Source organism: Mesorhizobium australafricanum, assembly GCF_033977265.1.
Classification (GTDB): domain Bacteria; phylum Pseudomonadota; class Alphaproteobacteria; order Rhizobiales; family Rhizobiaceae; genus Mesorhizobium; species Mesorhizobium australafricanum.
Window position 1 is genome coordinate 1 of sequence record NZ_JAVIIT010000006.1, and the last position, 55,819, is coordinate 55,819.

Consider the following 55,819-nt stretch of genomic DNA (forward strand, 5'->3'; position numbering starts at 1 on the left):
TCCGCAGGCTCGCTCAAAACATCTTGACCGCTCACCCCCTCGACAAACCTATCGCAAGCAAAATGCGCAGAGCCAACTGGAGCAAAGACTTCTTCTATGAGCTCTTTACTCATATGCGATAGCCCTAGGGGGCAGGGGGAGCGACAACGACCATCTCCATCTCCCTCACCCCCTCAGTTGGTTGCCCTTGAGGGCAATGGCTTTGTTGATGCGGTTGAAGATGGCGGCGAGGCTGAGATTGATGGCAAGAAACCCTGCCATCAGGATGCCGATCGCCTCCAGCGTCTGGCCGGAATGGTTGATGGTCAGCGCCACGATCATGAAGAAGTCGGTGAAGCCGACGGCAATGCCCATCGTGGTTGCCTTCATCAGCCAGACATACTGGTTGGCGAGGATGGGCAGCATGGCGCGCAGCGCGAGAGGCAGCCTGACCAGCGTGAAGACGCGCCACGGGCTGAGCCCAAGGGACTGCGCGGCCTCCATCTGGCCTTTGCCGACTGCCTTGAAGCCGCCGCGCACGATCTCGGCAATGTAGGAGCCGCCATAGATGGCAATGGCGATAGCCAGCGCGGAGAACTCCGGTGGAATGCGCAGGCCCCCCCTGAGATTGAGGCCTTGCAAGGCAGGGAAGTCAAGCAGTGGCAGGTCCGGCAGTCGACCGAGCGCCAGGATGACGGCGGCGGTGGCCAGCGCCGTCGCTGCCGCGGCCAGTTGAATGCCGAGCCGCTCGCCAACCGGTCGATCGAGGCGCGACGTCCGGCCCAACCAGACCGGAAGGGCGATTGCCGCGATCACGGCAAGTATCGCTGCGGCCAGCGCCATTGCGCCGACGTTGGGGACCGGCACATAGAGGCCGCGGCTGGTCAGCAGCATGCCGAAGGCCTCATGCGCGGCGCGCGGCGTCGGCAGATGCGTGATGACCGCGTACCAGAAGAAGACCTGGAGGATCAGCGGGATGTTGCGGAAGATGTCGACATAGGTGCGGCCGAGCAGCCGCGCCAGCTCGTTCGAGGAGGTCCGCGCCAGGCCGACGATCGTGCCGACGATCGTTGCCAGGATCAGCCCGGTGCTTCCCAGGAACAGTGTGTTGACGATGCCGATGAGGAAGTACCACCAATACGGATCGTTGGCGGTGGCCGGCAGCAGCGAGAAGTTCACATCCCAGCCCGTCGACTTGTAGAGGAAGTCGAAGCCGGAGGTGATGCCTTGCTCAGCGAGGTTGCGCCTGGCGATCATCACGCAGGCAAGGACCATCGCGGCAAGCGAGCCGACGTAAAGGACCTGCACCAGCGCGTTGCGGACCTTCTGATTTCTCAGCAGGCTGACCATCAGCATCGTTCCCGAATTGGCGCCGGCTCCGCCGGGCAGGCAGCCGGGCGGAGCTCAAAGCGGATGCGTTAAGAACGGATCAGTCGATCACCAAGGGGATCAATCGATCACCAAGGGGATCAATCGATCACCAGCGGGAACAGGACGCCGCCATTGTTCCAAAGGTTGGTCAACTCGCGATCCATCTTGTAGGGCGAGTCCTTGCCGAGATCGCGCTCGAAGATCTCGCCGTAATTGCCGACCTTTTTGATGACGTTGTAGGCCCAGTCGTCGGAAAGCCCGAGGCCCTTGCCCATGCCCGGCGTGACGCCGAGGAATTTGGCCACCTGCGGCGAGGTCGGCTTGGCCTTGATCTCGTCGACATTCTTGGAGGTGATGCCTTCCTGCTCGGCGAAGATCAGGGTGCTGAGCGTCCAGTTGGCGATATCGACCCAATTGTCGTCGCCCTGCCGCATGATCATGACTTCGGGCTCGACGGCGAGCACGTCGGGCAGGATGACATGGTCCTCGACCTTGCTCTTGGCGATGCGGGCAATGGCGAGCGTCGGACCCCATTGCGCATAGAGATCGCAGCGGCCGGAAAAATAGGCCTGTTCGAGTTCTTCGGTCTTTTCGATCAGCACAGGCTCGAGCTTGATGCCGAGCTCGGCACTATAGGCCGCGACCTGCTGCTCCTGGGATGTGCCGGCGGGGATGCAGATCGTGCCGCCATTGGCGTCCTTGAGCGACTTCAGGTTGAGCTCCTTATGCGCCATCACCTTGGTCGTGCCGAGGTAGTAGGACATCGAGAACTGCAGGCCGAGCTCGGTGTCGCGGCTGAGCGTGCCGCCGGACGCCTTGATGATGATGTCGACATCGCCCGACTGGAGCGACGGCCAGCGCTGCGCCCAGCTGATCGGAACGACCTTCAGCTTTGCCGGGTCGCCGAACACGGCGGTCGCCACCGCCTTGCAAAGGTCGATGTCCATGCCTTTCCAGTTGCCCTTGTCGTCGACCTCGGCGAAGCCGAGATAGGAGCCGTCATGGCCGGTGCAGTTGAGCACGCCACGCGCCTTCACGGCTTCAAGCGTCTTGCCGCCGGCGGCTTGCGCCGGCGCTGCCAGATGAACGAGGCCCAGGGCCATGGCGGCGGCCCCCCATTTGATCATTTTCACGTTTGTTGTCTCCACTGTTGAGGTTGTTGCGTTTCTTGTTGTTGGAGCCCCGCAAGACGGCTTTCGGGACCCGGTCTCAAAGCCGCTTCTCAGTCGGAAAGCGGGGTCGGTTTCGGCAAGGAGATCTTGAGGTCGCTCCGCCAATCCTCCTGGGCCAGCCATCGATGGAGCGCCGCCACCGCCTTCACGCGCAGATGCCCGCGCGGGACGACGAGATAGAAACCGGGGATTTCCTCCGGCCTCATATCGGCAATGGCGTCCCGGCCGATCGGCGCGACCAGCGCGCCGGAGCGGAAATCCTCCTCGGCGTCGATGACGGAAACCAGGCCGACGCCGATGCCTTGCAGGGTCGCCCGGCGCATGGTCGCCGCGTCGTCGAAGCTGATGCTGCGGTCGCCATCCGTCAGCTCGACGCCAAGGTGTCGCAATATGTCCGGCCACAGGCGCTTCGACTTGACGGTGTCGAGCAGCGTGAAGCGCTTCAGGTCATGCGCCGACTTGATCTTTTCGCCGATCGCCGGCGTGCAGCAGATGATCTTCGGGTCCGGCACCAAGAGCGTGGTCTCGTAGTCGGGCCAGTTGCCGTAGCCCCACTGCACCGTCATATCGATGTCGTCGCGCCCGAAGTCCGGCAGGTCGACCATGGTGGTCAGGCGCAAATCGGCGCCCGGCAGGATCTCGCGGAACAGCGAAAGCCGCGGCAGCAGATAGTGCGTGGCGAAATACGGGCTCGCATTGAGGTTGATCCGGTCGCGGTAATTCGACTTGGTGACCCGGCGGACGCCCTCGGAGAATTCGTCGAAGCCTGCCTTGACGTAGTGTGACAGCAGAATGGCGGATTCGGTCAGTTCGATCGAACGGCCCTTGCGCTCGAACAGCGTGACCTGAAGCGTGTCTTCCAGGAGCTTGATCTGCTGTCCGACTGCCTGAGGTGTCACCAGGAGCTCGTCGGCGGCCTGCCGGAAGCTCTTGTGCTGCACGACGGCGTGGAAGACGCGCAGCGCGTTGAGCGAAGGAAGGCGAAGCTTGCCGGTCATGGTGAATTCCGCCTCCTTTCGTTTGAGACTCCGTCGATCATGCACTGCCAAATGTCAGCCACCCGGCTGACGAAGTTGGTTTATGCGTAGATGTAACCACCTGAAACGATGACGTTTTCGCCCGTCATGTAGGTGTTCTTGGGTCCGCCGGTCATGAGCACCCACTCGGCGATTTCGGTCGGCTCGGCGCCACGGCCGAGCGGGCTTGCCTTGGCAAGCTCATCGAGGAAGCCGAGGGCCTTTGCCTTCTCGGTGGCCATGCCGGCGGGCGCGACGGAATTCACCAGGATGCCGTCCTTGGCGACGTGATGGGCAAAGGAACGCGTCAGGCTGACCACGGCAGCCTTGGTGGCCGCGTAATGCGCGTTCTGCGGATGCGCCTTGAAGGCGTCGACGGATGTCAGGTTGACGATGCGGCCGCGCACATGGGCTTTCGGATCCTGCGCCTGCATGTGGCGAACCGCGGCCACCATCATGTGGTAGGTGCCCTTGATGTTGATGCCGTTGGAGGCGTCCCAATCGGCGTCGGTGATGTCGAGCAGCGGGCGGCGCGGATAGATCGCGGCGCAGTTGATCAGCGTGTCGACGCGTCCGAGCTTGGCTACGATCGCGTCGAAGGCGGCTTGGCATTGAGGGCCGACCTGGATATCGCAAGCCGCAGCCGCGACCGGCAGGCCCTTGGCCTTCGCCGGTTCGAGCGCAGCCTCGGCGGCCTCCTGGTTGATGTCGATGATGCCGATCTTTGCCGCCCCGGCTTCCACGGCCATGCGGGCGAGAAGGGCGCCGAGGCCTGCGCCACCGCCAACGATCAGAACGGAAAGGTCCTTCATTCCAGTTTTCCTTACTTGGTGCCGCTCGGCGAGGTCGGCCATGTCGGCATGATGTCGAGACGGGTCACGTCGGCCCATGCAGGGAGCGCGAGCACGCCGACGACCATCCTGGCCACGTCATCCGGCTGCACCACTTTTGCGGCGTACATGGCCGCGCGCGCATCGGCGTCGAGAATGTCCTTGTAGAGCTGCGTCTCGACGCGGCCGGCGACGATCTCGGTGACGCGTATGCCGAACTGGGAGAGGTCGGCACGCAGCGCGGCGGCAAAGCCGGAGATCGCCGCCTTGGTGGCCGAATAGACGGCAATGTTGGAAAATGCCGCGTGGCCCGCGACCGAGCCGGTGAACAGGATATGTCCCGATTGCCGCTCGCGCATCTTTGGTACGACGAGGCGGGTGAGCAGGATCGCGGCGCTGAGATTCACCTCCAGCGTGGTGTCGATGTCGGCGATCTTCATGTCGGCGAAATTGCCGAGCGGCGGCATCATGCCGGCATTGTTGATCAGCACATCGATGGTGAGATCCGCCAGCACCGATTCCAGCGCTTCGCGGTCGGTGACGTCGACGGCGATCGGCACGATGCCGGGACGTTCGGCCTGCAGCTCCTTGAGTGCGGCCTTGCTGCGGCCGACCGCGTACACGTCGTAGCCGGCGTCGCACAAGGCGATCGCCATGGCTCGCCCTATGCCGCTCGTTGCACCTGTGATGAAGGCTGTCGTCACCTGGGCTTCCCTGATTGCTTGATGCTCAGTCTGCGGCTTGGGCCGATGCCGCGAAACCAAGAAAAGCAGCAAAAAGGAAAGATAAACTTTCGAAACGCATTTGCGATGCTCGAAATGTTCCACGCCGCCCACGCGATTTCTGCGGCCACAAATCAAAGAAAAACAATACCTTCGGAGCACCAGGAAAGGTGTTTCGCTATCCAGCGGAGCAAAAACATGGCTTTCGCAACCGCCTGGCCGGCTGCTTTCGGCCTGGGCGCTCAGGATGGCAAGTCGCCGAACCTATCCGCCTGTCGATAGCGGCCTCTTCAACCTGGTGAAGAGCGAGGCCGCGGCGGCCTTTTGCTCGGCGTCCGTCGCCTCGACGCCGGAGGCTTTGGCCAGGGCGCGCACGCGTCCCAGGCTGTTATGCAGATGCTTGCGCATGGCTTGGCGGGCCTTGCCGCCATCCTGCCTTTCGATGGCGTCGACGATGGCTTTGTGCTCGCTGTGGATGCGCGCGTAATAGCTGTCCTTGAGACCAGGCTCGACCACGTAGCCGAGCTGGAAACGCGGCACGATCATCGGGCCGAGATAGGCGAGGAAGCCGTGGATGAATTCGTTGCGCGCTGCCTTGGCGATCGCGAGATGGAAATCGTAGTCGTAGTGGATCTGGACCGCGGCGGGATCCGCCTGCTGGGCGTCGATGTCATCCATCATCGCCCGGATGTCGCTGGCTTCCTTGTCGGTGCGGCGTTCGGCGCAGAGCCCGGCGGATTCCACTTCGACGCTCAATCTGAGTTCGAGCAAGGCGATGGTTTCCGGCAGCGTGCGCAGCGCCTCGTCGGGGATCGAGAAATTGCGCGGCACCGGCGTTTCGCTGACGAACATGCCGCGTCCCTGCTGCGGCACCACCATGCCCTCCGAGCGCAGCCGCGCCACCGCTTCGCGCACGACGGTACGGCTGACATCGTATTCGGCGCAAAGCTCCACCTCGGTCGGCAATTGCGCGCCAGGCTGCAACTGTCCGGAGCTGATCTTTTCGGCCAGGCTCTCCGCCACCACGGTGGAAAGCGGCTTGCGCTTCGTCATTTACATCCTTCCGTTCAAGTTCAGGTTCGGGCCGTTCAAGTTCAGATCCGGGATGATGCCCGAACCGGCAAGACCATTCAAACCGCCGCCGTGACGATGAGTTCGAGCAGCTTTCCGGGTTTGGCCATCCGTCCCTCGCCGGACGAGCGCGCCGGCGCATGCTGCTTCGGCATCCAGGCATCCCACACCGTGTTGACCTCGTCGAAATCGCGCACATCGTCCAGCCACATCTGGACGTGAAGGATGCGGGTCTTGTCCGTCCCGGCCTTGGCGAGCAGCGCATCGATCTTGCCGAGCACCTCGCGCATCTGGTCGGCCGCGGACTGGCCGGGGCGAGCGACCTGGCCGGTCAAATAGAGCGTGCCGTTGTGGATGACCCCGTGATGGATGCGGGTGTCGAAATCGAAGCGCTGGATATCGCTCACGGGATGCCTCTCAGATTGCCGGTTTCGGCCGGATGGGATTGCCTTGCAAATATTGCGCGTAGGGCGCCTGGACGAGCCAGCCGGCATCGACCGGAAGCGTGACGCCGGTGATCGACGCGGCGCGGTCGGAGCAGAGGAACAAGGCCGCCTCGGCGACATCGCGTGGCTCGACGAAACGGCGCAGCGCGGTGGTGGCCTGTATGGCTTGCGGGTTGCGCTCGCCCTTCTCGATCTTTGCTTTAAGTCCGTCCGATAGCGTGTAGCCGGGCGCCACGGCGTTGACGCGAACCCCATGCGGGCCAAGCTCGGCCGCCAGCATCTGCGTGAGCGCCAGAACCGCATGCTTTGCGGGTGTGTAGGCCGGGAGCGACAGCGGCGCGAAAGAGGCAAGCGAGCCGACATTGAGGATCGCGCCGCGCCCGGCGGCCGACATCAGCCGGCCGAACACCTGGCAGCCAAGCAGCGTGCCGCGATAGTTGATGCGCCACATCTGCTCGTCTTCGGCAAGATCCTGGTCCAGCACGTGCTTGCCGCTCTGCAGGATGCCGGCGCAATTGACCACGACGTGGGGTGTGCCGAATGCGTCTACCACATCTGCAGCCAGAGCCTCGACAGAGGCGGGGTTGCCGACATCGGTCTGCATGAAGAGGGCGCGTGGCGCGCCTGCACCCTCGCAGGCGCTGGCCGTCTCCTTGCCTCGGACGGCGTCGCGGCCAGCGACGACCACCTGATAGCCATCCTCGGCGAAGCGTTCGGCCATTGCGCGTCCGATGCCGGACGTGCCGCCGATGACGACGGCGGTCTTCGCATCAGCCATTGCGGCGATCCTTGCGCTCGATGTCGAAGAATTCGGCCATGGCCTCGACCTGGAAGTCCATCATCGGCCGTCCGGGCTGGATGCGGCAGCCGATCGCTTTCGCGGCCTTGAGTAGCGGCGTCTCGGCCGGCTCCATGATGATGTCGACGACCGTCATGTTCGGGGTCAGCTTGCTCACATCCATCGGCAGCGGGTCGCTGGCTTTCAGGCCGGCCGGCGTAGCGTTGATCGCCATATCCATGCCGGACGGATCGGGTTCTCCGACCTCGATACGGCAATTGGGGAACAACTTGTTGACCAGCGAAGCGAGTTTTTGTGAGCGTTCCTTGTCGACATCGGTCAGACGGATCTCGGCCGCGCCTTCCTCGGCTAGGCAATAGGTCAGGGAGGAGCCCGCGCCGCCGGCGCCGACCTGGAGGATGCGCTTGCCGGCGATCTTATGCCCGCCCGCCTTCAGCCCATCGATGAAGCCGACGCCATCGAAATTGTCGGCATACCAGGTGCCGTCGGCCTGCCGGCGCACCGAGTTGGCGCTTTGCACGCGAGCGGCACGGTCATGAGCCGCCGCGCATTTGTGATAGACCGGGACCTTGTAGGGCACCGAGATGATCACGCCCCGGATGTTCTCGGCCGCCGTGATGCCGGCCCAGAAAGTGTCGAAATCCTCCGGGCGGCAGCTCAGCGGTACCATCAGGCTGTCGAGCCCCTTCTGCTCGAAGATTTCATTGAAGACTCCGGGGCTCTTCGCATGGCCCACGGGATGGGCCAGCATGACGAAGATGTCGGCCTTGCCGGTTCCGCGCATCGGTTATTCCTTTCTGTTTGACAGTTCGTGATCATTCAGGATTTCAAGGGCCCGCACCAAGCCCGATGAAGCCGATTTTCATGCGCAGCTCCCATTTGGGGTTCGAGCCGTCTTGCAGCTCAAGCGAGCCATATGATATAGGACATCATACAAATTTCAATCCGCCTTTTCCACGGAGATCGATCGCAAAATGCAGGAGCGCGTCAATTCGTTGAAGGCGGCCGTACAGGTCGGCCGGCCGCACATCGGCATCTGGTGCTCGCTGGCCTCGGCGCTGACCACCGAGGTGGTGGCTGGCTCCGGAGCGGGCTGGCTGCTGATCGACGGCGAGCACAGCCCGAACGATCTGCGCAGCATCATGGCGCAGCTTCAGGTCGCGGCGGCGTTTCCCTGCGAGGCGGTCGTGCGCCTGCCGTCGGACGATGCCAATTTGATCAAGCAGGCACTGGATGTCGGCGCCCGGAGCCTGATGATCCCCAATGTGCGCACAGCGGGGCAGGCACGCGCGATCGTGGCCGCGGCGACCTATGCTCCGGGCGGCTTCCGCGGCTTCTCGGTCGGCCACCGCGCCAACGCCTTCGGTCGCATCGCCGGCTATCACGCCAAGGCGCGCGAGCAGCAGCTTCTGGCCGTTCAGATCGAGGACGAGACCGGCGTGGCCAATGCGGCCGAAATCGCAGCGGTGGATGGCGTAGACGTCCTGTTTGTGGGGCCGGGCGACCTTTCGACGAACATGAGCGCAATGGGCAATCCCGGTGCGACGCATGTGCAGGACGCGATATCGTCCGTATGCAAGGCCGCAGCTTCGGCAGGCAAGGCGAGCGGCATCCTGGCTCCCATGAAGGCCGACGCGGACCGTTATCTCGCGGACGGCTTCACCATGGTCGCCGTCGGGTCGGACCTCGGCCTGCTGGCGCGGGGCTCGGATGCCCTGATCGCCTCGTTCAATCAGTAGAGCGGAGAACAGCCGTGGCTATCCCCCCTTACAAGGCACCTTCGCGCAGCGCCTATGACATTGTCATCGTCGGCGGCGCGGTCGTCGGCTCATCGACGGCCTACTGGCTGAGCCAGGCGCTGGGCAGCGGCGCCTCGATCCTCGTGGTCGAGCGTGACTCAAGCTACGAATTCTCCTCGACGGCGCTCTCCACCAGCGCCATCCGCCAGCAATATTCCAATCCGATCAATGTGAAGATCAGCCAGTTCGGCATCGAGATCATCCGCGGCTTCCAGGAGCGAATGGCCCCATTCTACAAGGACGAGCCTGCCCCCGATCTCGGCTTCAAGGAACATGGATATCTCTATTGCTGCTCGCCCGAAGGCGTGGAAGCGGCCAAGGAACGGGTCGATCTGCAGCGCAGCCTCGGTGCCCACACCGTCTTCCTCGAACCAGGCCCGCTGAAGCAACGCTTCCCATGGCTGAACGTCGATGATCTCGGCGGCGGCTCCTGGGGTTCCCGTGAGGAGGGCTGGTTCGATTCCATGGGCATGCTCAACGGGTTCCGCCGCGCCGCACGTGGCAGCGGCGTCGAATATATCGACAATGCGGTGACCGGATTGGAAGTGGTCGATGGGCGGGTGGTCTCCGCCCGCCTCGCGACGGGCGAGACGGTTTCTTGCGGTACGCTGGTCAATGCCGCCGGCCCGAGAGCGCAGCAGGTGGCCGGCATGGCCGGCCTCTCCATCCCGGTCGCGCCCTACAAGCGCTACAGCTTCGTCTTTGCCAGCGCCAATCCGATCCCCGGACGGATGCCCAATGTCATCGACCTTTCCGGCACCTTCGTGCGGCCGGAAGGTGAGCTTTTCCTCACCGGCAACACGCCGCAGGGCGATGGACCGGCCGATTACGACGATTTCGAAATGCATTTCGAGGAGTTCGACGACTATATCTGGCCGGCGCTATGGCACCGTATTCCGGCTTTCGACGCGCTGAAGGTGCAAACCAGCTGGACCGGCCATTACGAATACAACATGCTCGACCACAACGGCATTGTCGGCTTTCATCCCGAGGTGACGAACTTCATGTTCGCCAATGGCTTCTCGGGCCACGGCCTGCAGCAGTCGCCGGCTGTCGGCCGGGCGGTGTCGGAGCTGATTGTTCACGGCGCCTTCCAGACGCTTGACCTGTCGCCCTTCTGCTACGAGCGCGTCCCGCGCAACGAGCCGTTCCTCGAAGAAGCGGTGATCTAGTGGCACTGCACAGGGATTTTGACCGGTTGGCTCTCTGTTTGCGTTGGCAGGTGGCATGCCTTGGAGATTGGCCGAAACGCCCACTCCATCGTCATTCTAGGGCGGAGCGGGAAGCGAAGCGTACCGCGTAGACCCTAGAATCCATGCCGTGGCCTTGATCGAAGGCGCTGCGGAGCAAAATCTGCACCGCAGCAACGCTTCCAAGTCACGGCATGGATTCTATGGTCTGCGCGCGTCGCTTCGCTCCTTGCTCCGCCATAGAATGACGACGTTGAGGCGGCTTCAACCAATCTCCGGCGTTTGCCCTGATTTCACGGAAATGAACGGAAAATCTTGCACGAAGACAAACGGCAACCTTTCAAAATCCCTGTGTCGGGGAAACTAGGGCCATTCCAGCAAAAGTGCGCAGCGATTTCCGTTCGGAATTGCGTAAAACAAAGAGTTAGAGGCCACCGCCGATCGCCGGGTTTCGAGCGGGTCGGCGGCCTCGGATCGACGGGCTCAGGCCGCGTATCTCGCCATCACGGGCTGCCTTGACCACTGGGCGTACCAGGTGTCGAACAGCCTGAGCTGCTGCTCGGCATAGCCGCGCTGGCTGTCGCTCAGTGCATCGGTCTCGTTGAAGTGCAGCCCGTATTCCGGGTCACCCTTGAGCACCATCATGTGCTTGAAATAGAGCACCAGGTCCGGGCCCTCGTCGAAGGAAGACAGCACGGCGAACGCGGCATCCAGCTCCAGCGCCAGCCGGCGCGCTTCGGCATCGCCCTTCGCCGCCGCCTGGCTGAGACCAACCAGATGCAGCACTTCCTTCGGCAGCACATTGCCGATGCCGGTGATGGCGCCCGACGCCCCGCAATTGACGAAACCGTGGAAGACAGCGGTGTCGACGCCGATCATCAGCGCGACCTCATCGTCGCGGCTGGTGATGTTTTCCGCCGCGTAGCGCAAATCCGACGGGCCGCCGAATTCCTTGAAGCCGACAAGGTTCGGATGTTCGGCGCGCAGCGCGAAGAAGAGATCGGCGCGGGTGGCAAAGCCGTAATAGGGGCTGTTGTAGATGACGGCCGGCAGATCGGGGGCCGCGGTTAGGATTGCCTTGAAGTGGTGGCGCTGCGCCGTCACCGAGGGCCCGCGCGATAAAACGCGCGGGATCACCATCAGGCCCCGTGCGCCGACCTTTTGCGCGTGCGCGGCGTGCGCCACGGCACTAGCCGTGTTGACCGCGCCGGTGCCGACGATCACCGGCACGCCGGCCTTGACCAGGCGCTCGACGCCCTCCATGCGCTGCGCGTCGCTCAGCAGCGGCCAGTCGCCCATCGAGCCGCAATAGACGACAGCCGACATGCCGGCAGCGATCAGCTCGCGACCCTTGCGCACCAGCGCGTCGAAGTCGGGAAGCCGGTCATCGGTGCAAGGCGTCATCAGCGCCGGCATGCAGCCGGAAAAAACATTGGCGGTCATTTCGAATTCTCCTTGAGGCTGGCACGCAGATTGGCCAGTTTGTCCCGCAAAGAACCGCTTGCCAAGCGGATAGTCGCGGTCACAGGGAGTATCCATGCGTACCAAAGCCAGCATTCGCGTCGTCGGCTGCCATGCCGAGGGGGAGATCGGCGACGTCATCGTGGGCGGCGTGCTGCCGCCGGCAGGCCGCACGATGATGGAAAAGATGATCACGATGGAACGCGACCACGACCATATAAGGCGCATGCTGATCTGCGAGCCGCGCGGCAGCGTTGCCCGACACGTCAACCTCCTGGTGCCCGCGACGCGCGAGGATTGCGCCGCGGGCGCCATCATCATGGAGCCGACGGAATACCCGCCAATGTCCGGCTCCAACACGATCTGCGTCGCCACCGTGCTGCTCGAGACCGGGATGGTGCCGATGCAAGAGCCCGAGACGCGCTTCAAATTGGACATGCCGGGCGGCGTCATCGAGGTGCGCGCCGAATGCCGTGACGGCAAATGCCTTGCGATTACCTTGCGCAACGCGCCGGCCTTTGCCGAGCGCCTCGACGCCGATATCGAGGTGGAGGGACTTGGCACGCTGAAGGTGGATATCGCCTATGGCGGCATGTTCTACGCGATCGTCGATGCCAAGGCGCTCGGCTTCTCGGTCACGCCCGACGAGGCCCGCGAACTCGCCGTCATCGGCGAAAAGGTCCGACGCGCGGCGCGCGAGCAGCTCGATGTCGTCCATCCGGAGTTCGACAATGTGCGCGGTGTGTCGATCGTGCAGTTCGCCATGCCGTTCCAGGGGCCGGGCAACGTTACGCGCAACACCTGCATCGTCTCGCCCGGACGCTCGGACCGCAGCCCGACGGGAACCGGCACCTCGGCCCGCATGGCCGTGCTGCAGGCCCGCGGCTTGATGAAGGCTGGCGAGGTGCTGATCCATGAATCGATCATCGGCTCGCGCTTTACCGGCAAGATACTCGAGCTCACCGAAATCGCCGGTCGCAAGGCGATCGTACCGCAGATCACCGGCCGAGCCTGGATCACAGGCGAGCACAATTACTATCTCGATCCGACGGATCCTTATCCGCAAGGTTATGTGCTGTCGGACACCTGGGGCACCTCGACCTCGGTGACGCAATAGAAGTTTTTGCAACGCCGTCGCCGGGTCACCCAAGCGCCCGGACGCTTTGAGCTCAAGCGAGGGCATCGCGCTTGCATATGCTCAGCGGACCTTGCAGGGAGGCGCCTGCTCTGATTCCCTGCGCTTGGTGGGGATCGCCTGATTCGTGTGCTCGTTGCTCCAGTTCCGCATGATCGTGCGGCGGAGCAGCAGGTGCTTTCGTAGAAAGATGAGAAAATGACCGCCAAGCCGGAAATCCTGGAGATGAGGCCCAAGATCACCGTTATCGGGGTCGGTGGCGCTGGCGGAAACGCCGTCAACAACATGATCGCCGAAGGCTTGCAGGGCGTCGAGTTCGTCGTGGCCAACACCGACGCCCAGGCGCTCACCATGTCGAAGTCGTCGCGGCTGATCCAGTTGGGTGCGCATGTGACCGAGGGCCTGGGCGCCGGATCCTTGCCCCAGGTCGGAAGTGCTGCCGCGGAGGAATCCATCGACGAGATCATGGATCATCTGGCGGGAACGCATATGTGCTTCATCACCGCCGGCATGGGCGGCGGCACGGGGACCGGCGCTGCGCCCGTGATTGCGCGCGCCGCGCGCGACGCCGGCATCTTGACGGTGGCCGTCGTCACCAAGCCCTTCGTCTTCGAAGGCAAGCGCAGGACCCAGGCCGCCGAGGAAGGCATAGAGCGCCTTCGCGAAAGCGCCGACACCGTGATCGTCATCCCGAACCAGAACCTCTTCAGGGTTGCCGACGCCCGGACCACGTTCGCCGACGCCTTCGCCATGGCGGACCGTGTTCTCTATGCGGGTGTCGGCTGCATCACGGATCTCATCGTCAAAGAAGGCCTGATCAATCTCGATTTCGCCGATGTGAAGTCGGTGATGCGGGACATGGGCCGAGCAATGATGGGAACCGGCGAGGCCTCAGGAGAGGGGCGTGCAAGGATCGCGGCCGAGGCGGCGATCGCCAATCCGCTCCTCGACGAGGCCTCGATGTCTGGCGCCAGGGGGCTGCTGGTGTCGATCTGCGGCGGATTGGACATGACGCTGTTCGAGGTCGATGAAGCGGCGACACGGATAAGGGAAGAAGTCGACGCCGATGCCGACATCATCGTCGGCGCCATCTTCGACCAGGCATTGGCGGGCAAGTTCCGCGTGTCGGTCGTCGCGACGGGTCTGCGAAAAAGCGCGGAAATAGCTCAGTTCGAGCAGAGGATCGCCTGAAGCTGCCGCGATTTCGGCCGCGCCGGTTCCCGATGGCGCGGTGCCATCGGCCGATGCCTGCTTCCGGTAGGGATAAATCCCGGACGGCCACATGCGTCGGCCAGCGCACTTCCACGTCGCTTCGTCGCTAGCTTTCAGGGCGCGGCATCCCGTCATCGCGTCTGTCCATATTGGACAAATTGACCGACCTGTTCGGCAGGAGTCGATTTAAGTTCCGCCGGCGAGGAGTAGATTAGCAACATTCGCTGAAGCGTCGCGCTTGCCCGGGAGGACTATCTTGCTCTTTGCCGTCCATTGTCTCGACCATGCCGATGCGCTTCCGCGCCGGCTCGCCAATTATGATGCCCACAAGGCTTATCTTGCCGGCGGCTCGGTCGCGACCGTGATCTCCGGGCCGCTGGTCGCGGCGGACGGCACAACCATGATCGGCTCGCTCTTCGTCTTTTCCGCGGACAGCATCGAGGAGGTGAAGGCGTTCAACGCTGCCGATCCGTTCAATGCCGCCAATGTCTGGCAAAGCGTCAGCATCAATCCCTTCCTGTTGCGCGTCGACAATCGCGGCTGACGAGGGAGGATCGCAAATGAAAAGCTTCGTCTACAACGGCCAGCCGGCACGCGTCGTCTTCGGATCGGGCACGATCGCAAGGCTGCCGGAGGAGATCGACCGGCTGGGGCTGAAACGCGTGCTCGTGCTTGCAACGCCGCCGCAGGAGACCAAGGCCCGGCGTCTTGCCGGATCGCTCGGCGGCATAGCGGCCGGTGTCTATGCCGGGGCGACGATGCATACGCCCGTGTCGGTGACCGAGGACGCCCTGCGGGTCGTGGCGGAGCTTAAGGCCGACGGGCTGGTTGCGGTCGGCGGAGGCTCCACGACGGGCCTCGCCAAGGCAATCGCATTGCGCACCGACCTGCCGCAGATCGTGATGCCGACGACCTATGCAGGCTCGGAAATGACGCCGATCCTCGGCGAGACGAAGGATGGCGTGAAAGTCACCCAATCGAGCTCGAGGGTGCTGCCGGAAGTGGTCATCTACGACGTCGACCTGACGATGACGCTTCCTGTTTCCTTGTCCGGAACAAGCGGCATGAACGCCATCGCCCATGCCGTCGAGGCACTCTATGCCAGGGAAAGCAACCCGGTGATCAACCTCATGGCGACCGAGGCCATCGGCGCATTGGCGAGCGCCTTGCCAGTCATCGCCGAGAAGCCGCATGACCGCGATGCCCGCTCCGAGGCGCTCTACGGCGCCTGGCTGTGCGGCATCTGCCTTGGGTCGGTCGGCATGGCGCTGCACCACAAGCTTTGCCATACCCTCGGCGGCAGTTTCGATCTGCCGCACGCCGAGACCCATACGATCGTGCTGCCGCATGCGCTAGCCTATAACGCCCCAGCCGTTCCGGCCGTCATGCAGACCCTTCGGGCCTTGCTGAAGGCGGACGATCCTGCGAGAGCTTTCTACGATCTCGCCGGCCGGATAGGCGCCAGGCGCGCCCTGTCGGAGATAGGCATGCCGCGCGACGGGATCGACATCGCGACGGACCGCGCGCTGGCCAATCCCTACTGGAACCCGCGGTCGCTGGAGCGGGAACCGATCCGGAGCCTTATCGCCCGCGCCTATGCCGGCGAACCGCCGCAGGCCTGAGAACCCAAACATCTCTGGAGGAGTTATCGCCATGACCGGCCCCTCGGACGCTGCCCGACCGAAATATCCCTATTTCGAGGAAAAGACCTCGGTCGAGGTGGTCAATGCGCGCATGGGACCGGATGTCGATCCGCGCTTGCGACAGGTCATGGGCGTGCTGGTGAAACATCTGCACGCCGCCATCAAGGAGATCGAGCCGACACATGAGGAATGGCTGCAAGGCATCAAGTTCCTCACCGAAGTCGGCAAGACGTGCTCCGACTGGCGGCAGGAATTCATCCTTCTTTCCGATACGCTCGGGGTCTCGATGCTTGTCGACGCCATCAATCACCGGCGCCCGAACGGCGCCACGGAAAACACCATCCTTGGCCCGTTTTATGTGCCCGAAGCCCCGCGCTTCAGCGGTGTCGACTGACGCTTAATCGGTCTGGATCCAGACCGACTTCGTCTCGAGATACTCGTGCAGATGCTCGACGCCGCCTTCGCGGCCATAGCCGGACATCTTCATGCCGCCGAACGGCACCGCCGGGTCGATGGCGTGGTACATGTTGACCCAGACCGAGCCGGCCTTGATGCGGCGGGCGAGCTTGTGCGCCATGCCGAGATTGGTGGTGAAGATACCTGCCGCCAGGCCGTAGGGTGTGGCGTTGGCCCGCGTGACGGCCTCATCCAGCGTGTCGAAGGGCATGGCCGAGATGACCGGCCCGAAGATTTCTTCCCGCGCGATGGTCATCTTGTCCGACACCGCGCCGAAGACGGTCGGCGCGATGAAGTTGCCGCCGTCATAGAGCTTGCCCGTCAGCCTTGAGCCGCCGGCAACCAGTCGGGCGCCCTCATCGCTGCCCGCCTTGATGTAGTCTTCGACCTTGCCGGCCTGTCTTGCGTTGATCAGCGGTCCGATTTCCGTTTCCGCCTCGATGCCGTGGCCGATGCGCAGCTTGCCGGCGAACTCGGCGACCCTGCGCACGAACTCGTCATGGATCTCGCGCGCCACGAACAGGCGCGAGCCGGCGATGCAGATCTGGCCCGAATGCACGAACACCGCCATCGCCGCGATCGGTACGGCCTTCTCGATATCGGCGTCGCGGCAGACGATGATCGGTGACTTGCCGCCGAGCTCCAGCGAAACGCGCTTGAGGTTGGTGACACCGGCGCGGGCGATCGCCTGGCCTGTCAGCGTCGAGCCGGTGAAGACGATCTTGTTGACATCCGGATGTTCGGCAAGCCGCGCACCGGCCTCGGCGCCGGTTCCGGTGACGATGTTGACGACACCGTCGGGCACGCCGGCCTCCTGCATCAGCCGCGCGATCAAGAGCGGCGTCAGCGACGCATCCTCCGACGGCTTCAGCACGATGGTGCAGCCGGTGGCCAGAGCCGGCGCGATCTTCCAGATCGAGGCGGCGGTGGGCGCGTTCCACGGGATGATCGCGCCGACGACGCCGACCGGCTCGCGTCGGGTGAAGGTGACGATCTCGCCGGGGATCGAATTGTCGATCGCCTCGCCGTGCAGGGCGGTCGCCATGCCGCCATAGAAGCGCAGCATGCCGATGACGCGGCGCCGGTTGGCGAGCGTTCGGGTGATCGGCAGCCCCATGTCGAGCGTGTCGGAGACGCTGAGCTCTTCCCAATGCTTCTCGAACAGGTCGGCGATCCTCAGCAGCACGCATTGCCGTTCATAAGGCGAGAATTTCGACCAGGGGCCTTCGAAAGCCGCGCGCGCCGCGGCCACGGCCGCGTCGATATCGGCGGCCGAACCGCGCGGCACCGTCGCCAGCACTTCGCCCGTCGCCGGGTTCAGCGCCTGCATCACCTCACCAGACTGCGCCGCGACCCACTTGCCGCCGATGAACATCGGCCGGAATTCGCCATGGTAGAGCGTGGTGGCCTTCGCCCTCGGGTCGAAGTTCAGCGTCATCGTCTCCTCCTCACGAATTCCGACGCGACTATTACTCCTGGTGCGGGCCAAAGCCAAAGGGCGTTCAGATAATCGGACTGTGCAACGCGCGCCGCCGCAGTCGAAGTGGTGAAGGAGGCATTTGGGCCAAGCTGCCCTCGCCGCTCTGCTCGGCTCGGTGCAGGGACAGGCCGGCGTCGAGCGGGTTCCTGGATGTCTTGCTTGAGGAAATCGCAAGCGGCCTGAAGCTTTGCGGGATACCAGGTTTTCAGCAAGTCGGCCCGGACCTGATTGCTTCGGCGGGCTAGCCGGCGCGGTTCGATCGCGCCGTCCGCACAGTTTTGCGAGGCGCAAGGTTGCGCGAGTGCTGCCCGGCGGTTATGCCGGATCGAGATTTCCTGACGAGAGACAGAACGGATGAAGGTCGTTTCCATCTCCAAATCGCATGGCGGCCTCCAGGGCGTCTATTTGCATGCTTCCGAGGTTTGCGCCTGCGACATGACCTTCGCCGCTTTCGTGCCGCCCCAGGCCAAGGACGGGCACTTGCCGGTTCTGTGGTACCTGTCGGGCCTTACCTGCACACACGCAAACGTCATGGACAAGGGTGAATACCGGTGCCTGGCATCCGAGCTCGGGCTCGTCATCGTTTGTCCCGATACCAGCCCGCGCGGAGCCGACATTCCCGACGAGAAGGACAACTGGCAGTTCGGCTGCGGCGCTGGTTTTTACCTCGATGCGACCGAGCAGCCCTATGCGAAGAACTATCGCATGTACTCCTACCTCACCGAGGAATTGCCGGCGCTCGTCGCCGCGAACTTCCCGGTCGACACGTCGCGCCAGGCGATCTTCGGCCATTCGATGGGCGGACATGGCGCGCTGACGATCGCGCTGAAGAACCCGGAGCGCTACCGAAGCTGCTCGGCTTTCGCGCCGATCGTGCAACCCTCGACGGCCGGCTGGTCGCGGCCGGCCTTCGAGAAGTATCTCGGATCGGACGAAAAAAGCTGGCGCGCCTACGACACGACGCTTTTGATCGAGGATGGCAAGCGCTTCCCGGAATTCCTTGTCGACCAGGGCACGGCCGACGGCTTCCTGCAGGACGGTCTTCGGCCATGGCTGCTCGAAGAGGCCTGCAAGACGGCAGGCATCGATCTCACCTTGCGCATGCAGGAAGGCTACGACCATTCCTACAACTTCATCTCGACCTTCATGGACGATCATCTGAAGTGGCATGCCCGCCACCTTGGGTGATGTCGTAAAAGTGCGCGTGCCCGACGCGGTCCTGTCGCATCCGCAGGGCTGAACAGGTTCCGTAAGAACCGGGTTCAATCCCCCGACATGCCAGTCGCCGCCAATCTAGGATGCCCGCATCAGCTTGCCATAGCGTTTGATCAGGCGGTCGCGCTTCAAGCGCGACAGCCTGTGTGTCCAGAAGAGCCCGTCGAACTGATCGATCTCGTGCTGGTGGCAGGCTGCCAGCAGACCCTCGGCGTCCTCGAACTGCTCCTTGCCCTCGAGATCCTGATAGCGAACGCGTATGCGGGCATGTCGCTCGATGTCCTCCGTGACACCGGGCATCGAGACACTGCCTTTCGTATGGCGGATCATTTCGGTCGAGGCCTGGATAATCGACGGATTTACATAGATCCCAGATTTAGAGGCCGAAGGCAGTTGGATCGCAATCACACGTTTCAACGCGGCGAGGTTGAAAGCTCTCGGACGGATCTCAGTTGTGTCCGCGACCAATTAGGCAGGAACGATCTCGGCGCTGACGCATTTTGCTTCGCGTCAACAGCCGAGGGACTCGATGCGCATAGCCCATGTCGCGCCGCTTTACGAATCCGTGCCGCCGAAACTTTATGGTGGAACCGAGCGGATCGTCTTCTACATCACCGAAGCACTCGTCGAGCTCGGACACGATGTGACGCTGTTCGCGAGCGGCGACAGTGAGACGTCGGCGCGGCTGGTGCCAGGGCGCGACCAGGCGATACGCCTCGACCCGCGGCCGAAGAAATCGGAGATCGCCGCGCATCTGGCCATGCTTGCAGATGTGCGCGAACGCGCCGGCGAATTCGACGTCATCCATTTCCATCTCAGCCACTTCCTGCATTTTCCGTTCTTCGAGCAGATCGCGAGGCGGACAGTCACGACCCCGCATGGCCGGCTCGACTATGTCGACCTGGCGCCGGCCTATAAACGCTTCCCGCGCTTCCCGATGATCTCGATTTCGCACAGCCAGAAGCGCGGCTTGCCAGATGCGAACTGGCTCGCCACGATCCATCACGGACTGCCGCTCGATGCCTACGGGCCTACCTATGAGCCGGAGCCGAAAGAGCCGTATCTCGCCTTCCTCGGGCGCCTGTCGCGCGACAAGCGGCCGGACCGCGCCATCGAGATCGCGCGCCGGTCCGGGTTGAAGCTGAAGCTGGCGGCCAAGATCGGCGACGACGACCGCGCCTATTTTCAAGACAACATCGAGGCGCTCATCGATGGCGACCGCATCGACTATGTCGGCGAGATCATGGAAAACGAGAAGGCGGAGTTCCTCGGCAATGCGGCAGGCCTTCTGTTTCCCATCGACTGGCCGGAGCCGTTCGGCCTCGTCGCGATCGAGGCCATGGCCTGCGGCACACCGGTGATTGCCTGGAACCGCGGCGCGCTGCCGGAGATCGTCGACAATGGCGTCACCGGCTTCGTCGTGGATAATGTGGACGATGCGGTCGCGTCGGTGCCCGCGCTTCTCGGTCTCGACCGGCGGCAGGTGAGGGCGGTTTTCGAGACAAGGTTCTCGGCGACGAGAATGGCGCGCGACTATCTTGCTGCCTATATGCGCCTGACCGGCATGCCGGAGGCCAAGGCCTCTTGACCCTCACTGCCTTGGGCGGGGCAAAACGAAGAGGTGACGAATGACGGAGCTCGACGAGCGCAAGCTCGATCCTGCGGTGGCCCTTTCCTCGCTCGACGAAACGGCGCCGCGGGAGCCGCACCGGCTTTTTGCGCTGAAGCAGGGCGACTGCTTCGCCGTCGTCGATGCCTATGGCGACATCAGGGGCTCGGGCGATGGTTTTTTCCGCGACGACACGCGCGTGCTGTCGGAATTCCGGCTGACCATCGGCGGCAGGCAGATGTCGTTGCTCGGCGCCTCGCTCAGCCAGGACAATGTGCTGTTCACGTCCAACCTGACCAACCTGCCGATCCAAAGCGCCGGCGGCCGCGATATCCCGCAGGGCGCGATCCATATCGAACGGGTGAGGCTGATCTGGCAGGACAGGCTGTTCGAGCGGATCACGCTTTCCAACTACAGCCGCGAGCATTCGACCGTCACCGTCTCGCTGCATTTCGCCGCCGACTTTCGCGACATGTTCGAGGTGCGCGGCTCGACGCGGGTGAGGCGCGGCACGACGCATGTCGCCAAGACCGACAAGACCTCCGTGCTACTTGGCTATGACGGCCTGGACGGTTTGCCGCGGCTTTCCGCAATCTCGTTTTCGCAGGCGCCCGACCAGTTGAGCGACAATCGCGCCGATTTCCTCATCGCGGTGACCAAGCGCAGTCAAAAAGTGCTCTATATCGAAGTTGGCCCCGACGTCGCGGACGCGCCCGACCGCGACCGTTTCCGCGCCGCGGCGGCTCGGGCCCGCTTCGGCATGCGCGCCAAGCGCAGGCATGGCGCCACGGTGCACAGCTCCGGCCGCGTCTTCAACGATTGGGTCGAGCGCGCCCGCGCCGATGTGGCTCTGCTCACCACCGAGCTTTCGACCGGGCCTTATCCCTATGCCGGTATCCCATGGTTCTCGACGGCGTTCGGCCGCGACGGCGTGATCTCGAGCCTGCAGATGCTGTGGCTCAATCCGGGACTGGCGCGCGGCGTGCTGGCTTTTCTCGCCGAGCATCAGGCGACCGAGACCTCGCCCTTCAGCGATTCCCAGCCCGGCAAGATCATGCATGAGACGCGCAAGGGCGAGATGGCGGCGCTGCGCGAGCTTCCCTTCGGCCGCTACTACGGCGGCGTCGACACCACGCCGCTCTACATCCATCTCGCCTCGGCCTATGCCGAACGTACCGGCGACATGGCCTTCATCGACAAATTGTGGCCTTCGCTCAAGGCCGCCGCCGAATGGACGGAGGAGGCGAGCCGCGCCACCGGCTTCGTCACCTACCAGCGCGCCGCCGAGTCCGGCCTTGCCAACCAGGGCTGGAAGGACAGCTTCGATTCGGTCTTCCACGCCGACGGGCGCATTCCCAAGGGGCCGATCGCGCTGGTCGAGGTGCAGGGCTATGTCTTTGCCGCCTTCCGTGGCCTGGCGGCACTCGCGCGCCGCCGCGGCGAATTCGCGGACGCCGAGCATTGGGAAAACCGCGCCGAGGAAATGCGGGTCGCGGTGGAACGGGATTTCTGGCTGGACGACATGAATTTCTACGCTTTAGCCATCGATGGCGAGGGCCAGCCATGCAAGGTGCGAACATCAAATGCCGGGCACCTGCTTTTCGTCGGGCTGCCGCAGCCCGAGCGCGCCAGGCTGGTGGCCGAGCAGTTGCTGTCAGCCTCCTTCCATTCCGGTTGGGGACTGAGGACGCTCGCCGACGACGCGGTATTTTTCAACCCGATGTCCTATCACAACGGGTCGATCTGGCCGCATGATACGGCGCTTTGCGGCGTGGGCCTGGCGCGTTACGGGGAACGCGACAGCGTGGTGCGGCTGATGAGCGGCACGTTCGAGTCGGCCGTGCATTTCAACATGCGGCTGCCGGAACTGTTTTGCGGCTTTACCCGCGCGCCCGGCGAGGCGCCGATCGCCTATCCCGTCGCCTGCCTGCCGCAGGCCTGGTCGGCAGGCTCCGCCTTCATGCTGATGCAGGCGTGCCTGGGCCTGGAGATCGATGGCTGGGAAGGCGAATTGCATGTCACGCGCCCAAGGCTGCCGATCGGTATCGACACGCTCACGCTCCGGCATCTCTCCGTCGGCGACAAGGCGGTCGATCTCACCTTCCAGCGGGTCGGCGACCGGGTCGTGGCCTTCCTGTCCGACCGGCACGAGGGCCAGGTGCCGCTGATCGTTCGCACGTGAGCGGAGTTCTGCGAGTAGCGTTCAACAATCGAAAAATGTCGGAACCGGTTGCCCCGTTTGTGCGTTGCACGCTCGATTCGGTTTCCGGTCCGCAGCCGGCAGAACGAAAACAAAAATGGCGGACCGCCGGAGGCAACCTGGCATTCAATGACACAATACGGCATCGACCTCTTGTGGATCCTTGTCCTTGCAAGTCTCGGACTTTCCGCTCTCGCGATCTTCATTTCAGTTTCACGGCATCGTCGCTTGCATGCGCGGGCCGCAATCTTGCCGAGCGACGACGTTGCGTCCGAGGCCGCGCGAAAGGTGCTGCGCGAGTTCGAAAAGAACGGGCAGTCGGTCGACGCGGCTCTCGTCACATGGTCCCCGGAGACGCTGCGCAAGATCCTTGCCGAGGATTTACCTGACGCGCAGGTCATCGTGGTTTCCAACCGCGAGCCCTACATCCACAACGAGACAGAAGACGGCGATGTCGAACTCGTGGTGCCGGCCAGCGGGCTGGTCTCGGCGCTCGAGCCGATCACGCGCGCCTGCGCCGGCACCTGGATTGCCTATGGCGGCGGCAGTGCCGACCGGGTGGTGGTCGACGGGAACGACCGCGTGCAGGTTCCACCCGACCATCCTTCCTATACGCTGCGCCGCGTCTGGCTGACCGACGAGGAATATCAGGGCTACTATTTGGGCTTTGCCAATGAGGGTCTGTGGCCGCTTTGCCATATTGCCTTCACCCGGCCGATCTTCCGTGAGTCGGACTGGGAGGCCTATGAGGCCGTCAACCGCAAATTCGCCGAGACGGTGGTTGCCGAGGCGCAAAACGAGCGGCCGATCGTGCTGGTCCAGGACTATCATTTCGCGCTTCTGCCACGCATGATCCGCGAACGCTTGCCTGACGCGATCGTCATCACCTTCTGGCACATCCCATGGCCGAATTCGGAAGTGTTCAGCATCTGTCCGTGGCGCGAACGCATCCTCGACGGCCTGCTCGGCAGCTCGATCATCGGCTTTCACACCCAATTCCATGCCAACAACTTCACCGAGAGCGTCGACCGCTTCATGGAGAGTCGGATCGAGCGGGCGGATGCGGCTGTGTCCTATGGTGGTCAGATGACGTTGATTCATGCCTACCCGATCTCGATCGAATGGCCTGTCGAACTGCTGAAGAGCCTGCCGCCGGTCGAGGAATGCCGCGCGCGTGTTCGTGAGCGGTTCGGAATTACGGCCGACGCCAAGCTGTGTGTCGGCGTCGAGCGCCTCGACTACACCAAGGGCATTCTCGACCGCTTTCACGCGCTGGAGGAGCTGTTCATTCGCCATCCCGAAACGGTCGGCGAGGTGGTGTTCCTGCAGGTCGCCGCGCCCAGCCGGGGCACGCTGCCGGCCTACAAGCATCTGTATGAGGAATGTCTGCGCTATGCCGACGACCTCAACGAGCGCTACGGTAACGGGACCTACCAGCCTGTTGTGCTGGTGGCTGAGCATCACGCTCAGAAAGGTGTCTACGAAATCTATCGCGCGGCCGACATCTGCATGGTCACCAGCCTTCATGACGGCATGAACCTTGTCGCCAAGGAATTCGTCGCTTCGCGCGACGACGAGCAGGGCGTGCTGCTGCTCAGCACCTTCGCCGGCGCCTCGCGCGAATTGCTGGAGGCGCTGATCGTCAATCCTTACGATGCGGCGATGATGAGCGAGGCCATGCTGCAGGCACTGACCATGGGGCCGGACGAGCAGCGCGAACGCATGCGGCGCATGCGCGAGATCGTGCGCGACAATAATGTCTATCGCTGGGCCGGCAGCATGCTGCTGGACGCGGCGAGGCTGAGAAAGCGCGGCGACCTCGACCGGGCCACAGCTTTATACGACCGGCCGACGGGTCCCGCCGGCGACAATGTCGTTTCCATCTTCGAACGCAAACAGGCAGTCGGATTCCGATGAACATTCAGGCAGATCTTACACCGGCGCTTCCCGAAGGTCGCTGGGCGCTTTTCCTCGATATCGACGGGACCTTGCTGGAGCACGCGCCGCATCCGGACAGCGTGTCGGTCAGCGAGGAGTTGCGCGTTCTCCTGGAAAGGATCGAGCATCGTCTCGACGGCGCGCTCGCCTTCATCACCGGGCGCTCGATCGCGGCCGTGGACCATCTGTTCGATCCCTTGAAGCTGCGGATCGCCGGCCTCTACGGGCTGGAGCACAGGCTTGCGCCAGATGGAAAGATCGAGGCGGCCGACGCACCGGCGGACATGGCGGCACTCGCCGACGAGATCGAATTGGAGCTGGCAAGCAAGGCCGTCTACGTGGAGCGCAAGGGCCCTGTGCTCGCCATCCATACCAGAGCCGCGCCGCAGCTTCTGGCACGGGCGACGGAGCTGGTGGAGGCGGCGCTTGTGCGCCTGCCGAAAGGCTACCGCGTGATCGCCGGCAATGCCGGTGTCGAATTGATGCCGCTCGAAGCCGCCAAGGGCGCCGCGATCCGGCGCTTCATGCAGCTCGATCCTTTCACCGGCAGGCGCCCGGTGTTTCTCGGTGACGATACCTCCGACGAGAATGGCTTCGACACGGTCAATGCCGCAGGAGGATTTTCGATCCGCGTGAAGCCGCAGGGCGAGACCGCGGCGCGCTTCGCCATCGAAGATGTCGCGAGCGCCATTGCCTGGCTCGAGGCCAATTTCGGGCAGCCGGCAGGCCATGCCTCGAGAGACGATCTCGTCGCCTGACGCTGCAGCCTCAGTTCCTGTCGACTGGCTTGGACCGCATCCTCGAAACCGTCTCGCGTTCGGCGCGCTTGGAGCGCAGCGGCGGCAGGCCGCGGTCGATGAGATCCATGTCCTCCAGCACCATGTCGCCCATGCGCTTGAACGCGATGTCGAGGGCACCGGCGCGATGCGCCGAGCGCAGGAAGCCGGGGAGGGTGCGGACAGGATGCCCCAGCGCCAGCGGCTCCTGCGGGAAGACGTCGCTGGCGGCAACGATATGGCCACTCTTCACCGACGCCATCAATGCCTCAAAATCGACGACGCCGGCGCGGCTGAGCAGGACGAAGGCTGCGCCCTTGCGCATCCGGGCAAAGGCATCGGCGCCCAGGAAACCCTGGTTCTCGCTGGTGACGGAAGCGACGACGAAGATGAAATCGCTTTGCGACAACACTTCGTCCAGCGAGGCCGGCTCGACGCCGTTGTCGATCAGGATCGACGGCGGCAGCCACGGATCGTAGACCTTCGTGCGGGTGCGAAAGCCGGTCAGCAGGCGGTTGAGCGCGCGGCCGAGATCGCCGAAGCCGATGATGCCGACATCGGCGCCCGAGAGCAGCCGCGCGGTCTGGTTGCCGTCGCCGCCCCACAATTCCTTGCCCTGGCGGAAGGCAAGGTCGGCGTCGACGATGTTTCTGGCCAGGTTCAGCGCCATGGCGAGGCCGAGCTCGGCGACCGGCTCGGCAAAGACAAGGCCGGTGGTGACGACATGGATGCCGCGCGCAAACAGCGTCTCATAGGGCATGTTGTTGAGGAGGTTGGTCTCGACGTTGAAGATGCAGCGCAGCGCCTTCAGCTTTTCCAGCGTTTCGGCTGAAATCGGCGGCTGGCCGATGATGTAACGCGCCTCGGCCAGCACTTGCGGCTGCAACTCCGCCACGCCTTCAGGCGTTGTCTCGACGATGCGATATTTTTTGCGAAACAGAGCCAGTTGCGGCGGCGTGAAAATCAGGTCGAGCGTGCGCGGTTCGGGCGCGCTGATGACCAGCGGCAAGGCTTTGTCGGACATGTTTTTCCTCCCGGGAGCGATTGGATCGCGTCAATCACATCTTTCCAGTCTTACTCCCGATGAAACGATTTACAAGGACGAAAAATCGATTTATCGATTAGATCGGTGAGGCAAATCGGCTGCCTGCCCTCGGGGAGGAGGTCAATGGCAAAACAAGGAGCCCAGCAGCGGCGGCGTCCGTCGATCCACGACGTGGCAAGCCATGCCGGCGTGTCCGCGGCCACCGTCTCCAAGGTGCTTGCCGGCGTCACCACGGTGAAGCCGGAAAACGCGCAGCGTGTCTTCGATGCGGTCGAGCGTCTGGGCTATCGCGTCGATCCTTTGGCATCCGACATGCGCAGGGCCAAGCGCCGCATCATCGGCGCCATCATGCCGGAATTCGAAAGCGAGTTCTTCGGTTCGATGGTCACCGAGTTGGAAGGCCTTGCCGAGCAGCGTGGCTACACGCTGGTCGCGGCATCGAGCCGTGAATCGGAAGCGCGCGAGAAGGAGATCCTCGCCCGCATGCATGACTGGCGCGTTGCCGGCGTGGTGCTGGCGCCGGTGCGCAACGAGCATGGGCCGGCGGCCGCCTTCATGAAATCCAACGGCATGACCGGCGTGCTGATAGACCGCGTCTTGTCCGACGACGCCTTCGACACGGTATCGGCCGACAGCGCCGCCGCCAGCGCCGAAGTTGCGCGCATGCTGGTCGGCAAGGGGCACAGCCATATCCTGGTCATCGGCCTTGCCGAGCAGGCTGCGACCGTGCGCGCCCGCCTCGAGGGGTTTCGCGCCCAGGCGCTGGCGCTCAACCCGTCGGTGCGCATCGACGTCATCACCTCGGAAGTCAGCGTCGAGCCGCTCAGGTCCTCGCTTCGCGATTACTTTGCCAGGGGCGAGCGACCGACCGCTGTTTACTCGCTGTTGCTCAAGGGCACGCTTGTCGCGCTGTCTGAATTCCGCCGGCGTGGCTGGCATTGCCCGAACGATATCTCGCTGGTCGGCTTCGACGATGCGGAATGGATGCAGGTGACATGGCCGTCGATCGCGGCCGTGGTGCAGCCGGTACGCCAGATCGCCAGCGAGGCGATGAACCTTCTGTTTCGCAGGGTCGAAGGTGCTGTGGGACCGCCCACGGCGCGGCTCGAGCCCTGCCAGGTGTTGATGCGGGAATCCGTTGGCTCGCCAGGCAACGGTCCGCATTCCGGGGGAGGAGACCGACAACAGCCCCCATTGTCGTGAACGAAAGCAGGCGCCGGCCCTGGCCGAGGCATCCGGCGCAAAGGATCAACGGAGGATAAAATGACATCGCACTTCTCGAAAATAAATCGATTTACCCTAGCCATGGGCGTCGCGCTTGCGTTTTCCGCCGTCGGCGCCGCCAAGGCCGAGGACGGCGAATATGGCGTGCTGATGAAGACGCTGGCCAATCCGTTCTGGGGCGCGATGGCGCAGGGTGTCGCGGACGGCGCCAAGGAAGCCGGCGTGAAGTACTTCCAGCAGGCGGCCGAGAGCGACCAGGCGGCCGAGCCGCAGCTCAACCTGTGCAACACCATGCTGGAGCGCAAGCCGGTGGCGATGATCACCGCCGCCATCAACTCGACCAACCTCCTGCCTTGCCTGAAGTCGGCGCAGGATGCCGGCGTCAAGATCGTCGATCTCGACAACAATCTCGACCAGGCGGTGCTCGACAAGGAAGGCGTCAAGGTTACCTTCCATATCGGCTCCGACAACATCGCCGCCGGCGCGCAGGGCGCCGAATATCTCGCCAACAAGCTCGGCAAGGACGCCAAGGGTCCAGTGCTGGTCATCGAAGGCCTCTCCGGCAACATCACCGGCGAAAAGCGCGCCAAGGGCTTTGCCGACAAGCTGAAGGAACTGGCGCAAGGCCTCGAGATCGTCGCCTCGCTGCCGGGCGACTGGGATCGCGGCAAGGCCGCCTCGATCGCCACCGACACGCTGACCGCGCATCCCGACCTCGTCGCCATCTTCTGCGCCAATGACGGCATGGCGCTAGGCGCGGTCGAGTCGGTCTATGCGGCCGGCAAGGGGCCGCAGGTGACGATCATCGGCGTTGACGGCAACGTCGATGCGGTGAAGTCGATCAAGGAAGGCCGCCTCAACGCCTCCGTCGCGCAGCTTCCTTATCTCGTCGGCAAGCAGGCGGTCGAGAACGTCAAGAAGGCGCTGGCCGGCGAGAAGGTCGAGGACAGCATCGCCGTGCCGACGCTGGTGCTGACCAAGGACGTGATCGACGCCGGCAAGGAGCCGATGCTGCAATATGTGAAGTAGGAAGGGAAGGGAGTAGGGGAGTAAGGCAGTAGGGGAGTAGGGAAGGGCCGATTGCGCTGATCCGAGACGACCCAGCCATCTTACTTCCCTACTTCCCTACTCCCCTACTGACCTACTCCCTTATCCCCTTACCCGAAGGGTGAAGAAAAATGGCTTCCGAAACGACGCAGCCCGGGTTCTGGGCTCGGGTGCAGCGCGCATCCGTCGAAAGGCTCCACATCAGGCTGGAGTCGCTGGTGGTGCTTCTGGCGCTCAGCACGGCGATGGCGCTCTTGTCGCCCTATTTCCTGTCGCTCAGCAACTTCCTCAATATCCTGCTGGCCACATCGACGATCGGCGTGCTGGCGATCGCCGCCACCTTCGTCATCGGCTCGGGCGGGCTTGATCTGTCGCTTGGCTCGGTGATGGGGCTGGCCGGTGTCGCGGGAGCTTTCGTGGCGGTCAATCTCGGCTGGCCGTCGGTGCTCGCCGTGATCGCCTGTATTTTGACCGGCGCGATCGCCGGCTACATCAACGGGCAACTGGTCACCCGCGCCTTCGTGCCGGCCTTCATCGTCACGCTTGGCATGCTGGGCCTGGCGCGCGGGCTGGCGCTGGTCATCTCGCAGGGCAGGGCGATCTACGGCCTGCCACCCGAGATCGTCTATATCGGGCAGGGCCGGCCCTTCGGCATTCCTATGCCGGTGATCATACTGGTGCTGACGGCGATCGTGGCGCATGCGGTGCTTGCCTATACGCGCTTCGGACGCCACACGCTGGCGCTGGGGGATAGTGAGAGTGCCGCCCGCGCGGCCGGCATCCGCGTCGAGCATCACCGCCGTATCATCTACACGCTTTCAGGCGCGCTCGCCGGGCTCGCGGGCCTGCTCTTCACCGCCCGCGTCAACGCCGGCGACCCGACCGCCGGCATCAACTACGAGCTCACCGCGATCACGGCGGCGATCATCGGCGGCACCAACCTTTTCGGCGGCCGCGCCTCGATCCTCGGCACGATGATCGGCGCACTGATCATGGGCGTCTTACAGAACGGGCTGACGCTGCTTGCGGTGCAGTCCTACTACCAGCAGATGGCGATCGGCGCCGTGCTGATCCTCGCGGTCTTCATCGACCAGTACCAGGTGCGGAAGGAGTCGCGCGTATGACCCTGCTTTCGCTTCGTGGCATCCGCAAGAGCTTTGGCGCGGTCGATGTGCTGCATGGCGTCGACCTCTCGGTCGCGGCTGGCGAGGTGGTCGGACTGGTCGGCGACAACGGCGCCGGCAAGTCGACGCTGATGAAGACCATCACCGGCATCTACCGCGCCGACACCGGCTCGATCGAATTCGACGGCAAGGATATCATCGCGCTGGATCCCGGACAGCGCCGCCGCCTCGGCATCGAGATGATCTACCAGGATCTTTCTTTAGCCAAGCAACAGGATGTGGCCTCGAACATCTTCCTTGGGCGCGAGCCGACGAAGCGGCTGTTTGGCCTCTTCCCCGGCTTCGTCGACAAGGGCGAGATGGACCGCCAGGCAGCCAGCATGATCGAGCGGCTGGGTGCGCATCTGCCATCGATCAACCGGTCGGTCGGCTCGTTCTCCGGCGGCCAGCAGCAGACCGTGGCGATCGCGCGTGCGCTCACCTTCAATCCGAAGCTCGTCATCATGGACGAGCCGACGGCGGCGCTCGCCGTGCGCGAGGTGCAGAGCGTGCTCGACCTGATCCGTCGGCTCAAGTCGGAAGGCATCGCCGTCATCCTGATCTCGCACCGGCTGAACGACGTGCTGTCGGTCACCGACCGCATCGTCGTGCTGCGCCACGGCAGGGCGGACGCCGATCTCGTCACCGCCAGGACCAATATGAACGAAGTCGTCAGCCGCATCGTCGGCGGCGGCGACATTGCCGCCGCGGCGGCGCATGAGCAACGAGGCTGAGCCTATGAATACCTTCGGACTGCACACCTTCGCCATCGCTCCGGTCTGGGACCTGGCCCGCATCGAACCGCAGATGGACCGGCTGAAGGAGCTCGGCATCGGCCTGATGGAGATCCCGCTGCTGCGTCCCGAGGAGATCGACACCAAGCGCACGCGCGGCTTCGCCAGCCACTACGGCGTCCAGCTCATTCCGTCGCTGGGCCTGCCGCGCGCGCTCGACGTGGTCGAGCGGCCGGAGGAAGCGCTAGACTTCCTGCAGCCGGCGTTCAAGGTCTGCAACGAGGTCGGCGCCGAAGCTCTGGGCGGCGTCACCTACGGCACGATCGGCAAGACCACTGGACGGGCGCCGACGCAAAGGGAGATCGACGGCATGTGCCGCTTCCTCGAGCGCGCGGCGAAGTCGGCGAAGTCGCGCAGCCTCAAGCTCGGCATCGAGCCCTGCAACCGCTACGAGACGCATCTGATCAACCGCGGCATCGACGCGGCGCGCATCATCGAGCGCGTCGGCGCCGACAACATCTTCATCCATCTCGACACCTATCACATGCATATAGAGGAGGAGAGTTTTGCCTCAGGCTTCGAGGCGGCGGCGCCCTATCTCGGCTACGTGCATGTGTCGGAGGCCAATCGCGGCGTGCCGGGGCGCGGCATGCTCAACTGGGCGGCCTGCATGAAGGCGATCGCCGACATCGGCTATCAGGGCGCGATCACGCTCGAAAGCATGAACCATGTCGATGTCGACATCGCCGGCGGGCTCGCAGTGTGGCGCCCGGTGGCGGAAGACCCGCGCGACGTCATCGAAGTCGGCCTGCCGTTCCTGCGCGAGGCAGCGAAGAAGGCGGGTCTCACGCTGGGGTGAGCTCATTTCTTCCTTCCCCCCTTGTGGGGGAAGGTGGCCTCGCGAAGCGAGGTCGGATGAGGGTGTTCCAGGGAACACCAACGTCTCACTTTGCTGGAACACCCCTCATCCGTCTCGGCGCTGTCGCGCCGATCCCCTTCTCCCACAAGGGGAGAAGGAAGAATCAGAACGGGTAGTGCTGTCCGGGATCCTCGATCGTCACCCAGCGCAGGTCGGTGAACTCGGCGATCGAAGCCTTGCCGCCGAAGCGGCCGTAACCGGAGCCCTTGACGCCGCCGAACGGCATCTGCGCCTCGTCGCCGACGGTCGGGCCGTTGATGTGGCAGATGCCGGCCTGGATGCGCGCGGCGACAGCCATGGCGCGACGGATGTCGCGGCTGAAGACGGCGGAGGAAAGGCCGTATTCGGTGTCATTGGCGACTCGCACCGCTTCTTCCTCGCCCTTGACGCGGATCACCGGCTTCACCGGGCCGAAGGATTCTTCCGCGTAGACGCGCATCGCCGGTGTCACGTGGTCGAGCAGTGTCGCTTCCACAACTGTACCGCTGCGCTTGCCCCCCGCGACAAGCTTTGCACCCTTGGCGACGGCATCGGCGACGAGTTCCTCCATCTTGTCGGCGGCCTGGCTGCTGATCAGCGAGCCGAGCACGACATGGCCGCGCGGGTCGCCAGCCGGAAGCTTGGAGGCGCGCGCGGCGAGCTTGGCGACGAATTCATCGGCGATCTTTTCATCGACGATCAGCCGCTCGGTCGACATGCAGATCTGGCCTTGGTGCATGAAGGCGCCGAAGGTCGCGGCATTCACGGCGGCGTCGATGTCGGCATCGTCCAGCACGACGAGCGGCGCCTTGCCGCCGAGCTCGAGCAGCGCCGGCTTGAGGTGCCTTCCGGAAAGCTCGGCGATGATGCGGCCGACCTTGGTCGAGCCGGTGAAGTTGACGCGCTTCACCGCCGGATGCGCGATCAGCGTCTCGACGATTGCAGCCGCGTCCTTCGGGTCATTGGTGACGACATTGACGACGCCATTGGGCAGGCCGGCCTCGACCAGCACCTGGCCGATCAGGCGATGCGTGCCGGGGCACATTTCGGACGCTTTCAAGACCACCGTGTTGCCGCAGGCGAGCGGCATTGCGAGCGCGCGGGTGCCGAGGATGACCGGCGCATTCCACGGCGCGATGCCGAGGCAGACGCCGGCCGGCTGGCGGATCGCCATGGCCAGCGTGCCGGGCTTGTCCGAGGGGATGACCTCGCCAGAGATCTGGGTCGTCATGGCGGCTGCCTCGCGCAGCATGTTGGACGCCAGCATGACATTGAAGCCGGCCCAGGGGCCCGTGGCGCCGGTCTCTTCCAACATCAGCCGGGTGAACTCGCCGACCTTGGAAGCCATGATTTCGGCTGCCTTGGAAAGCAGGGCGCGGCGCTCGCCGGGACCGGTCTTCGACCAGGCATCGAAGGCAGCGGCCGCAGCATCGACCGCGGCGTTGGCGTCGGCTATGCTTGCGGCGGCGGCGCGCGTCGCCAGCTTACCGGTGAACGGGTCCAGGCGCTCATAGGAAGCCTTGCCGGTCGCCGCCCGCTCGTCGCCGTCGATCAGAAGTCCGATGTCCATTGGTCTCTCCTTCGCCTATTTCAGTTTGACCATGATCTTTTTTTGCGTTCGCTGACCTTCGGTTCGGGATCATGATCTAAAAACCCAGCACTTCGGCGTTTATAGATGCTTCGAGACCACCGTCGACGGGCACGTTGGCACCGTTGATCCAACGCGCGCCGTCGGAGCACAGGAACAGCACGGCCGGCGCGATGTCGCCGGAGGTCCCGGCGCGTCCGACCCGGGCGATATCGCTGTCGACGCGGGCGTCGCCGAGCACGGTGCGGAACTGTTTGAGGATCGGCGTCTCGACCGGACCGGGGCTCACCGCGTTGACGCGAATGCCGCGGCTCCTGAACAGCTCCTGATGCGCGGCGCGGAAGGTCCACAGAAGCAGCAATTCCTTCGAGACCGGATAGCCTTCCTCGTTCTTCACCGCGTGGTCTGCAATCACCTTGGCGATGTCTGGAAAACCCTCGACGCTGACCATCGAGGCGGCGCGGTTGAGGTTGGCGCGCCAGCCATAGCCGGCGATCGAGGCGACGTTGACGATGGCGCCGCCCTCGCGAAGCCTTGGCGCCAGCGCTTCGGAAAGCGCGCGCGGGCCATAGAAGTTGACGGCAAGCGTCGGCGCGGCCCCGGTGTTGCCGGAGAGGCCGGCGACGTTGCAGAGCGCGTCGACGCGCTGCGGGAGCCGCGCGACGAGATCATCGACGCCGGCCTTGGACGAGATGTCGGCCTGGACGAAGACGCCCTGGTGGCTGGCCGGCTCGCGCAAGTCGACGCCGATCACGTCGGCGCCGAACTGGCCCGCCAATTCCGCGGTGCGGGCGCCGATGCCCGAGGCGACGCCGGTGATGAGGATCGTCTTGCCGAACAGCATGCTCATGCCTTCTCCCGATGTGTCGTTGTCTGTGTCGGCGCAGTTGTGTCGGTGGCAGGGTCTGCTGCGCCAATAGCGGGAAGCCTGACGCGGTAGCCGACAGACAGCAGCCGCCAGCCGAAGCGCTCCTCGACTGTTCCCCATAGGCCGCGCGGCAGGAGCAGCGAGAAGACGAGCGCCGTTGCGCCGAGCCCGATCAGGTACCAGACGCCGGTGCCGCCGAACCAGGTCTCGATGAGGAAGAAGAGCAGCGCGCCGATGATGGCGCCCTCGAATGTGCCGATGCCGCCGACCAGCACCATGAAGATCATGTAGGCGGTCCACTGCACGTTGAAATAGGTTTTTGGCTGGAAGGTGATGGCGGTCGCCAGCCACAGCGCGCCGGCAACCCCGATGCCGAAGGCGGCAAGCACGAAGAGCAGTCGCTTGGTGCCGGTGACGCGCACGCCGACGGAGGCGGCCGCATCCTCATTGTCGCGGATGGCGCGGATGGCAGCACCGGTGCTGCCGCGCAGCAGGCCGAACAGGATCGCGAGCAGCGCCGCCATCGAGCCAAGTGCCAGCCAGTAGATCGTCAGCCTGCGCGTCGATGCGTCGTAGACGTTGAGCGCAATCAGCGACGTGCCGGTCTCGCCCTGGATCAGCCTGTCGAGATTGACGAGAAGGTGCGTAAGCGCCGCGATCACCCACATGCCGATGGCGAACTCGCCATTCTTCAGGCGCAGCATGAACAGCGAGATCGGCCACGACACCACGCCGACGATGATCGCCGACACAAACAGCGAGACGAACGGGTTCATGCCGGCATTGGCAAGCCGGATGGCGAAGTAGGCGCCGAGGCCGAAGAACACCTGCTGGCCGACCGACACCAGCCCGCCGAAGCCGGCGAGCGCGTTCCACATCGCGGCGAGGATCACATAGATGAACAGCGCGGTCATGCGGTCGACCGCGCCGGCGGACAGGAACTGCGGCGCGATGGCGAGCAGCAGGATGATAGCAACTACGCCGATGCCGGCGATGCGCGAGGCGGCGGTGCCGCGCTCTATGACGGGCGAGGCGACGCTCATGATGGCTTCCCCGTGGAGAGACGGAGCAAGTCACGCAGGCCGAGGCCGGAGGTGTGGAGCCGGATGAACAAAACGATCAGGAAAGCGATATGGCCGCCGATGAGAAAACCTTGCGGGTGTATCTTGGCGCCGAGCGTCTGGGCGAGCGCCAGAACGATGCCGCCGATCAGCGTGCCCCAGAGCGAGCCGGCGCCGCCGATGACGGCCGCCTCGAAGGCGAACAGAAGTTGCGTGGCGCCGGCATAGGGATCGAAGGTCGCGCGCATGCCGAGGAAGGCGCCGGCGAGACCGACCGTCACCATGGCGATGGCCGCGGCGACGGCGTTGGCGCGGCGCGCATCGACGCCGACGAGACCAGCCGTGTCAGGGTCTTCCGAGGTGGCTCGGATCGAGCGGCCGAGCCCGGTGCGGGTGAGGAAGAGCTGCAGTCCGCCGAGCAGGACCACGGCGGCAGCGAAGATGATCACCGCGAGCTTGCCGACATAGATGCTGCCCGGCCATTCCCAGGAATCGTAGGACAGGTTGCCGATGAAGGGCGCCAGCGAGCGGGTGTCGGCGCCGAACTGCTCGAACAGCACATTGTCGATGACGATGGCGAGACCGAAGGTGGTGAGGATCGGCAGCAGCGCGCCGCCGCGCGCGCTGCGCTCGAGCAGGAAGCGCTGCAACGCCCAGCCGATCACCGCCATCAGCGGCAGGACAACAAGCAGGCCGAGGAAAGGCGGGATGTGAAAGCGCGAGGCAAGCAGCCAGAGCGCGAAGGCCGACAGCACGGCAAGGCTGCCATGCGCCAGGTTGATGATGCGCATCACCGAAAACATGAAGGAGAGGCCGCAGGCGATCAGCGCGTAATAGCCGCCAAGCAGGATGCCCTGGACGATCTGATTGCTCACGCCGGCACGCCTCCGGCGCCTTTCCGGTGCAGGCCGAAATAGGCTTTGGTCACCTCGTCGCGTGAAATCTCCTTGCTGTCGCCGGCGAGCGCGACCCGGCCCTCCAGCATGCAGATGACCTTGTTGGAAACCGAGAGCGCGCGGTTGAGGTCCTGCTCGACGAGGATGATCGTCGTGCCGGAACTGATCAGCCCGTACAGCGAGGCATAGACGCGGTCGACAACCAGCGGCGACAGGCCGAGCGAGACTTCGTCGAGCAGGAGCAGGTCGGGATTGCTCATCAGCGCCCGGCCGATCGCGGTCGCCTGCTGCTCGCCGCCCGAGAGATGTCCGGTCTTGGCGTGGCGGCGCGGCTTGAGGTTGGGGAAGGTGTCGAGCACGCGCTCGACGCTCCACTCGCCCGGTCGCCCGGCGGTGCGGCCAAGCAGGAGATTCTCCTCGACCGTCATCTGCACGAAAAGCCGTCGGCCCTCGGGTACCAACGCCATGCCCTTGCGGACACGTTCATGCGAAGGCACGCCGGAGAGGTCGGCGCCGTCGAAGACCACGCGGCCGGAAGCGGCCTGGTGCGCGCCGGCGATTGCCCTGAGCAGTGTCGTCTTGCCCGCGCCGTTGGCGCCGACCAGCGCCAGCGTCTCGCCGCGCTCGATGCTGAAACTGACGCCGCGCACCGCCTGCAGCAAGCCATGCCGGACAACCAGATCTTCGACCGACAGCAGGCTCATTTCGGCCCTCCGCCGAGATAGGCGCCGATCACTTGCGGGTCGGCCATGACCTGTTGCGGCTCGCCGTCGGCGATGATCTTGCCGGCATCCATGCAGATAAGGCGCTCGGCCACCTGCAGCAGGATGTGGACGATATGCTCGATCCAGACGATGCCGATCTTGCGGCGGCGCAATTCGCGGATGGTCTCGACAAGCTCGCCGGCCTCGCCATCGGTCAGGCCACCGCCGATCTCATCCAGCAGAAGCAGTGTGGGTTTTGCCGCCAGCGCACGCGCCAGTTCCAGCCGCTTGCGGTCGAGCAGGCCGAGCGTCTCGGCGCGGCGGTTGGCGACGCCCAGCATGCCGCAGAGCTTCAGCGAGCCGAGTGCTTCCTCATAGGCCTCGTCGCGGCCGAGCCCGGCGCCATGTGACGCGGCGACGAAGACATTCTCGAAAGCGGTCATGCCGCCGAAAGGCTTCGGCACCTGATGGGTGCGCACCAGACCTAGCCGGCAGCGCTGCGTGGCCGGCAGCGCCGTCACGTCATCGCCCTTGAAAGCAATCGTTCCGGCGCTCGGCGGATAGGCGCCGGAGAGCACGCTGAGCAGCGTCGTCTTGCCGGCGCCGTTGGGGCCGACGATGCCGACCGCCTCTTCGGCGCCCATGGCGAAGTCGATGTCGTCCAGCACCACAAGCGCGCCGAAGCGTTTGTGGATGCCGGCGGCGCTGAGGATCGCACCGTTGGGCATAGCGTTCACGATGCGGTCCTCACGCGTTCGAAAGATCAGCCGTTATACGGCTGGAGCTTGGCCTCGACCGGCACCTTCGGGTCGGTGGCGTTCTCGGTCACGACATAGTCGAGCGGGAATTTGCCGCCTTCCTTGGCGGCGATCCATTGCGTGCCGATGATCGGGCCGGGCGAGACATTGGCGACCGGGCCGCTGGTGAAGTCGACCTTGCCGATCATGGTTTCGGTCTTCAACGTGCTCAGCGCCTTGGCGACCGCCGCCTTGTCCTTGGCGCTGGCGCTCGCCTTCAAGGCTTCGAAGCCGGCGTCGAGCAGCGACATCGAGGCGCCGAGCTGCTGCGTCCACTGCTTGCCGCTTGTCGACTCATAGCCATCGGCAAGCTCAACCCCAGAAACGCCGGTCAACGGCGATTTGTAGGGGAAGGCCTTATGCCAATAGGCGGCGCTCGAAATCTTCATGCCGAGGTCGCCGAGGGCCTCGATGTCGGAGGGGAACAAGCCGGTCTTGGCGACCTGGGCGATCTTGATCTGCCGGGTCAGGCCCTGTTGCGCGGCCTGACGCCAGAAGGCGGCGAAGTCGGGCGGGATCGGGAAGGAGTTGAAGATCTCGACGCCTTCCTGCTTGAACAGCGCGATCTGCGAGGAATAGTCGGTGGTGCCGGTCTCGTAGGCGCCGGGATCGACGATGGTGAAGCCCTGCTTGGCGAGCAGCGGCGCAAGGTTTGCGCGGATGGCATTGCCGTCGGCGTCGTTGGGATACATGACGCCGACCTTCTTGTTGGTCTCGATCAGGTTCCACTGCGAGATATAGGTCTTGAAGAACTCGCCGACACCGAAGCCGAAATGATAGGTCCATTTGAAAGGCGAGGGGGCGCCCGGCTTGGCGCCGCGGCCGAAATACCAGGCCTCCCATGGCATCACCGTCGAGAGGCAAGGCACGCCGGCTGCCTCGCAGGCGTCCGCCACCGGGTTGATGACCTCCGGCGTGGAGACCGCGAGCATCAGGTCGATGCCCTGGTTGTTGATCAGGTCCTTGGCGAGCTGGCCGGCGCGTGACGGATCCGACTGGGTGTCCTGATCGATGATCTCTACGCTGAATTTCTTGCCGCCGAGCTCGATGCCATTGGCCAGAGCCTTGCGGGCAAGATCGAGCACATAGCCATCGGTCTCGCCGAAGCCGGCGAGCGGGCCGGTGCGTGGGCTGACGAAGCCGACCTTGAGTGTGTCGGGGGCCTGCGCAAAGGCCTTGCCGCGGCCGAATGCGATCGCTGCGCCGCCGGCCACCGAAGTGACGATGAACTGGCGTCGTGAAATGCCCGATATGACGGGTTTGGTGCCGATAATGTGAGACATCTGCTCCTCCCTCAGTGGCCGCCCGGCGCGACGGCAAACGGGTCTTCCGTTTGCGGCCGGATGGCACGCTTTCGATCCTCCGAAGTCACATTGCACTAGCAGTTTGGTTCGGTAAAATGATATTTTACGGTGTTTCATTAACCCCTGGGTTAGCGGAATTCGAACCCGACTGTCAGGCGTGGTGCCGTGCTGCCTCGCGGATTGTCTGCAAGAGGATGGTGAAGGCGGGCGAGGGCGCGGTGTCGGTTCGCATGGTCAAGCCCACCGGCCCCTTGGTCTCCTCCGTGTCCACGGGCAAGGCGACGAAGGCGCCGCTTGCGATTTCGTTGGCGACGACGCCGGCTGAGATGATCCATACGGCATTGCTTTGGCGCATGAAGGAGCGGCCGAAGGAGTCCGAGACGGTTTCGATCTCCGTAGCCGGCGCGGTCATGCCATTGGTGATGAAGAGGCGGTCGACGAAAGGCCGGATAACGGATTCCCTTGTCGGCATCAGGACGGGAAACTCGTCGAGTTGCGCGAAGATGTCAGTTCCCGGCTCTGCCAATGGATGCCCGGCCCGCACGACGAACAGCACCTGTTCGGAATAAAGATGCTCGAAGAAGAAGCCGGTCATGTGCTCGGGCGCCGCGAGCCGGCCGACGACGAGATCGAGCGCGCCGGTGCGCAGCTGCTCGAGCAGCACCGCGTTCTCGCCAGTGACGATCTTGAGCGCGGCGCCGGTGTTTTCCTCGAGGAACAGGTTCATTGCGAGCGGCATGACACGCGCCGATACGGTCGGAAGCGCGCCGATGCGGATCGGGTCGCGATTGAGGGCGCCGTCCTGGCGCACGGAATCGACGCCGCGCTTCAGCGCCGAAATCGCCGAACCGGCATGTCCGAGGAAGATTTCGCCGAGACGCGTGACACGGATGCCGCGCCCGTCGCGCTCGACCACCGCGACGCCGAGCGCCTCCTCCAGCTCACGCAAGGTCTTGGTCACGGCCGGCGCGCTGACATGCAGGAAGTCGGCTGCACGCGCGACGCTGCCCTGCCGCGCGACTTCGAGAAACGCCTGCAAATGGCGGAAGCGGATCCGGCTTTCGGCCATAGTTCGATAACCTCAGAGTTAATGAAACGCCGCAAAATATCATTTTACCGAACCAAACCGCTCGTGCAATGTGGCTTTGGAGGATCGAATTCGTGCCATTCGTCAGCATAGGCGGCGTCACGCTGCATCACCGCCATATCGAGGCGACCGGCGCGTCGCGTCCGATCATCTTCATCAATTCGCTGGGCACCGATTTCCGGATCTGGGACGACGTCGTCGCGAAACTGACGGGCGAAATGCCGATGCTCGTCTATGACAAGCGCGGCCACGGGCTTTCCGATATCGGGAGCGGCGTGCGCTCGATCGACGACCATGTCGATGATCTGGTCGCCCTCATCGATCACCTCGGCTTCGACAAGGTCGTGCTCTTCGGCCTCTCCGTCGGCGGCATGATCGCGCAGCGGTTCTATACCCGCCATCCCAAATGCGTAGAAGCGCTGATCCTCAGCGACACGGCGCATAAGATCGGCACCGCCGAAAGCTGGAACACGCGCATTGCGACCATCGAGCAAGACGGTATCGAGGCGATTGCCGACGGCGTGCTCAAAGTTTGGTTCACGCCGGAGTTCCATGCCAGGCGCGGCGCCGAGCTTGCCGGCTGCCGCAACATGCTGACCAGGCAGGCGCTGCCTGGTTATATCGGTACCTGCAAGGCGGTGCGCGATGCCGATTTCACCGACAGCGCGCGGCGCATCGCGGTGCCGACGCTTTGCATCGTCGGCGATCAGGACGGCTCGACGCCGCCCGATCTCGTCCGCGCCCTAGCCGGGCTGATCCCCGGCGCACGCTTTGAAGTGATCCGCAATGCCGGACACATCCCTTGCATCGAGCAGCCCGAAGCGCTCGCCACTTTGATCCGCGATTTCGTCGCCTCGTTGCCTGAGGGAAAGTCTGCTCATGGATGATGTCACGAAGAACCGCTACCGGACCGGTGTCGAGGTCCGCCGCTCGGTGCTCGGCAGTCCGCATGTCGACCGCGCCGAAGATGCCGCGACCGATTTCGACCGACCTTTCCAGCAACTGATCACCGAAGCCGCCTGGGGAACGGTATGGGCGCGGCCCGGCTGGTCGAAACGCGAGCGTTCGATCGTAACGCTGGCGCTGCTTGCAGCGCTCGGCCATGACGAGGAAGTCGCCATGCATGTGCGCGCCACCGCCAATACGGGCGCCTCTCGCGACGACATTTGCGAGGCCTTCCTGCATGTCGCGATCTATGCGGGCGTGCCGGCCGCCAACCGCGCCTTCAAGATCGCCAAGGAGGTGTTCGCGCAGATGGACGAAGCCGACCATGGCTGAGCCCGGCTCCAACCGGGCGCCAGAGACCGGCGCCTTCTTCCAGCGCGACCGCCAATGGCACCCGGCGGCGTTCACGCCGGGCTACAAGAGCTCGGTTCTGCGCTCGCCGCAAAAAGCGCTGCTGTCGTTCGACAACACGCTGTCGGAACTCACCGCGCCGGTGTTCGGGCAAGCGATGCTCGGCGAGCTCGACAACGACCTGATTCACAACTTCGCCAAGGCTGGCCAGAGCGCCATCGGTGAGCGCATCATCGTCCATGGACGCGTGCTCGACGAGCGCGGCAAGGGCGTGCCCGGCGTCCTGCTCGAATTCTGGCAGGCCAATGCCGGCGGCCGCTACCGGCACAAGAAGGACGGGTATCTGGCGCCGCTCGATCCTAATTTCGGCGGCTGCGGCCGCACGATCACCGGTGACGATGGCGCCTATGCGTTTCGCACCGTGAGGCCCGGGCCTTATCCGTGGCCGAATGGTCCGAATGACTGGCGGCCGGCGCATATCCATTTTTCGGTGTTCGGCCACGGCTTCGCGCAGCGGCTGATCACGCAGATGTATTTTGAGGGCGATCCGCTGATCTGGCGCTGTCCGATCGTCGGCGGCATTTCCAACAAGGAAGCGGTCGAGGCGCTGATCGCCGCGCTCGACATGCACTCGACCATTCCGATGGACGCGCTTGCCTACAAGTTCGACATCGTGCTGCGCGGGCGCCGCTCGACGCTGTTCGAGAACAGGCCGGAGGGCAATTGATGGCGCAGTCGCTCGACCGGCTGAAGGAGAGCCCTTCGCAGACCGCCGGACCCTATGTGCATATCGGGCTGACGCCCAATTTCTGCGGCATCGGCGGCGTCTATGATAGCGATCTCGGCTCGACCATGGTCAACGGTGAGACCAAGGGCGAGCGGATCGAATTGCGCATCCGCGTGCTCGACGGCACCGGCGCACCGCTCAAGGATGCGCTCGTCGAGGTCTGGCAGGCGGATGCCGATGGTCTCTACAATTCGCCCGCGGAATTGCGCGGCGCCGCCGATCCGAATTTTTCAGGATGGGGCCGGCAGCCGACCGACATGGAAACCGGGGTCTGCCTGTTCCAGACGATCAAGCCGGGCCGCGTGCCATTCCGCGACGGCCGGCCGATGGCGCCGCATATCACGCTGTGGATCGTGGCGCGCGGCATCAATATCGGCCTGCACACCAGGCTCTACTTCTCGGACGAGCAGAAGGCCAATGCCGAGGACCCGATCCTTGCCCGCATCGAACATCACCTGCGCGTGCCGACGCTGATCGCCGAGCGTCAGGGCGATAGTTACGTCTTCGATGTCCACCTGCAGGGCGAAAAGGAGACGGTCTTCTTCGACAGCTGACCGCAACGCCATGACCGTTTCGCCCTTCGATCACCCACTGCTTTCCGGCCTGCTCGGCGACGAAGAGGCGGCAAGGCATTTCTCCGTCGAAGCCGAAATCGCCGCTATGCTCGGTTTCGAGGAGGCATTGGCAGCGGCGGAAGCCGGTTGCGGCGTCATCCCGCGTGATGCCGAGGCGGCGATCGTGAAAGCGCTGGCGTCGTTTCGGCCGGACACGGGGAAGCTGCGGACTGGCGTTACCAAGGATGGCGTCGTGGTGCCGGAACTGGTTCGGCAGATCAAAGTCGCGGTCGGCGTGCCGCACGATGCATACGTCCATTTCGGCGCCACCAGCCAGGATGTCATCGACACCTCGCTGATGCTGCGCCTGCGGCAGGCCATCGACCATATCAGCCTGCTGCTTGGCGAGAACATCGTCCGCCTCACCGGCGTGGAGCTGGAGTTCGGAAACCGTGAGCTCATGGCGATGACGCGCATGCAGCCGGCGATTCCGGTAACCGCGCAGGATCGGATCGTTTCGTGGCAAGCGCCGCTTGAGCGTCACCAGGAACGCTTGAAAGAGCTCTCCGGCCGATTGATGGTGGTGCAGTTCGGCGGTGCCGCCGGCACCCTGGAAAAGCTCGGCGACAAGGCCGCCGCTGTGCGCGCCGCACTTGCCGCGCAGCTCGGTCTTACCGACGCGTCGCAATGGCATAGTCAGCGCGACGCGCTCGCCGAGTTCGCCGGCTGGCTGTCGCTGGTGACCGGTAGCCTCGGCAAGTTCGGGCAGGACGTTGCGCTGATGGCGCAGACGGGCTCCGACATCAGGCTGTCCAGCGGTGGCGGGTCGTCGGCCATGCCGCACAAGCAGAACCCGGTAAAGGCCGAAGCGCTGGTGACGCTGGCGCGCTTCAATGCCGTGCAGCTCTCCGGCATGCATCAGGCGCTGGTGCACGAGCAGGAACGCTCGGGTGCGGCCTGGACGCTGGAATGGCTCATCCTGCCGCAAATGGTGGTGGCGACGGCGACCGCGCTCAGGCTTGCAGCCGAGCTTGCTGCCCAGATTGAAAGTCTTGGACACTAACGCATGTCGCCCAAAAGTGCGCGGCTGTTTCGGGAGAACGACATGTGTGAAGGGATCTAATGCGCACGCAGGTCGCTATCATTGGGTCCGGACCGTCCGGCCTGCTGCTTGGCCAGTTGCTTGCCGGCATCGGCGTCGAGTCAATCATCCTCGAGCGGTCGAGCCGCGAGCATGTTCTCGGGCGCATTCGCGCCGGCGTGCTCGAACAGGGCACGGTCGACCTGCTCGGCGAAGCGGGCGCCGCGGATAGATTGCACGCCGAGGGGCTACCGCATTCCGGCATCTCGCTCGCCTTCGACGGGCGACTGCACCGCATCGACCTCACGGCGCTCACCGGCGGCAGGCATGTCACCGTCTACGGGCAGACCGAGGTGACGTACGACCTGATGGATAAGCGCGAGGCGGCGGGACTCGTCACCGTCTATGAAACGTCGAATGTCGCGCTGCATGATTTCGACGGCGCGTCGCCCTTCGTCACCTACGACAAGGACGGCGCGACGCATCGCATCGACTGCGACTTCATTGCCGGCTGCGACGGCTACCACGGCGTCAGCCGCCGCTCGGCGCCGGAGGGCGCGCTGAAGACTTTCGAGCGGCAATATCCGTTCGGCTGGCTGGGCGTGCTGGCCGAGGTGCCGCCGGCCGACCCTGAGCTGGTCTATGCCAATCACGAGCGCGGCTTTGCACTCTGCTCGATGCGTTCGCCGCAGCGCAGCCGTTACTATGTGCAGGTTCCCGCCGATGAGCGCGTCGAGGCCTGGTCGGACGAGCGCTTCTGGGATGAGCTGCGCCGTCGCTTGCCGCCGCGGACGGCCGCCGCCGTCACCACCGGGCCGTCCTTCGAGAAGTCGATCGCGCCGCTGCGCTCCTTCGTCGCCGAGCCGATGCGCTTCGGCCGGCTGTTCCTGGTCGGCGACGCCGCCCACATCGTGCCGCCGACCGGCGCCAAGGGCCTCAACCTCGCTGCCAGCGACGTGCGCTATCTCTTTGCCGGGCTTCGCGAATTCTATAGCGACAAATCCGGAGCCGGGCTCGACGCCTATTCAGCCAAGGCGCTGGCGCGGGTCTGGAAAGCGGTGCGCTTCTCCTGGTGGATGACGACGATGCTGCACCGCTTTCCCGAGACGGGCGAGTTCGGCCAGCGCATCCAGGAAGCCGAGCTCGATTACCTCGTGCATTCCAAAGCGGCGTCGACCGCGCTGGCGGAGAACTACGTTGGCCTGCCGTATTGATCTGCGTGAGCGGTCAAACTCGCTCCAGCGCGATCGCAATCCCCTGGCCGACGCCGATGCACATGGTGGCTAAAGCCAGCTTGCCGCCACGTTCGCGCAACTCGAGCGCCGCCGTGCCGGTGATGCGCGCGCCCGACATGCCGAGCGGATGTCCGAGCGCGATGGCGCCGCCATTAGGGTTGATATGCTCGGCCTTCTCGGAAATCCCGAGTTGGCGGAGCACGGCAATGCCTTGGGAGGCGAAGGCTTCGTTCAATTCGATGACATCGAATTGATCCGGCGTCAGGCCGAGACGGGCGCAAAGTTTCTTCGTGGCCGGCGCCGGGCCGATGCCCATGATCCGCGGCGCCACACCTGCGACCGCGCCGCCGAGGATACGAGCGATCGGTGTCAGGCCATGCTTCTTCGCCGCCGCTTCGGAGGCGATGATCAGCGCGGCGGAACCGTCATTGACGCCGGAGGCGTTGCCGGCGGTGACGGTGCCACCCTGGCGGAACGGCGTCGGCAATTTGGCCAGGGCTTCGATGGTCGTGCCGGCGCGGGGATGCTCGTCTTTCGAGACGACGATGGCATCGCCCTTTCGCTGCGGGATGGTGACCGGCGCGATCTCTTTCGCCAGCCGGCCATTGGCTTGCGCGGCCACCGCCTTGTCCTGGCTGCGGACGGCGAAGGCGTCCTGATCGGCTCTGCTGACGGAAAAATCCTCGGCGACGTTCTCGCCGGTCTCCGGCATGGAATCGACGCCATACTGTTTCTTCATCAGCGGGTTGATGAAACGCCAGCCGATGGTGGTGTCGTAGATTTCGGCATTGCGTGAGAAGGCGGTGTCGGCCTTCGGCATGACGAAGGGCGCGCGGCTCATCGATTCGACGCCTCCGGCAATCATCAGCTCGGCCTCGCCGGCCTTGATGGCCCGCGCGGCGATGGTGACGGCGTCCATGCCCGAGCCGCACAGGCGGTTTACCGTCGAACCCGGAATGTCCTGCGGGAAGCCGGCAAGCAGCAGCGCCATGCGCGCCACGTTGCGGTTGTCCTCGCCCGCCTGGTTGGCGCAGCCATAGACGACGTCGTCCACGGCGGCCCAGTCGACGCTCTTGCTGCGCTCCACGAGCGCTCGCAACGGGATGGCGCCAAGATCGTCGGCGCGCACAGAGGACAACGAACCGCCAAAGCGGCCGATCGGTGTGCGGATGTAATCGCAGATGAAGGCTTCAGCCATTTATGCAGCTTTCCCTTTGGCGGTCCCTTGATGCGCCGCCTTGGTGCGGGCCTGCAGGTCGCGCAATGTCTTCAGCTCGAGTTCCGTCGGCGGCGGCGTCTCGTCAAGGGCCTCGGCGAATTTTACGGCCCAGCCACAAGTCTCCTGCACCTGCTCGCGCGTGACGCCGGGATGCTGCGACACCACGGTGAATTCCTTGGTGACCGGGTCCGGCTTCCAGATGGCGAGGTCGGTGATCAGAAGCGTCGGGCCGGCTGTGTCGATGCCGAGCCGCTTGCGGTGATCGCCACCGTCGCCATGGCCGAAGGAGGTGAAGAAGTCGATCTTCTCGACCATGCCGCGCTTCGACTGCGCCATGGTGATGTAGACCTGTCTCGACGAGGTTGCGATCTCCGGCGCGCCGCCGCCGCCGGGGAGGCGGGTCTTGGGATGCGCATAGTCGCCGATGACGGTGGTGTTGATATTGCCGAACTTGTCGAGTTGGGCGGCACCCAGGAAGCCGATCGAGATGCGGCCGCCCTGCAGCCAGTAGCGGAACATCTCCGGCACCGCGACGGTGGTGACCGCCGTCTCGCACAATTCGCCGTCGCCGATCGACAGCGGCAACACGTTCGGGGCCGTGCCGATGGTGCCGCTCTCATAGATCAGCGTGATGTCTGGCGCATGCGTCAGCCGCGCGACGTTGCAGGCGGCCGACGGCGCGCCGATGCCGACAAAGCAGACATCGTCGCCTTTCAAGGCGCGGCTGGCGGCAATCGTCATCATCTCGTTGGGGGTGAACCCCAGATTGTCAGCGTCGCTCATGCGGCTTTCCTCAGATGCTCGACGCGGCCGGCAAAGTCGTCCGCGCTGCTCTCGATGACGTTCCTCCGCATCCACGCCTGAAAGCGGTCGCGGTCGGCGGCGATCTCGTCCCATTCGAGATAGGCGGCGTTGTCGCGCTCGTAATAGCCATGCGCGTAGGAGGGGTGCGAGCCGCCCGGCACCGCCGAAATCGCCGCGATCGTCCAGTTCGGCAGCACGGTGAGGTTGGGGTGGAGGTCGTCGAAATTGTCGACCACTTCCTCGACCGTCACCACGGCGCGCTTTGCCGCCAGCACGGCCTCCTTCTGGATGCCGATGATGCCTTCGACCAGCACGTTGCCTTTCCGGTCGGCCTTCTGCGCGTGGATGAACGTGACGTCCGGCCTTATCGCCGGGACAGCAGCCAGCACCTCGCCGGTGAACGGGCAGGTGACGGATTTAATGTTCGGATTGACTTCAGCCAGACCGGCGCCACGATAGCCGCGGAATACCGCGCAGGGCAGGCCGGCGGCGCCCGCTTCATAGGCATTGGCCATGCCGGCGTGGCTGTGCTCCTCGACCTCGATGGTGCGGGGAAAGCCGTTCTCGATGGCGTCTCGGGCACGCCTGAGCAGGCCGACGCCTGGATTGCCGACATAGGAAAAAACGATCTTCCTCGCCATGCCCATGCCGATCATCTGGTCGTAGATCAGGTCGGGCGTCATGCGGATGAGCGTCAGATCGCGAAAGCCCTGGCGGATCGCCTCATGCGCAGCGGCGGTCGGGATCAGATGGGTGAAGCCCTCGAAGGCGACCGTATCGCCATCATGCAGATTTTCCGTGACCGCTTCTTTCAGGGGCAGGAACTTGACCATCTCAAGGCTCCGTCGATTGAAGAAGTTCGTATTGCGAACATATGTTTTGTATGTGATACTTCTAGCCTCAATCTTTGCGTAGAGTCAACGCCGGCCTGGAGACGTTCGTGGAAGAGGAAGCTACTTCACGCGATCATGTCGGCTCGCTGGAACGTGGCCTGGCGGTGATGGAAATCCTCGCGCGCCATCCGGGTGGCATGACGCTGACCGAGATGGCCGAGGAGGCGGATCTCACCCGCGCCGGCGCTCGACGCTTTCTGCTGACATTGGTTGCCACGGGCTACGCGACGCAATCCGGCCGGCTGTTTTCGCTCTCGCCGCGTCTTTTGACCGTCGCGCGGACCTGGCTCGGCGGCGCTTCGCTCTGGACCTTCGCGGCGCCCATCATGCGCGAGGTGGCGGGGCAATTCGACGAAGCCTGCAATGCGGCGGTGTTGTCGGGTGAGGACGTCGTCTATGTCGCGCGCATTCCCGGGCGGCGCATCTTGAGCGTGGCGCTCGATGTGGGCACGAGGCTGCCGGCATACTGCACCTCGATGGGACGGGTGCTGCTTTCCGGCCTGGCGGCGGATGACTTGAAGAGCTTCCTGACGCAAGCGACGATCGAGCGGCGAACGCCGAAGACGATCACCGGTCGCGCCGCGCTCGGCAAGGCCATCGACAAGGCGAGGGCGGATGGCTTTGCCATCGTCGACGAGGAACTCGAACTCGGCCTGCGCTCGATCGCGGTGCCGATCATAGATCGCGCCGGCCGCACTGTCGCTGCCATCAACGTCTCGACGCAGTCGGCCCGTTTCTCGGTCGAGGCGATGGAGCGCGACATCTTGCCGGTGCTGCGCAACGCCAAGCGGCGCATCGAGGAGTTCTTCTTCGTTTAACGCCCGATCGATCGTCAGGCCGAATGCCGTTGACGCTTCATTTCAGATACGCTAATGAACAGGATTATACAGGTTCACTGAACAGGTATCGATATGGCCCGTCGCGCGATACAGCTCTCTCCCGGCACCGGCAAGCCCGAGCAGATCGCAACGGTTCTGGAGCATGAGATACGCTCCGGCCTGCTTGGCTTCGGCGACCGCCTGCAGAGCGAGAACGAGCTCGTCCAGCGCTTCTCCGTCAGCCGCAACACAGTCCGCAAGGGGCTTGAAGAACTGTCGAGCCGGGGGCTCATCACCACCAAGGTCGGCATCGGCTCCTTCGTCACCTTCGACGGCATGCCGGTCGATGACGCGATCGGCTGGTCACGCGCGCTTGCCAATGCGGGCGCCAATGCCGAGACCCGCACATTGCGGCTCGAGGTCATCGAGGACGCGGAACTGGCGGCCAGGCTCGGGGTCGAAAGTTCGTCGTTCATTGCCGTCGACCGCGCCCGCACCAATGCCGATGACGGCCACGCCATCTCGATCGAGCGCAGCCGCCTGCCGCTGTCGCCCGAATTGGAAGACATACCGCTGCGCGGCCTGCGCGAAGGCACGCTGCACCAGACGCTGCGCGGGGCTGGGCTGGTTCCCGACCACGGCGAGGAATGGGTCGATATCGAGATGCTGAGCGCCGCCGACGCCGCGATCCTCGACTGCGCGCCCGGCACGCCGTTCCTGCGCACACGCCGCCTGACGCGCGCCGCCGACGGACGCGCCATCGAATTCGTCACCAGCCTGCTCAACCCGGCGCATTTCGCGCTCCATCTGGAGTTCTGAGCATGGCGGACGCTGCCTTGGTGGATCGGGCAATGGGGGCGCTGATCGGCGGGGCGCTTGGCGATGCGCTGGGCATGCCGACGCAGCTTCTGCCGCCGGCCCGCATCGCCGGGCTCTACGGCCATGTCGAGGATTTCGTCGCGCCTGCCGCCGATCACCCGGTATCGAAGGGGCTGACGGCCGGCACGATTACCGACGATACCGAGCAGGCGCTGCTGCTTGGCCGCATCCTCGTCGAGTCCGGCGAGCGTTTCGACCATGCGCGCTGGGTCAACGCGCTGCTCGACTGGGAGCGCGACGTCAAGGCGCGCGGCAGCTACGACCTGCTTGGACCATCGACCAAGCGCGCCATCGACGCCATCAACAGCGGCGTGCCGGCCGAAGAAGCCGGGCGCAGCGGCGACACCAACGGTGCGGCGATGCGCATCGCGCCGGTCGGCATCATGATGCCGCCGGAGCCGCTCGACGCTCTCGTCGCCAAGGTCGCTCAGACCTGCCGGGCCACGCACAACACCTCGATCGCCATTGCATCGGCTGCCGCGGTCGCTGCAGCGGTCAGTCTCGGTGTCTCGGGTGGCGATTGGCGTGCCGCTTGCGGCCATGCGGTCGCAGCGGCACGCCTTGGCGCTGCGCTCGGCCATTGGGTCACCGGTGGCGACATCGCCGCGCGTATCCTTTGGGCGCAAGAGCTTGTCCGCGGCAAGGCGGAAAAAGAAGCGATCAAGCTGATCGTCGACCTGGTCGGCACGGGTGTCGCCAGCCAGGAATCGGTCCCGGCGGCATTCGCGGTGCTGGAAGTCGCGCAAGGCGATGCATGGCGGGCAGCCGTTATCGCAGCCAATCTCGGCGGTGACACCGACACGATCGGGGCGATTGCCGCCGGCATGGCCGGCGCCTGCGCCGGCCTGTCGAAGCTGCCGCAGGGTCGTATCTCGCGACTGCGTGGCATCGACATCGCGGACGTCCGCGCGCTGGCTGTCGATCTGGTCGCCGCCCGCGACTCCAAGGCCGGTCCAGGCAAGGAGGACGCCTGATGACCGGGCGGCTCGTCCATGTCGGCAGCGCCGTGGTCGACTATGTCTACCGCATCGATGCCTTGCCGGCGGCGGGCACGGAAAAGACCGCGACGAGCTACGCGCGGGTCGCCGGCGGCGGCTTCAACATGATGGTCGCGGCAAGCCGCACCGGCATGAAGGTTGTGTTCGGCGGCCAGCTCGGCACCGGGCCGGACGGAGATTTTCTGCGCGCCGCCTTCACGGCCGAAGGCATCGAGACGCTGACGCCGCCGTCACCCGTGATGGACAGCGGCAATTGCGTCGCCATGATCAGCGGTGACGCAGAGCGCACCTTCGTCTCGTGGCCGGGCGCCGAGAGCCGGCTGACGCTCGACATGATGAAGCCGGTCCAAGCCCTTCCGGGCGACTGGGTTTTCACCTCGGGCTACACGCTGAGTTATCCCGGCAGCCGCGACGTGCTCACCGACTGGATCGAGGCGCTGCCGGCCGGCATTCCCTTTGTCTTCGACCCGACACCGGTAATCGCCGGCATTCCGCGGCCGGTCCTGGACAGGGTTCTCGCGCGCACGACATGGCTGAGCTGCAACACCAATGAGGCAGCCGAGATTGCCGGCGCCGGCGATGCTCAGACCGTCGCCATCCGATTGCTCGCCGATCACTGCCCCAGGGCTGACGGCGTCGTCATCCGCGCCGGCGCGCATGGCTGCCTTGTCCGCATGGCCGATGGCGGCACCCGCGCGGTGCCCGGCTTCAAAGTGGAAGCCGTCGATACCAATGGTGCCGGGGACACGCATATCGGCGCCTTCGTCAGCGGCCTTTCGCGCGGTCTAAGCCCCTGCGACGCGGCACGCTATGCCAATGCCGCCGCCGCACTTTCTGTCACACGCCATGGCGGGTCCTCCGCGCCGACCGACACGGAGATCCAGGAATTCCTGACTGAGCGCGGCGAAGCGACGACCGCGCCTGGCCAGGCGGAAGCGACTGCAACTTAACAAGCCCGTCAATCGGGCAAACAATGAGAGGAAAAGAACATGCGCATGCCCAGACTGACCGCTTTTCTGACGGCGACCGCCGTCTTCGTCTCAGCCTTCACGGTTTGTGCATTCCCTTTGGCAGCACAAGCAGCCGAGGAAGTGCATGTGCTCAACTGGAAAGGCTATGGCGCCGACGAGCCGTGGGCGGTCGCCAATTTCGAGAAGGCGACCGGCTTCAAGGTGGTCAACGACTTCTTCAATTCCGAACAGGAGATGCTGACCAAGATCCGGACCAATCCGGGCCTCTACGACGTCGTCATGATCAATGCCGCCTTCAACGACCAGGCGATGGCCGGCAAGCTGATCCAGCCGATCGACGTCTCGAAGCTTTCCAACTATGCCGACATCGCCAAGGACAAGGCCGGCTCGCCGATGCTCAACCACGACGGCAAGGTCTATGGCGTGCCGTGGGTGTGGGGCCTGACAGCGCTGGCCATCAACGACAAGTCCTTCGACAAGCCGCCGACGAGCATCGCCGAAATGTGGGACCCCGCGCATAAGGGCCGCGTTATCATCCGCGATGACGCCGTCGAGGCGGTGCAGTTCGGCGCTCTCGCGTCGGGACAGAACATCAACGACATCAAGGATATGGAAGCGGTCAAGGCGAAGCTCACCTCGCTGATGCCGCAGATCAAGACGTTCTGGAGCTCGGAGAACGACTGGAACCAGATGGTCGCCTCCAACCAGATCGACATCGGCACCTATTGGAGCGGCTCCGCCGATCGCGCCAAGACCCATTTCAAGCTGCCGGTCTCGCTGGTCATCCCGCAAGAGGGCTCGGTCGCCTGGCTCGACGCCTTCTCGATCCCCGTCGGCTCCAAGAACGTCGCCGGCGCCGAAGCCTTCATCAACTACATGATCGACCCGAAATTCTACGTCGAATGGGTCACCAAGGTCGGCGCGCCGGTCTCGGCCAACACCAAGGCGGTCGACGCCCTGCCTGAGGATGCCTTCAACCGCAAGGTGATGGGTGATCCGGAGGTCGCCAAGCGCATCCAGTTCCAGGCGCCGATCACCGACGAGCAGCGCGAAAAATACCTGGCGCTGTGGCAGGAGCTGAAGGTCAACGTGAAGTAATCAGGTGTCTTTCGGGGAGGAGAGGCAAATGGCTGACCAGCTTGCGATCGGTTCGCGCCGCGGACTGAGGCCTGCGCTGCCGCTTCTCCTTCCCGCCTATCTGTGGCTGACGGTGGCGATCTTCCTGCCGCTGTCGGCCATGGTGTTCTTCTCCTTCATGACCGACCTGCCGCTGGCCGGGAAGGAGTGGTCGTTCACGCTCGGCAATTACGCGGCCTTCTTTTCGCAAAGCCTCTATTCGACCCTGCTCTTCGCCTCGCTGCGGCTCGGGCTCGAAGTGACGCTGTGGTGCGTCGCCATCGGCTATCCGGCCGCCTATGTGCTGGCCAAGGTGCTGAAGGGCCGCAGCCGCGAAGCGATCTTCCTGCTCGTCATCCTGCCGTTCTGGTCGAACGGGCTGGTGCGCATCTTTTCCTGGGCGATGGTGCTGCGTGAAGGCGGCATCCTCGATACGGCGCTCAACGCCGTGCTGCCGTTCAAGATCAACATCGACCTGATGTACTCCTATCCCGCCGTCATCATCGGCCTGGTGCACTCCTACGTGCCCTACATGGTGCTGACCTGCTATCTGACGCTGCAGGCGATCGACGACTCGCTGATCGAGGCCGGCCGCTCGCTCGGTGCATCGCGGCGGCAGGTGCTGTGGCGGGTGATCATCCCGCTGTCGATGCCGGGGCTGATCGCGGGCTCAGCGCTGATCTTCGTGCCGGTGGTCGGTTCCTTCATGGAGCCGCGCATCCTCGGTGGGCGCACCGGCACCTTCTACGGCACCGTCATCGAGGACCAGTTCGTCGCCGTCTTCAACTGGCCGCTGGGCGCGGCACTCTCCTTCATCCTGCTCGCGGTCGTGCTGATCATCCTGGCACTGGCCGCTCCAGTTTTGCGGAGGGCAGGCTGATGGCGACGACGCGCATCCTCGAATGGCTCGGGCGCTTCTACATCGTGCTTTTGCTCGGCTTCCTCTACCTGCCGATCATCATCATGGCGCTGATGTCGTTCAACACATCGCCCTTCTACCAATTGCCGTTCGAGTGGACGACGGACTGGTATGCTTCGCTCTGGCAGAACGACCAGCTGATCGCAGCGACCTGGAACAGCATCGAGATCGCCGTCATCACCACGATCATCTCAACGGTGCTGGGCGCGATGGCCTCGCTGGCGCTCTACCGCCACGAGTTTCGCGGCAAGAAATTCCTGCAGGCGCTGCTCTTCCCGCCGATCGCCATTCCGTGGCTGATCACCGGCACGGCGATGCTGATCTTCTTCTTCGGCGTCGGCATCGGCCGCGGGCTCATCGCCATCCTGCTCGGCCACGTCGCGCTGGCGCTGCCTTATGTCATCGTCGTCGTCTCGGCACGGCTGCAGACCTTCGCGCCTGAGCTGGAAGAAGCGGCGCGCTCTCTCGGCGCCAACCAGTGGCAGGTGACCTTGCGGGTTACCTTGCCCTGGATCATGCCTGGCGTGATCGCCGGCGGGCTGTTTGCCTTTGCCGTGTCGTTCGACCAGTTCGTGGTCTCGTATTTCCTGTCGACGCCCGGCCAGACGACGCTGCCGGTCGAAATCTATGCCGCGATCCGCAAGGGGTTTACCCCGGAGATCAACGCGGTGTCGACGATCATCATAGTGGTGTCGATGGCGCTCATGCTGCTGACGGCGCGCTTCTTCAAATTCGGCGGAGAGAAATAATGGCCGGCGTCCAGGTGGCGAACGTTTCACGCAGTTTTGGCGCGCACAAGGCGCTGGACGACGTCTCGATCGATTTTGCCGATGGCGGCTTCTATGCGCTGCTCGGGCCATCGGGCAGCGGCAAGACCACGCTGCTCAGGCAGATCGCCGGCTTCGATTTTCCGGACGCCGGCCGCATCGCCATCGGCGGTGAAAGCGTCGAGCGCGTGCCGGTCGAGAAGCGCCGCATCGGCATGGTGTTCCAGAACTATGCGCTGTTTCCAAATATGAGCGTCGCCGACAATGTCGCCTTCGGGCTTTCGGTACGCGGCGAGGCGAAGGCGACGATCGCAGCGGAAGTGCAGCGCGCGCTCGACCTCGTACAGCTCGGCAAGCTCGGCGGCCGCCGGCCGCATCAGCTCTCCGGCGGCCAGCGCCAGCGCGTGGCGCTTGCCCGCGCCATCGTCACCAAGCCGCGCGTGCTTTTGCTGGACGAGCCGCTCGGCGCGCTCGACAAGGCGCTGCGCGTCGACATGCAGATCGAGCTGAAGCGCATCCAGCGCGAGATCGGCATCACCACCATCTTCGTCACGCACGACCAGGAAGAGGCGCTGACGATGAGCGACCGCATCGGCATCCTGCGCGACGGCAGGCTGGTGCAGGAGGGCCCGCCGGAAGAGATCTACGACAGGCCGCAAAGCGAGTTCGCCGCGACCTTCCTCGGCGACGCAAACATCTTTCGTGGCGATGCGACCGGCTCGGGGATCAAGCTGCCTGACGGCACGACGATCGAGGCTTCGACAGGCGCGTCGGTGCCGGCCGGCGCCAAGGCGAGCTGCGCGGTGCGGCCCGAGCGGATTCAAATCTCGACCGGTCTGGCAAAACCGGATCAAGCCGACGCCAACATGCTCCAGGGGCGGGTCTCAAAACGCATCTTCGCCGGCAACAACAGCACTTACTTTGTCGACCGGGAAGGCCAGACGCTGAAAGTGATCGTCCAGAACACCGGCGCCGAACGGTTGGCCGAAGGCGAGCCGGTGGTGCTCAGGTGGTCGCCGGACAGCACGGTGCTGATCGCAGCATAGGCCCGACCGCCGGCACTGATGGGAAATGATGGCGCGGGACTTGGCTGAAGCCCGGACCATCACGCTATATCCAGTCCTCGACGGAGGAATGGATGGCAAGCATGGGTTTCGAGCCGGACGTGAAAGTCCGGGTCAAGGACTACCGGATCGGCTGCATCGGCGCCGGCATGATCATGGCCGAATGCCATCTGGCCGCCTATCATGAAGCCGGCTTTCCGGTGGTGGCGATCGCTTCGCGCACCAAGTCAAACGCGCAGAAGGTCGCGGATCGCTGGAGCATTCCGACCGTGCACGACACGCCTGAGCGACTGATAGAGGACAGCCGCGTCGAGATCGTCGACCTCGCTTTCCCACCGGACCAGCAGCCGGCGCTGATCCGTCACGCATTGAAGCAGCCGCATATCAAGGCGATTCTGGCGCAGAAGCCGCTGGCGCTTTCGGTCGAGGAAGCGGTCAAGCTGCGCGACGAGGCGGCGGCTTCCGGCAAGATCCTCTCGGTC

54 protein-coding genes and 2 pseudogenes (1 of these 56 cut by a window edge) are annotated in these 55,819 nt (G+C 64.4%); 32 read left to right on the plus strand and 24 right to left on the minus strand.

Translation table 11 applies throughout. The annotated features are described in order from the left end of the window. Positions 1-165 precede the first annotated feature (165 nt). From RFM98_RS13245 to RFM98_RS13285, 9 genes are all read right to left on the minus strand, one after another. Positions 166-1,329: an ABC transporter permease subunit gene (locus RFM98_RS13245; RefSeq protein ID WP_320309294.1), complete on the minus strand. Its 1,164-nt coding sequence runs from the start codon at positions 1,327-1,329 to the stop codon at positions 166-168. A gap of 119 nt (positions 1,330-1,448) precedes the next feature. Continuing rightward, on the minus strand, positions 1,449-2,477 hold the full coding sequence (locus RFM98_RS13250; protein ID WP_320309593.1) for an amino acid ABC transporter substrate-binding protein: 1,029 nt from the start codon (positions 2,475-2,477) through the stop codon (positions 1,449-1,451). A 95-nt stretch (positions 2,478-2,572) separates the two neighbouring features. Next, positions 2,573-3,520: a LysR substrate-binding domain-containing protein gene (locus RFM98_RS13255; RefSeq protein ID WP_320309295.1), complete on the minus strand. Its 948-nt coding sequence runs from the start codon at positions 3,518-3,520 to the stop codon at positions 2,573-2,575. A gap of 80 nt (positions 3,521-3,600) precedes the next feature. Then, positions 3,601-4,350, minus strand: a complete 750-nt coding sequence (locus tag RFM98_RS13260) for an SDR family NAD(P)-dependent oxidoreductase (protein WP_320309296.1) — start codon at positions 4,348-4,350, stop codon at positions 3,601-3,603. A gap of 11 nt (positions 4,351-4,361) precedes the next feature. After that, positions 4,362-5,072, minus strand: a complete 711-nt coding sequence (locus RFM98_RS13265) for an SDR family oxidoreductase (protein ID WP_320309297.1) — start codon at positions 5,070-5,072, stop codon at positions 4,362-4,364. 282 nt (positions 5,073-5,354) lie between these two features. Continuing rightward, the gene (locus RFM98_RS13270) at positions 5,355-6,143 is read right to left on the minus strand and encodes a FadR/GntR family transcriptional regulator (RefSeq protein ID WP_320309298.1); all 789 of its coding nucleotides are present in this window, start codon (positions 6,141-6,143) and stop codon (positions 5,355-5,357) included. A gap of 77 nt (positions 6,144-6,220) precedes the next feature. Next, a complete protein-coding gene (locus RFM98_RS13275; protein WP_320309299.1) occupies positions 6,221-6,568 on the minus strand; it encodes a RidA family protein in 348 nt (115 codons plus the stop codon). Between the two features lie 10 nt (positions 6,569-6,578). Then, positions 6,579-7,385 (minus strand): SDR family NAD(P)-dependent oxidoreductase, encoded by an 807-nt coding sequence (locus RFM98_RS13280; RefSeq protein WP_320309300.1) that lies wholly within the window; start codon positions 7,383-7,385, stop codon positions 6,579-6,581. Further along, entirely contained in the window at positions 7,378-8,190 is an 813-nt protein-coding gene (locus RFM98_RS13285; protein WP_320309301.1) for a shikimate dehydrogenase family protein, read from the minus strand. The genes RFM98_RS13280 and RFM98_RS13285 overlap by 8 nt, the downstream gene beginning before the upstream one ends. 190 nt (positions 8,191-8,380) lie before the next feature. On the opposite strand from RFM98_RS13285, the gene RFM98_RS13290 reads away from it, so the two are divergent. Both RFM98_RS13290 and RFM98_RS13295 read left to right on the plus strand, forming a co-directional pair. Next, a complete protein-coding gene (locus RFM98_RS13290) occupies positions 8,381-9,145 on the plus strand; it encodes an HpcH/HpaI aldolase family protein (protein WP_320309302.1) in 765 nt (254 codons plus the stop codon). Positions 9,146-9,159: 14 nt separating this feature from the next. Beyond that, the gene (locus RFM98_RS13295) at positions 9,160-10,377 is read left to right on the plus strand and encodes an NAD(P)/FAD-dependent oxidoreductase (protein ID WP_320309303.1); all 1,218 of its coding nucleotides are present in this window, start codon (positions 9,160-9,162) and stop codon (positions 10,375-10,377) included. 501 nt (positions 10,378-10,878) lie between these two features. Here the strand turns inward: RFM98_RS13295 and RFM98_RS13300 are convergent. Next, positions 10,879-11,838, minus strand: coding sequence for a dihydrodipicolinate synthase family protein (locus RFM98_RS13300; RefSeq protein ID WP_320309304.1), 960 nt, complete (start codon positions 11,836-11,838; stop codon positions 10,879-10,881). Between the two features lie 94 nt (positions 11,839-11,932). Between RFM98_RS13300 and RFM98_RS13305 the strand changes: the two genes are divergently transcribed. From RFM98_RS13305 to RFM98_RS13325, 5 genes and pseudogenes are all read left to right on the plus strand, one after another. Next, positions 11,933-12,973: a proline racemase family protein gene (locus RFM98_RS13305; protein ID WP_320309305.1), complete on the plus strand. Its 1,041-nt coding sequence runs from the start codon at positions 11,933-11,935 to the stop codon at positions 12,971-12,973. 216 nt (positions 12,974-13,189) lie between these two features. Further along, entirely contained in the window at positions 13,190-14,182 is a 993-nt protein-coding gene (gene ftsZ, locus RFM98_RS13310) for a cell division protein FtsZ (protein ID WP_320309306.1), read from the plus strand. A 277-nt stretch (positions 14,183-14,459) separates the two neighbouring features. Then, positions 14,460-14,747, plus strand: a complete 288-nt coding sequence (locus RFM98_RS13315) for a YciI family protein (protein ID WP_320309307.1) — start codon at positions 14,460-14,462, stop codon at positions 14,745-14,747. 16 nt (positions 14,748-14,763) lie between these two features. After that, positions 14,764-15,825 carry a maleylacetate reductase gene (locus RFM98_RS13320; protein WP_320309308.1) on the plus strand — a complete coding sequence of 354 codons (1,062 nt, stop codon included), beginning with the start codon at positions 14,764-14,766 and terminating at the stop codon, positions 15,823-15,825. A gap of 31 nt (positions 15,826-15,856) precedes the next feature. After that, a pseudogene (locus tag RFM98_RS13325) lies at positions 15,857-16,219 on the plus strand (dioxygenase); the annotation flags it as partial. A 24-nt stretch (positions 16,220-16,243) separates the two neighbouring features. Here the strand turns inward: RFM98_RS13325 and RFM98_RS13330 are convergent. Then, positions 16,244-17,740, minus strand: coding sequence for an aldehyde dehydrogenase family protein (locus tag RFM98_RS13330; RefSeq protein ID WP_320309309.1), 1,497 nt, complete (start codon positions 17,738-17,740; stop codon positions 16,244-16,246). A 396-nt stretch (positions 17,741-18,136) separates the two neighbouring features. Here RFM98_RS13330 and fghA point away from each other — a divergent pair, with 396 nt between their 5' ends. Further along, positions 18,137-18,970, plus strand: coding sequence for an S-formylglutathione hydrolase (gene fghA / locus RFM98_RS13335; protein ID WP_320309310.1), 834 nt, complete (start codon positions 18,137-18,139; stop codon positions 18,968-18,970). A gap of 105 nt (positions 18,971-19,075) precedes the next feature. On the opposite strand, the pseudogene RFM98_RS13340 reads toward fghA, so the two are convergent. Beyond that, positions 19,076-19,411 (minus strand): annotated as a pseudogene (locus tag RFM98_RS13340) (peptide deformylase); the annotation flags it as partial. Between the two features lie 115 nt (positions 19,412-19,526). Between RFM98_RS13340 and RFM98_RS13345 the strand changes: the two are divergent. From RFM98_RS13345 to otsB, 4 genes are all read left to right on the plus strand, one after another. Continuing rightward, complete coding sequence (locus RFM98_RS13345; protein WP_320309311.1) at positions 19,527-20,585, plus strand: glycosyltransferase family 4 protein; 1,059 nt, start codon at positions 19,527-19,529, stop codon at positions 20,583-20,585. A 40-nt stretch (positions 20,586-20,625) separates the two neighbouring features. Beyond that, positions 20,626-22,788 (plus strand): amylo-alpha-1,6-glucosidase, encoded by a 2,163-nt coding sequence (locus RFM98_RS13350; RefSeq protein ID WP_320309312.1) that lies wholly within the window; start codon positions 20,626-20,628, stop codon positions 22,786-22,788. Positions 22,789-22,935: 147 nt separating this feature from the next. Beyond that, positions 22,936-24,723, plus strand: a complete 1,788-nt coding sequence (locus RFM98_RS13355) for an alpha,alpha-trehalose-phosphate synthase (UDP-forming) (RefSeq protein ID WP_320309313.1) — start codon at positions 22,936-22,938, stop codon at positions 24,721-24,723. After that, the gene (gene otsB / locus RFM98_RS13360) at positions 24,720-25,502 is read left to right on the plus strand and encodes a trehalose-phosphatase (RefSeq protein ID WP_320309314.1); all 783 of its coding nucleotides are present in this window, start codon (positions 24,720-24,722) and stop codon (positions 25,500-25,502) included. Before RFM98_RS13355 ends, otsB begins: the two co-directional genes overlap by 4 nt. Positions 25,503-25,512: 10 nt before the next feature. On the opposite strand, the gene RFM98_RS13365 is transcribed toward otsB, so the two are convergent. Continuing rightward, positions 25,513-26,544 carry a hydroxyacid dehydrogenase gene (locus RFM98_RS13365; protein ID WP_320309315.1) on the minus strand — a complete coding sequence of 344 codons (1,032 nt, stop codon included), beginning with the start codon at positions 26,542-26,544 and terminating at the stop codon, positions 25,513-25,515. 144 nt (positions 26,545-26,688) lie between these two features. Between RFM98_RS13365 and RFM98_RS13370 the strand changes: the two genes are divergently transcribed. From RFM98_RS13370 to RFM98_RS13390, 5 genes are all read left to right on the plus strand, one after another. Continuing rightward, positions 26,689-27,768, plus strand: a complete 1,080-nt coding sequence (locus RFM98_RS13370; protein ID WP_320309316.1) for a LacI family DNA-binding transcriptional regulator — start codon at positions 26,689-26,691, stop codon at positions 27,766-27,768. Positions 27,769-27,828: 60 nt separating this feature from the next. Further along, positions 27,829-28,818 carry a sugar ABC transporter substrate-binding protein gene (locus RFM98_RS13375; protein ID WP_320309317.1) on the plus strand — a complete coding sequence of 330 codons (990 nt, stop codon included), beginning with the start codon at positions 27,829-27,831 and terminating at the stop codon, positions 28,816-28,818. Between the two features lie 149 nt (positions 28,819-28,967). Beyond that, entirely contained in the window at positions 28,968-29,960 is a 993-nt protein-coding gene (locus RFM98_RS13380; RefSeq protein ID WP_320309318.1) for an ABC transporter permease, read from the plus strand. Then, positions 29,957-30,733 (plus strand): ATP-binding cassette domain-containing protein, encoded by a 777-nt coding sequence (locus RFM98_RS13385; RefSeq protein WP_320309319.1) that lies wholly within the window; start codon positions 29,957-29,959, stop codon positions 30,731-30,733. The genes RFM98_RS13380 and RFM98_RS13385 overlap by 4 nt, the downstream gene beginning before the upstream one ends. 4 nt (positions 30,734-30,737) lie before the next feature. Continuing rightward, positions 30,738-31,592: a sugar phosphate isomerase/epimerase family protein gene (locus RFM98_RS13390; protein WP_320309320.1), complete on the plus strand. Its 855-nt coding sequence runs from the start codon at positions 30,738-30,740 to the stop codon at positions 31,590-31,592. A gap of 163 nt (positions 31,593-31,755) precedes the next feature. On the opposite strand, the gene RFM98_RS13395 is transcribed toward RFM98_RS13390, so the two are convergent. From RFM98_RS13395 to pcaQ, 8 genes are all read right to left on the minus strand, one after another. Continuing rightward, a complete protein-coding gene (locus tag RFM98_RS13395; RefSeq protein WP_320309321.1) occupies positions 31,756-33,201 on the minus strand; it encodes an aldehyde dehydrogenase in 1,446 nt (481 codons plus the stop codon). A 76-nt stretch (positions 33,202-33,277) separates the two neighbouring features. Continuing rightward, a complete protein-coding gene (locus tag RFM98_RS13400) occupies positions 33,278-34,063 on the minus strand; it encodes a coniferyl-alcohol dehydrogenase (protein ID WP_320309594.1) in 786 nt (261 codons plus the stop codon). Between the two features lie 2 nt (positions 34,064-34,065). Continuing rightward, a complete protein-coding gene (locus RFM98_RS13405) occupies positions 34,066-35,130 on the minus strand; it encodes a branched-chain amino acid ABC transporter permease (protein ID WP_320309322.1) in 1,065 nt (354 codons plus the stop codon). Further along, complete coding sequence (locus tag RFM98_RS13410) at positions 35,127-36,023, minus strand: branched-chain amino acid ABC transporter permease (RefSeq protein WP_320309323.1); 897 nt, start codon at positions 36,021-36,023, stop codon at positions 35,127-35,129. The genes RFM98_RS13405 and RFM98_RS13410 overlap by 4 nt, the downstream gene beginning before the upstream one ends. Then, positions 36,020-36,748, minus strand: a complete 729-nt coding sequence (locus RFM98_RS13415) for an ABC transporter ATP-binding protein (protein WP_320309324.1) — start codon at positions 36,746-36,748, stop codon at positions 36,020-36,022. The genes RFM98_RS13410 and RFM98_RS13415 overlap by 4 nt, the downstream gene beginning before the upstream one ends. After that, on the minus strand, positions 36,745-37,476 hold the full coding sequence (locus RFM98_RS13420; RefSeq protein ID WP_320309595.1) for an ABC transporter ATP-binding protein: 732 nt from the start codon (positions 37,474-37,476) through the stop codon (positions 36,745-36,747). The genes RFM98_RS13415 and RFM98_RS13420 overlap by 4 nt, the downstream gene beginning before the upstream one ends. Positions 37,477-37,511: 35 nt before the next feature. Continuing rightward, positions 37,512-38,828, minus strand: a complete 1,317-nt coding sequence (locus RFM98_RS13425) for an ABC transporter substrate-binding protein (protein ID WP_320309325.1) — start codon at positions 38,826-38,828, stop codon at positions 37,512-37,514. A 172-nt stretch (positions 38,829-39,000) separates the two neighbouring features. Beyond that, positions 39,001-39,918, minus strand: a complete 918-nt coding sequence (gene pcaQ / locus RFM98_RS13430; RefSeq protein WP_320309326.1) for a pca operon transcription factor PcaQ — start codon at positions 39,916-39,918, stop codon at positions 39,001-39,003. A 92-nt stretch (positions 39,919-40,010) separates the two neighbouring features. Between pcaQ and pcaD the strand changes: the two genes are divergently transcribed. From pcaD to pobA, 6 genes are read left to right on the plus strand one after another with little or no spacing between them, the layout of a single operon-like run. Beyond that, positions 40,011-40,823 (plus strand): 3-oxoadipate enol-lactonase, encoded by an 813-nt coding sequence (gene pcaD / locus RFM98_RS13435; RefSeq protein ID WP_320309327.1) that lies wholly within the window; start codon positions 40,011-40,013, stop codon positions 40,821-40,823. Next, positions 40,816-41,214, plus strand: a complete 399-nt coding sequence (gene pcaC / locus RFM98_RS13440; RefSeq protein ID WP_320309328.1) for a 4-carboxymuconolactone decarboxylase — start codon at positions 40,816-40,818, stop codon at positions 41,212-41,214. Before pcaD ends, pcaC begins: the two co-directional genes overlap by 8 nt. Beyond that, the gene (gene pcaH, locus RFM98_RS13445; protein WP_320309329.1) at positions 41,207-41,959 is read left to right on the plus strand and encodes a protocatechuate 3,4-dioxygenase subunit beta; all 753 of its coding nucleotides are present in this window, start codon (positions 41,207-41,209) and stop codon (positions 41,957-41,959) included. Before pcaC ends, pcaH begins: the two co-directional genes overlap by 8 nt. After that, positions 41,959-42,573 carry a protocatechuate 3,4-dioxygenase subunit alpha gene (gene pcaG, locus RFM98_RS13450; protein ID WP_320309330.1) on the plus strand — a complete coding sequence of 205 codons (615 nt, stop codon included), beginning with the start codon at positions 41,959-41,961 and terminating at the stop codon, positions 42,571-42,573. Before pcaH ends, pcaG begins: the two co-directional genes overlap by 1 nt. Before the next feature lie 10 nt (positions 42,574-42,583). Further along, positions 42,584-43,636, plus strand: coding sequence for a 3-carboxy-cis,cis-muconate cycloisomerase (locus tag RFM98_RS13455; protein ID WP_320309331.1), 1,053 nt, complete (start codon positions 42,584-42,586; stop codon positions 43,634-43,636). A 59-nt stretch (positions 43,637-43,695) separates the two neighbouring features. Next, on the plus strand, positions 43,696-44,868 hold the full coding sequence (gene pobA, locus RFM98_RS13460) for a 4-hydroxybenzoate 3-monooxygenase (RefSeq protein WP_320309332.1): 1,173 nt from the start codon (positions 43,696-43,698) through the stop codon (positions 44,866-44,868). A 13-nt stretch (positions 44,869-44,881) separates the two neighbouring features. Here pobA and pcaF read toward each other — a convergent pair whose 3' ends face one another. Genes pcaF through RFM98_RS13475 form a run of 3 tightly spaced genes read right to left on the minus strand, consistent with a single transcriptional unit; the run spans position 44,882 to position 47,745 of the window. Next, on the minus strand, positions 44,882-46,087 hold the full coding sequence (gene pcaF, locus RFM98_RS13465; protein WP_320309333.1) for a 3-oxoadipyl-CoA thiolase: 1,206 nt from the start codon (positions 46,085-46,087) through the stop codon (positions 44,882-44,884). Then, positions 46,088-46,891 carry a CoA-transferase subunit beta gene (locus tag RFM98_RS13470; RefSeq protein WP_320309334.1) on the minus strand — a complete coding sequence of 268 codons (804 nt, stop codon included), beginning with the start codon at positions 46,889-46,891 and terminating at the stop codon, positions 46,088-46,090. Beyond that, positions 46,888-47,745 (minus strand): CoA transferase subunit A, encoded by an 858-nt coding sequence (locus RFM98_RS13475; protein WP_320309335.1) that lies wholly within the window; start codon positions 47,743-47,745, stop codon positions 46,888-46,890. Before RFM98_RS13475 ends, RFM98_RS13470 begins: the two co-directional genes overlap by 4 nt. A gap of 107 nt (positions 47,746-47,852) precedes the next feature. Here RFM98_RS13475 and RFM98_RS13480 point away from each other — a divergent pair, with 107 nt between their 5' ends. From RFM98_RS13480 to RFM98_RS13520, 9 genes are all read left to right on the plus strand, one after another. Next, a complete protein-coding gene (locus RFM98_RS13480) occupies positions 47,853-48,623 on the plus strand; it encodes an IclR family transcriptional regulator domain-containing protein (RefSeq protein ID WP_320309336.1) in 771 nt (256 codons plus the stop codon). 93 nt (positions 48,624-48,716) lie between these two features. Beyond that, complete coding sequence (locus tag RFM98_RS13485) at positions 48,717-49,442, plus strand: GntR family transcriptional regulator (RefSeq protein ID WP_320309337.1); 726 nt, start codon at positions 48,717-48,719, stop codon at positions 49,440-49,442. A 2-nt stretch (positions 49,443-49,444) separates the two neighbouring features. Then, on the plus strand, positions 49,445-50,476 hold the full coding sequence (locus tag RFM98_RS13490; RefSeq protein ID WP_320309338.1) for an ADP-ribosylglycohydrolase family protein: 1,032 nt from the start codon (positions 49,445-49,447) through the stop codon (positions 50,474-50,476). Next, entirely contained in the window at positions 50,476-51,450 is a 975-nt protein-coding gene (locus tag RFM98_RS13495) for a PfkB family carbohydrate kinase (protein ID WP_320309339.1), read from the plus strand. The genes RFM98_RS13490 and RFM98_RS13495 overlap by 1 nt, the downstream gene beginning before the upstream one ends. 39 nt (positions 51,451-51,489) lie before the next feature. After that, positions 51,490-52,569, plus strand: coding sequence for an ABC transporter substrate-binding protein (locus RFM98_RS13500; RefSeq protein WP_320309340.1), 1,080 nt, complete (start codon positions 51,490-51,492; stop codon positions 52,567-52,569). A 28-nt stretch (positions 52,570-52,597) separates the two neighbouring features. Next, positions 52,598-53,467, plus strand: a complete 870-nt coding sequence (locus RFM98_RS13505) for an ABC transporter permease (protein ID WP_320309341.1) — start codon at positions 52,598-52,600, stop codon at positions 53,465-53,467. After that, on the plus strand, positions 53,467-54,255 hold the full coding sequence (locus RFM98_RS13510) for an ABC transporter permease (RefSeq protein ID WP_320309342.1): 789 nt from the start codon (positions 53,467-53,469) through the stop codon (positions 54,253-54,255). Before RFM98_RS13505 ends, RFM98_RS13510 begins: the two co-directional genes overlap by 1 nt. Next, positions 54,255-55,319 carry an ABC transporter ATP-binding protein gene (locus RFM98_RS13515; protein WP_320309343.1) on the plus strand — a complete coding sequence of 355 codons (1,065 nt, stop codon included), beginning with the start codon at positions 54,255-54,257 and terminating at the stop codon, positions 55,317-55,319. Before RFM98_RS13510 ends, RFM98_RS13515 begins: the two co-directional genes overlap by 1 nt. A 92-nt stretch (positions 55,320-55,411) precedes the next feature. After that, positions 55,412-55,819: the beginning of a Gfo/Idh/MocA family protein gene (locus RFM98_RS13520; protein WP_320309344.1), read on the plus strand. It continues 681 nt past the right edge of the window; 408 of the gene's 1,089 nt are visible here — the first part of the coding sequence; the start codon lies at positions 55,412-55,414; its stop codon lies beyond the right edge, outside the window.

What these genes read in the sequence shown, in the direction of transcription:
- RFM98_RS13245 (WP_320309294.1), bottom strand. Translation starts at nt 1,329, where the DNA reads ATGGTCAGCCTGCTGAGAAATCAGAAGGTCCGCAACGCGCTGGTGCAG.
- RFM98_RS13250 (WP_320309593.1), bottom strand. Translation starts at nt 2,477, where the DNA reads ATGATCAAATGGGGGGCCGCCGCCATGGCCCTGGGCCTCGTTCATCTG.
- RFM98_RS13255 (WP_320309295.1), bottom strand. Translation starts at nt 3,520, where the DNA reads ATGACCGGCAAGCTTCGCCTTCCTTCGCTCAACGCGCTGCGCGTCTTC.
- RFM98_RS13260 (WP_320309296.1), bottom strand. Translation starts at nt 4,350, where the DNA reads ATGAAGGACCTTTCCGTTCTGATCGTTGGCGGTGGCGCAGGCCTCGGC.
- RFM98_RS13270 (WP_320309298.1), bottom strand. Translation starts at nt 6,143, where the DNA reads ATGACGAAGCGCAAGCCGCTTTCCACCGTGGTGGCGGAGAGCCTGGCC.
- RFM98_RS13280 (WP_320309300.1), bottom strand. Translation starts at nt 7,385, where the DNA reads ATGGCTGATGCGAAGACCGCCGTCGTCATCGGCGGCACGTCCGGCATC.
- RFM98_RS13285 (WP_320309301.1), bottom strand. Translation starts at nt 8,190, where the DNA reads ATGCGCGGAACCGGCAAGGCCGACATCTTCGTCATGCTGGCCCATCCC.
- RFM98_RS13290 (WP_320309302.1), top strand. Translation starts at nt 8,381, where the DNA reads ATGCAGGAGCGCGTCAATTCGTTGAAGGCGGCCGTACAGGTCGGCCGG.
- RFM98_RS13300 (WP_320309304.1), bottom strand. Translation starts at nt 11,838, where the DNA reads ATGACCGCCAATGTTTTTTCCGGCTGCATGCCGGCGCTGATGACGCCT.
- RFM98_RS13305 (WP_320309305.1), top strand. Translation starts at nt 11,933, where the DNA reads ATGCGTACCAAAGCCAGCATTCGCGTCGTCGGCTGCCATGCCGAGGGG.
- ftsZ (WP_320309306.1), top strand. Translation starts at nt 13,190, where the DNA reads ATGACCGCCAAGCCGGAAATCCTGGAGATGAGGCCCAAGATCACCGTT.
- RFM98_RS13320 (WP_320309308.1), top strand. Translation starts at nt 14,764, where the DNA reads ATGAAAAGCTTCGTCTACAACGGCCAGCCGGCACGCGTCGTCTTCGGA.
- RFM98_RS13330 (WP_320309309.1), bottom strand. Translation starts at nt 17,740, where the DNA reads ATGACGCTGAACTTCGACCCGAGGGCGAAGGCCACCACGCTCTACCAT.
- fghA (WP_320309310.1), top strand. Translation starts at nt 18,137, where the DNA reads ATGAAGGTCGTTTCCATCTCCAAATCGCATGGCGGCCTCCAGGGCGTC.
- RFM98_RS13345 (WP_320309311.1), top strand. Translation starts at nt 19,527, where the DNA reads ATGCGCATAGCCCATGTCGCGCCGCTTTACGAATCCGTGCCGCCGAAA.
- RFM98_RS13350 (WP_320309312.1), top strand. Translation starts at nt 20,626, where the DNA reads ATGACGGAGCTCGACGAGCGCAAGCTCGATCCTGCGGTGGCCCTTTCC.
- RFM98_RS13355 (WP_320309313.1), top strand. Translation starts at nt 22,936, where the DNA reads ATGACACAATACGGCATCGACCTCTTGTGGATCCTTGTCCTTGCAAGT.
- otsB (WP_320309314.1), top strand. Translation starts at nt 24,720, where the DNA reads ATGAACATTCAGGCAGATCTTACACCGGCGCTTCCCGAAGGTCGCTGG.
- RFM98_RS13365 (WP_320309315.1), bottom strand. Translation starts at nt 26,544, where the DNA reads ATGTCCGACAAAGCCTTGCCGCTGGTCATCAGCGCGCCCGAACCGCGC.
- RFM98_RS13370 (WP_320309316.1), top strand. Translation starts at nt 26,689, where the DNA reads ATGGCAAAACAAGGAGCCCAGCAGCGGCGGCGTCCGTCGATCCACGAC.
- RFM98_RS13375 (WP_320309317.1), top strand. Translation starts at nt 27,829, where the DNA reads ATGACATCGCACTTCTCGAAAATAAATCGATTTACCCTAGCCATGGGC.
- RFM98_RS13380 (WP_320309318.1), top strand. Translation starts at nt 28,968, where the DNA reads ATGGCTTCCGAAACGACGCAGCCCGGGTTCTGGGCTCGGGTGCAGCGC.
- RFM98_RS13385 (WP_320309319.1), top strand. Translation starts at nt 29,957, where the DNA reads ATGACCCTGCTTTCGCTTCGTGGCATCCGCAAGAGCTTTGGCGCGGTC.
- RFM98_RS13390 (WP_320309320.1), top strand. Translation starts at nt 30,738, where the DNA reads ATGAATACCTTCGGACTGCACACCTTCGCCATCGCTCCGGTCTGGGAC.
- RFM98_RS13395 (WP_320309321.1), bottom strand. Translation starts at nt 33,201, where the DNA reads ATGGACATCGGACTTCTGATCGACGGCGACGAGCGGGCGGCGACCGGC.
- RFM98_RS13400 (WP_320309594.1), bottom strand. Translation starts at nt 34,063, where the DNA reads ATGCTGTTCGGCAAGACGATCCTCATCACCGGCGTCGCCTCGGGCATC.
- RFM98_RS13405 (WP_320309322.1), bottom strand. Translation starts at nt 35,130, where the DNA reads ATGAGCGTCGCCTCGCCCGTCATAGAGCGCGGCACCGCCGCCTCGCGC.
- RFM98_RS13415 (WP_320309324.1), bottom strand. Translation starts at nt 36,748, where the DNA reads ATGAGCCTGCTGTCGGTCGAAGATCTGGTTGTCCGGCATGGCTTGCTG.
- RFM98_RS13420 (WP_320309595.1), bottom strand. Translation starts at nt 37,476, where the DNA reads ATGCCCAACGGTGCGATCCTCAGCGCCGCCGGCATCCACAAACGCTTC.
- RFM98_RS13425 (WP_320309325.1), bottom strand. Translation starts at nt 38,828, where the DNA reads ATGTCTCACATTATCGGCACCAAACCCGTCATATCGGGCATTTCACGA.
- pcaQ (WP_320309326.1), bottom strand. Translation starts at nt 39,918, where the DNA reads ATGGCCGAAAGCCGGATCCGCTTCCGCCATTTGCAGGCGTTTCTCGAA.
- pcaC (WP_320309328.1), top strand. Translation starts at nt 40,816, where the DNA reads ATGGATGATGTCACGAAGAACCGCTACCGGACCGGTGTCGAGGTCCGC.
- pcaH (WP_320309329.1), top strand. Translation starts at nt 41,207, where the DNA reads ATGGCTGAGCCCGGCTCCAACCGGGCGCCAGAGACCGGCGCCTTCTTC.
- pcaG (WP_320309330.1), top strand. Translation starts at nt 41,959, where the DNA reads ATGGCGCAGTCGCTCGACCGGCTGAAGGAGAGCCCTTCGCAGACCGCC.
- RFM98_RS13455 (WP_320309331.1), top strand. Translation starts at nt 42,584, where the DNA reads ATGACCGTTTCGCCCTTCGATCACCCACTGCTTTCCGGCCTGCTCGGC.
- pobA (WP_320309332.1), top strand. Translation starts at nt 43,696, where the DNA reads ATGCGCACGCAGGTCGCTATCATTGGGTCCGGACCGTCCGGCCTGCTG.
- pcaF (WP_320309333.1), bottom strand. Translation starts at nt 46,087, where the DNA reads ATGGCTGAAGCCTTCATCTGCGATTACATCCGCACACCGATCGGCCGC.
- RFM98_RS13470 (WP_320309334.1), bottom strand. Translation starts at nt 46,891, where the DNA reads ATGAGCGACGCTGACAATCTGGGGTTCACCCCCAACGAGATGATGACG.
- RFM98_RS13475 (WP_320309335.1), bottom strand. Translation starts at nt 47,745, where the DNA reads ATGGTCAAGTTCCTGCCCCTGAAAGAAGCGGTCACGGAAAATCTGCAT.
- RFM98_RS13485 (WP_320309337.1), top strand. Translation starts at nt 48,717, where the DNA reads ATGGCCCGTCGCGCGATACAGCTCTCTCCCGGCACCGGCAAGCCCGAG.
- RFM98_RS13490 (WP_320309338.1), top strand. Translation starts at nt 49,445, where the DNA reads ATGGCGGACGCTGCCTTGGTGGATCGGGCAATGGGGGCGCTGATCGGC.
- RFM98_RS13495 (WP_320309339.1), top strand. Translation starts at nt 50,476, where the DNA reads ATGACCGGGCGGCTCGTCCATGTCGGCAGCGCCGTGGTCGACTATGTC.
- RFM98_RS13500 (WP_320309340.1), top strand. Translation starts at nt 51,490, where the DNA reads ATGCGCATGCCCAGACTGACCGCTTTTCTGACGGCGACCGCCGTCTTC.
- RFM98_RS13505 (WP_320309341.1), top strand. Translation starts at nt 52,598, where the DNA reads ATGGCTGACCAGCTTGCGATCGGTTCGCGCCGCGGACTGAGGCCTGCG.
- RFM98_RS13510 (WP_320309342.1), top strand. Translation starts at nt 53,467, where the DNA reads ATGGCGACGACGCGCATCCTCGAATGGCTCGGGCGCTTCTACATCGTG.
- RFM98_RS13515 (WP_320309343.1), top strand. Translation starts at nt 54,255, where the DNA reads ATGGCCGGCGTCCAGGTGGCGAACGTTTCACGCAGTTTTGGCGCGCAC.